At 28.1% G+C, this 44452-nt stretch carries 46 protein-coding genes; 7 read left to right on the top strand and 39 right to left on the bottom strand.

Annotated features, from left to right (window positions below; genetic code table 11):
* From EK368_RS11200 to mreB, 12 genes are all read right to left on the bottom strand, one after another.
* A partial coding sequence (locus tag EK368_RS11200) for a hypothetical protein (RefSeq protein WP_202976474.1) occupies positions 1 to 441 on the bottom strand: 441 nt, incomplete at its 3' end.
* A 2-nt stretch (positions 442 to 443) separates the two neighbouring features.
* Positions 444 to 1748, bottom strand: coding sequence for an ABC transporter ATP-binding protein (locus EK368_RS11195; protein WP_129599756.1), 1305 nt, complete (start codon positions 1746 to 1748; stop codon positions 444 to 446).
* 1 nt (position 1749) lies between these two features.
* The gene (locus EK368_RS11190; RefSeq protein WP_341472793.1) at positions 1750 to 2526 is read right to left on the bottom strand and encodes an ABC transporter permease; all 777 of its coding nucleotides are present in this window, start codon (positions 2524 to 2526) and stop codon (positions 1750 to 1752) included.
* Positions 2527 to 2538: 12 nt separating this feature from the next.
* The gene (locus EK368_RS11185; RefSeq protein WP_129599754.1) at positions 2539 to 3477 is read right to left on the bottom strand and encodes a GDP-mannose 4,6-dehydratase; all 939 of its coding nucleotides are present in this window, start codon (positions 3475 to 3477) and stop codon (positions 2539 to 2541) included.
* 16 nt (positions 3478 to 3493) lie between these two features.
* The gene (gene gmd / locus EK368_RS11180; protein WP_129599753.1) at positions 3494 to 4510 is read right to left on the bottom strand and encodes a GDP-mannose 4,6-dehydratase; all 1017 of its coding nucleotides are present in this window, start codon (positions 4508 to 4510) and stop codon (positions 3494 to 3496) included.
* 23 nt (positions 4511 to 4533) lie between these two features.
* Positions 4534 to 5607, bottom strand: a complete 1074-nt coding sequence (locus EK368_RS11175; RefSeq protein WP_129599752.1) for a mannose-1-phosphate guanylyltransferase — start codon at positions 5605 to 5607, stop codon at positions 4534 to 4536.
* Positions 5608 to 5672: 65 nt separating this feature from the next.
* Positions 5673 to 7748 (bottom strand): O-antigen ligase family protein, encoded by a 2076-nt coding sequence (locus EK368_RS11170; RefSeq protein WP_129599750.1) that lies wholly within the window; start codon positions 7746 to 7748, stop codon positions 5673 to 5675.
* Between the two features lie 18 nt (positions 7749 to 7766).
* Positions 7767 to 8195: a 3-hydroxyacyl-ACP dehydratase FabZ gene (gene fabZ, locus EK368_RS11165; protein ID WP_129599749.1), complete on the bottom strand. Its 429-nt coding sequence runs from the start codon at positions 8193 to 8195 to the stop codon at positions 7767 to 7769.
* A gap of 212 nt (positions 8196 to 8407) precedes the next feature.
* Positions 8408 to 8764: a rod-binding protein gene (locus EK368_RS11160; RefSeq protein ID WP_129599747.1), complete on the bottom strand. Its 357-nt coding sequence runs from the start codon at positions 8762 to 8764 to the stop codon at positions 8408 to 8410.
* 11 nt (positions 8765 to 8775) lie between these two features.
* Positions 8776 to 9567 (bottom strand): flagellar basal-body rod protein FlgG, encoded by a 792-nt coding sequence (gene flgG, locus EK368_RS11155; RefSeq protein ID WP_129599746.1) that lies wholly within the window; start codon positions 9565 to 9567, stop codon positions 8776 to 8778.
* Positions 9568 to 9889: 322 nt separating this feature from the next.
* Positions 9890 to 10963 (bottom strand): flagellar hook-basal body protein, encoded by a 1074-nt coding sequence (locus tag EK368_RS11150; RefSeq protein WP_129599744.1) that lies wholly within the window; start codon positions 10961 to 10963, stop codon positions 9890 to 9892.
* 319 nt (positions 10964 to 11282) lie between these two features.
* Positions 11283 to 12314, bottom strand: coding sequence for a rod shape-determining protein (gene mreB / locus EK368_RS11145; protein ID WP_129599742.1), 1032 nt, complete (start codon positions 12312 to 12314; stop codon positions 11283 to 11285).
* Positions 12315 to 12570: 256 nt separating this feature from the next.
* Here mreB and spoIIID point away from each other — a divergent pair, with 256 nt between their 5' ends.
* A complete protein-coding gene (gene spoIIID / locus EK368_RS11140) occupies positions 12571 to 12825 on the top strand; it encodes a sporulation transcriptional regulator SpoIIID (RefSeq protein WP_129599740.1) in 255 nt (84 codons plus the stop codon).
* A 66-nt stretch (positions 12826 to 12891) separates the two neighbouring features.
* Here spoIIID and EK368_RS11135 read toward each other — a convergent pair whose 3' ends face one another.
* The 4 genes from EK368_RS11135 to EK368_RS11120 form a co-directional block, all read right to left on the bottom strand.
* Positions 12892 to 13383, bottom strand: a complete 492-nt coding sequence (locus tag EK368_RS11135; protein ID WP_129599738.1) for a hypothetical protein — start codon at positions 13381 to 13383, stop codon at positions 12892 to 12894.
* Between the two features lie 97 nt (positions 13384 to 13480).
* Complete coding sequence (locus EK368_RS11130; RefSeq protein ID WP_129599736.1) at positions 13481 to 15079, bottom strand: NAD(P)/FAD-dependent oxidoreductase; 1599 nt, start codon at positions 15077 to 15079, stop codon at positions 13481 to 13483.
* A gap of 103 nt (positions 15080 to 15182) precedes the next feature.
* Entirely contained in the window at positions 15183 to 15872 is a 690-nt protein-coding gene (locus EK368_RS11125; protein ID WP_129599734.1) for a GntR family transcriptional regulator, read from the bottom strand.
* 331 nt (positions 15873 to 16203) lie between these two features.
* The gene (locus tag EK368_RS11120; protein WP_129599732.1) at positions 16204 to 16377 is read right to left on the bottom strand and encodes a zinc-ribbon domain-containing protein; all 174 of its coding nucleotides are present in this window, start codon (positions 16375 to 16377) and stop codon (positions 16204 to 16206) included.
* 349 nt (positions 16378 to 16726) lie between these two features.
* Here EK368_RS11120 and EK368_RS11115 point away from each other — a divergent pair, with 349 nt between their 5' ends.
* A complete protein-coding gene (locus EK368_RS11115; protein WP_129599729.1) occupies positions 16727 to 17887 on the top strand; it encodes a L,D-transpeptidase family protein in 1161 nt (386 codons plus the stop codon).
* 127 nt (positions 17888 to 18014) lie between these two features.
* Positions 18015 to 18899, top strand: coding sequence for a hypothetical protein (locus EK368_RS11110; RefSeq protein ID WP_129599727.1), 885 nt, complete (start codon positions 18015 to 18017; stop codon positions 18897 to 18899).
* Between the two features lie 99 nt (positions 18900 to 18998).
* Here EK368_RS11110 and EK368_RS11105 read toward each other — a convergent pair whose 3' ends face one another.
* Complete coding sequence (locus EK368_RS11105; RefSeq protein WP_165000426.1) at positions 18999 to 20000, bottom strand: DUF3829 domain-containing protein; 1002 nt, start codon at positions 19998 to 20000, stop codon at positions 18999 to 19001.
* 60 nt (positions 20001 to 20060) lie between these two features.
* Complete coding sequence (locus tag EK368_RS11100) at positions 20061 to 21050, bottom strand: DUF3829 domain-containing protein (protein ID WP_129599723.1); 990 nt, start codon at positions 21048 to 21050, stop codon at positions 20061 to 20063.
* 260 nt (positions 21051 to 21310) lie between these two features.
* Here EK368_RS11100 and EK368_RS11095 point away from each other — a divergent pair, with 260 nt between their 5' ends.
* Positions 21311 to 22390 carry a YibE/F family protein gene (locus tag EK368_RS11095; protein WP_129599721.1) on the top strand — a complete coding sequence of 360 codons (1080 nt, stop codon included), beginning with the start codon at positions 21311 to 21313 and terminating at the stop codon, positions 22388 to 22390.
* Positions 22391 to 22413: 23 nt separating this feature from the next.
* Here the strand turns inward: EK368_RS11095 and EK368_RS11090 are convergent, their stop codons facing one another.
* The 6 genes from EK368_RS11090 to EK368_RS11065 form a co-directional block, all read right to left on the bottom strand.
* Positions 22414 to 22773, bottom strand: a complete 360-nt coding sequence (locus tag EK368_RS11090) for a NifB/NifX family molybdenum-iron cluster-binding protein (protein WP_129599719.1) — start codon at positions 22771 to 22773, stop codon at positions 22414 to 22416.
* Position 22774: 1 nt separating this feature from the next.
* A complete protein-coding gene (locus EK368_RS11085) occupies positions 22775 to 23638 on the bottom strand; it encodes an ATP-binding protein (RefSeq protein WP_129599717.1) in 864 nt (287 codons plus the stop codon).
* Positions 23629 to 24459 carry an ATP-binding protein gene (locus EK368_RS11080; protein WP_129599715.1) on the bottom strand — a complete coding sequence of 277 codons (831 nt, stop codon included), beginning with the start codon at positions 24457 to 24459 and terminating at the stop codon, positions 23629 to 23631. The genes EK368_RS11085 and EK368_RS11080 overlap by 10 nt, the downstream gene beginning before the upstream one ends.
* A gap of 15 nt (positions 24460 to 24474) precedes the next feature.
* Positions 24475 to 24843, bottom strand: a complete 369-nt coding sequence (locus tag EK368_RS11075) for a NifB/NifX family molybdenum-iron cluster-binding protein (protein WP_129599713.1) — start codon at positions 24841 to 24843, stop codon at positions 24475 to 24477.
* Between the two features lie 143 nt (positions 24844 to 24986).
* On the bottom strand, positions 24987 to 26000 hold the full coding sequence (gene hutG / locus EK368_RS11070; RefSeq protein WP_129599711.1) for a formimidoylglutamase: 1014 nt from the start codon (positions 25998 to 26000) through the stop codon (positions 24987 to 24989).
* Between the two features lie 149 nt (positions 26001 to 26149).
* Positions 26150 to 27124 carry a LacI family DNA-binding transcriptional regulator gene (locus EK368_RS11065; RefSeq protein WP_129599709.1) on the bottom strand — a complete coding sequence of 325 codons (975 nt, stop codon included), beginning with the start codon at positions 27122 to 27124 and terminating at the stop codon, positions 26150 to 26152.
* A gap of 472 nt (positions 27125 to 27596) precedes the next feature.
* Between EK368_RS11065 and EK368_RS11060 the strand changes: the two genes are divergently transcribed.
* Complete coding sequence (locus EK368_RS11060; protein WP_129599707.1) at positions 27597 to 27794, top strand: aspartyl-phosphate phosphatase Spo0E family protein; 198 nt, start codon at positions 27597 to 27599, stop codon at positions 27792 to 27794.
* Position 27795: 1 nt separating this feature from the next.
* On the opposite strand, the gene EK368_RS11055 is transcribed toward EK368_RS11060, so the two are convergent.
* The 9 genes from EK368_RS11055 to EK368_RS11020 all read right to left on the bottom strand — a co-directional run bounded on the left by EK368_RS11055 (position 27796) and on the right by EK368_RS11020 (position 32895).
* Positions 27796 to 28050 carry a hypothetical protein gene (locus tag EK368_RS11055; protein WP_129599705.1) on the bottom strand — a complete coding sequence of 85 codons (255 nt, stop codon included), beginning with the start codon at positions 28048 to 28050 and terminating at the stop codon, positions 27796 to 27798.
* Positions 28031 to 28615, bottom strand: a complete 585-nt coding sequence (locus EK368_RS11050) for an accessory gene regulator ArgB-like protein (protein WP_129599703.1) — start codon at positions 28613 to 28615, stop codon at positions 28031 to 28033. The genes EK368_RS11055 and EK368_RS11050 overlap by 20 nt, the downstream gene beginning before the upstream one ends.
* Positions 28572 to 29948 carry a sensor histidine kinase gene (locus tag EK368_RS11045; RefSeq protein ID WP_165000425.1) on the bottom strand — a complete coding sequence of 459 codons (1377 nt, stop codon included), beginning with the start codon at positions 29946 to 29948 and terminating at the stop codon, positions 28572 to 28574. Before EK368_RS11045 ends, EK368_RS11050 begins: the two co-directional genes overlap by 44 nt.
* A gap of 221 nt (positions 29949 to 30169) precedes the next feature.
* A complete protein-coding gene (locus EK368_RS11040; protein ID WP_129599699.1) occupies positions 30170 to 30313 on the bottom strand; it encodes a cyclic lactone autoinducer peptide in 144 nt (47 codons plus the stop codon).
* 289 nt (positions 30314 to 30602) lie between these two features.
* Positions 30603 to 30737: a hypothetical protein gene (locus EK368_RS15280; RefSeq protein ID WP_279222279.1), complete on the bottom strand. Its 135-nt coding sequence runs from the start codon at positions 30735 to 30737 to the stop codon at positions 30603 to 30605.
* A gap of 82 nt (positions 30738 to 30819) precedes the next feature.
* Entirely contained in the window at positions 30820 to 31722 is a 903-nt protein-coding gene (locus EK368_RS11035) for a patatin-like phospholipase family protein (protein WP_243109409.1), read from the bottom strand.
* Positions 31723 to 31952: 230 nt separating this feature from the next.
* The gene (locus EK368_RS11030; RefSeq protein ID WP_129599697.1) at positions 31953 to 32186 is read right to left on the bottom strand and encodes a helix-turn-helix domain-containing protein; all 234 of its coding nucleotides are present in this window, start codon (positions 32184 to 32186) and stop codon (positions 31953 to 31955) included.
* A 26-nt stretch (positions 32187 to 32212) separates the two neighbouring features.
* The gene (locus EK368_RS11025; protein ID WP_129599696.1) at positions 32213 to 32359 is read right to left on the bottom strand and encodes a YvrJ family protein; all 147 of its coding nucleotides are present in this window, start codon (positions 32357 to 32359) and stop codon (positions 32213 to 32215) included.
* On the bottom strand, positions 32347 to 32895 hold the full coding sequence (locus EK368_RS11020) for a sigma-70 family RNA polymerase sigma factor (protein WP_129599694.1): 549 nt from the start codon (positions 32893 to 32895) through the stop codon (positions 32347 to 32349). The genes EK368_RS11025 and EK368_RS11020 overlap by 13 nt, the downstream gene beginning before the upstream one ends.
* Positions 32896 to 33203: 308 nt before the next feature.
* Here EK368_RS11020 and EK368_RS11015 point away from each other — a divergent pair, with 308 nt between their 5' ends.
* On the top strand, positions 33204 to 34421 hold the full coding sequence (locus EK368_RS11015; RefSeq protein ID WP_129599692.1) for a gluzincin family metallopeptidase: 1218 nt from the start codon (positions 33204 to 33206) through the stop codon (positions 34419 to 34421).
* A 121-nt stretch (positions 34422 to 34542) separates the two neighbouring features.
* Here the strand turns inward: EK368_RS11015 and EK368_RS11010 are convergent, their stop codons facing one another.
* The 3 genes from EK368_RS11010 to EK368_RS11000 form a co-directional block, all read right to left on the bottom strand.
* On the bottom strand, positions 34543 to 38064 hold the full coding sequence (locus EK368_RS11010; RefSeq protein WP_129599690.1) for an SbcC/MukB-like Walker B domain-containing protein: 3522 nt from the start codon (positions 38062 to 38064) through the stop codon (positions 34543 to 34545).
* Positions 38061 to 39272, bottom strand: coding sequence for an exonuclease SbcCD subunit D (locus EK368_RS11005; RefSeq protein WP_129599688.1), 1212 nt, complete (start codon positions 39270 to 39272; stop codon positions 38061 to 38063). The genes EK368_RS11010 and EK368_RS11005 overlap by 4 nt, the downstream gene beginning before the upstream one ends.
* Before the next feature lie 315 nt (positions 39273 to 39587).
* Positions 39588 to 40856, bottom strand: a complete 1269-nt coding sequence (locus EK368_RS11000; RefSeq protein WP_129599686.1) for a RelA/SpoT domain-containing protein — start codon at positions 40854 to 40856, stop codon at positions 39588 to 39590.
* Between the two features lie 269 nt (positions 40857 to 41125).
* On the opposite strand from EK368_RS11000, the gene EK368_RS10995 reads away from it, so the two are divergent.
* Positions 41126 to 41491, top strand: coding sequence for a hypothetical protein (locus EK368_RS10995; RefSeq protein WP_129599684.1), 366 nt, complete (start codon positions 41126 to 41128; stop codon positions 41489 to 41491).
* 90 nt (positions 41492 to 41581) lie between these two features.
* Here EK368_RS10995 and EK368_RS10990 read toward each other — a convergent pair whose 3' ends face one another.
* The 3 genes from EK368_RS10990 to EK368_RS10980 form a co-directional block, all read right to left on the bottom strand.
* A complete protein-coding gene (locus tag EK368_RS10990) occupies positions 41582 to 42403 on the bottom strand; it encodes a CsxC family protein (protein WP_243109408.1) in 822 nt (273 codons plus the stop codon).
* Positions 42404 to 42786: 383 nt separating this feature from the next.
* Complete coding sequence (locus EK368_RS10985; RefSeq protein WP_129599757.1) at positions 42787 to 43317, bottom strand: phosphatase PAP2 family protein; 531 nt, start codon at positions 43315 to 43317, stop codon at positions 42787 to 42789.
* Positions 43318 to 43471: 154 nt separating this feature from the next.
* The gene (locus tag EK368_RS10980) at positions 43472 to 44218 is read right to left on the bottom strand and encodes a polysaccharide deacetylase family protein (RefSeq protein ID WP_202976472.1); all 747 of its coding nucleotides are present in this window, start codon (positions 44216 to 44218) and stop codon (positions 43472 to 43474) included.
* Positions 44219 to 44452 lie beyond the last annotated feature (234 nt).

The raw sequence follows: 44452 nt of genomic DNA, 5'->3' as shown, positions 1-44452 counted from the left end.
CTCTAACTTAGTTATCTTACTTATTTCATTCTCTAACTTAGTTATCTTACTTATTTCATTCTCATCATTTAATCTTAAACTTTTTATATCTTCTATTAATGTTTGAACTGTATTGACTGTAGCATTATTAAACCTTGTTTGTTGTTCTGTAATAGGATTTATATACCATTTTAATAATTTTCTAGCCACTTTTTTACCAAATACTATTAATTTACCTATATATTCTCTATGAGAAGTTATAATTCTATGTGCTACTACATCTTTTTCCTTTTTCATTATTTCAAAATATATAGTAGCTTGTTTAGCATAATCATTTTTATTTTTTTGATTGTTATTGTTACTTTTAGTATTTAAATTTAAATTATTAGAAATAGTATGGAGTTTTATTAATTTTTCATAAATGACTTCATGTGCTACACTACTAAATTTTTGACTACTCAATATCACTTACCTCCATCCGTTATGATCCACTTATGCTTTACCGATATCAAACCTACTGAACGATCATTTGATACTACATTAAAATTGCAATAGTTACGAATAAAATCCATAGGTGTCCCATTTTCATCAACTACTGCTATATTCAATCCATATATGCCTGTTAATAGTGGTAATCTATCAATTTTATATCTTACAACCCCTTTGTTATCAGTATGTTTAATTTTTAATCGATCTAATTGAGTATTAGAACCATATATACACAAACCTTCTAATGTATAGAACCCTATTCCAAACACATATTCTTCTAGAGGTTTATTTACTTTATAATGTATCTCTATTTCTACTTCTTCTCCACCTTTTAAGACTCTTGTCTCTTCTTTTTCAGTATTTTTTATAATAGCTTTTGTAATTTCTATATGCTTTAATCCGAACCGGTTATCACTATAGTTTATATTATTTACATCTTCTTTTTCTACTATTTCATTCTGTGCAATACTATGATTTTCTTTTTTATTCGTTTCTAAATTTTCTGGTTCTCTTGATTCTTCTATATGATTTTTTTCTATCGAATCTATTCTCTTTAAATTCATATATCTTAGGTAATCATCTACGACTATGGATACTTTCCCATCAGATTGTAATAAACCTTTATCTAGCCATATAGCTCTTGAGCAAAATCTTTCAATAGTTCCGGTATCATGCGTAACGATTACGATAGTAATACCTTTCTGTTTTAATTCTCTTAGACGTTCAAAACACTTTTGTTGAAAATTAGAATCTCCTACAGCTAAGATTTCGTCTATCAAAAGTATTTCTGCATCTACATTAATAGCCACTGAGAACGCAAGCCTCATATACATACCCGATGAATAAGTTCTCACTGGATTGTCTACAAATTCTCCCAATTCAGAAAAGTCTATTATTTTTTCTATTCTATTGTCTATTTCTTTTTTTGTTAATCCAAATATAGAGGCATTGGTATATATATTCTCTCTACCTGACATATCTGGATGAAAGCCTGCTCCTAATTCTAAAAGACTAGATACTTTACCTTTCACTTCTATAGTTCCTTTATCTGGATAAATAATTTTTGTCATTAATTTCAAAAGAGTACTTTTACCACAACCGTTTTGTCCTATTAGTCCTACTACTTCCCCTTTTTTTATATTAAGATCTATTCCTTTTAGCACTTGATTCTCTTCATATCTATTTCTCTTTTTAAAAAGAACCTTTTCTTTTAAAGTTCCACCTTTATCATGATATACTTTAAAGCTTTTGTAAACATTATTAACTTCTATTACATTCATTTTATAATTCCTCCACAAAGTTTTTTTGCAGATTTTGAAAAACCACATATCCTAGTACTATAAATATCACACTCCATGCAAATATACTCCCAAATGTAGAGAAATCAGGAACCTTCTTATAATATAATATATCTCTATATGCAATAACCATATTCGTCATGGGATTTAGATAAAATAATCCTAAATATTTCTCAGGTATCATATCAACTCCATACACGATAGGAGTAAGATAAAACCAGACCATTGTAATAATTCCTAATATATGTTCTAAATCTCTAAAATAAACATTTAATGCTGAAAACATAAATGATAATCCTAGTACAAATAGATACTCTAATATCATAACTAATGGCAATAATAAAATGTATTTACTTAGTCCTATGCCACTAATTAGTAATACAATAAATACAACTACCATACTAAATAACATATTCATAAATGCTGCATTAACAACAGATAAAGGAATTATCAACCTAGGAAAATATATTTTTTTTATTAAATCTTTATTAGTTATTATACTAGTAGCTCCTCCTTGTATAGAGCTTGTAAAAAATATCCAAGGTATTAATGCTACAAACAAATACATATAAAATTTATCTATATTAGTCCTCATAATTGTTGAAAAAACTATAGTATATACTATAAGCTGAAGTAATGGATTAATAAAAGTCCACAAAAAACCTAAAAAAGACCCTTTATACCTTGTCCTTAAATCTTTTCTAACTAAATTTCTTAGCATTTCTCTATATCCATATAATTCTTTAATACCAGTTATCATACATATCTCCCTCTATACTGTTTGTCGCCAGTAATTTAAAACATCACTTAATGTTTTCTCTATTTTGTATTCAGGCTTCCATTCTGTTATATCTATAACCTTTGAATGATCACATCGAATAATTGGAATATCTGAAGGTCTCATTCTATTTGGATCTTTTTCTACTTTTATATTTATCTTTGCTAAAGATAATAGCGTATCTAAAATTTCTTGAATCTTATAACTGTTTCCAGATCCTACATTGTAAACTTCACCTTTTTTCCCTTTTAAAATTATTTCATAATATGCTCTTACAATGTCTCTTACATCTGTAAAATCTCTTTCTGCTTCTAAGTTTCCTACTTTTAATACAGGCGGAATTTTTCCTTTTTCTATTTCAGCGATTCTTTTAGAGAAATCTGAAACTACAAACGTTGGACTTTGCTTCGGACCTATATGATTAAAAGCTTTTACAATAATCACATCCATATTATATGCTCTAGCATAAACCTGTCCAATCATACTTTGTGCTATTTTACTTACAGCATAAGGATTACCTGGCTTTAAGCTTTGCTCTTCATTTACTGGTATATCTTCTAAGTTTACAAATCCATATTCTTCACTAGAACCTATTAAAAGTATTCTACATTTGTTATCTAATTGTCTGATACTTTCTAAAAGATTCAATGTCCCATTCACATTTACTTCTATTGTTTTTTTAGGTTCTTTCCATGATATAGAGGCTGAGCTTTGTGCCGCCAAATGAAATACATAGTTTGGTTGAATTTTTTTTATAACTTTATCTACTTCATATTGATTAGAGATATCCATTCTTAATAAATTTACTTCACTTAGTTCATCTTCATTCATATCCCCAAAATAAGTTCCATACACTTCTATATTTTTAGCAAGGAGATACTCAGCTAAGTATCTCCCTACAAATCCATTTATACCTGTTATTAATGCTCTCACAATAATCACTCCAATATTAAGCTTCTTCTTTTACTCTTTCTAAATCAGAAAGAATCATTCTCTTTACTAATTCTTCAAAGGATATTTCTCTTTCCCATCCTAATTTTTCTTCTGCTTTTTTAGGACTTCCAAGTAATATATCTACCTCAGCTGGTCTAAAAAATTTAGGGTTTACTGATACAACTGTTTTTCCTGTTGCCTTATCTATAGCAATCTCGTCTACACCTTCTCCTTGCCACTGCACTTCTATCCCTACGTGTTTAAATGCAAGTTCAACAAATTCTCTTACTTTATGAGTTTCTCCAGTAGCTACAACATAATCGTCAGCCTCATCTTGTTGTAACATCAACCACATAGCTTTTACATAATCTTTTGCATGACCCCAATCTCGTTTTGCATCCATATTTCCAAGTTCTAGTGGATCTTGTAGACCTAATTTTATTCTAGCTACTGCATCTGTAATTTTTCTAGTAACAAACTCTTTTCCTCTTCTTTCAGATTCATGATTAAATAGTATCCCTGAGCATGCAAACATACCATAACTTTCTCTATAATTTTTTGTAATCCAATGTCCATAAAGCTTTGCTACTCCATATGGGCTTCTTGGATAAAAAGGTGTTGTTTCCTTTTGAGGTATTTCTTGAACTAACCCAAACATTTCGCTTGTAGATGCTTGATAAAATCTTGCTTCTGGTTTTATAGTCCGTATTGCTTCGAGCATGTTTGTAACACCAATTCCATCAATTTCTGCTGTTGCAATAGGCTGCTCCCATGATGTAGCCACAAAAGATTGTGCAGCTAAGTTATACACTTCATCAGCTTGCGATATTTTCATAGCATTGATTAGTGAAATAGGATCTGTCATATCTCCGTAAATAATTTCTATATCATTTTTTAAATGTTTAACATTTCCAAAGTCTACCTTGCTTTTTCTTCTCATTAGTCCATATACTTTGTATCCTTTTTCTAATAATAACTCTGCTAAGTACGATCCGTCTTGTCCATTAATTCCTGTGATAAGTGCTTTTTTCATTTTAAAATACCTCCCTTTATATCTTATAAGTACTTTTCAGCTTTTCTCTCTTTTAATTCTTTCAGTAAAACTTTTACTTCTTGAGCTTTTTCTTTCGAACATATAAGCATAGCATCTTCTGTATCTACTATAATTAAGTCTTCTATACCAATAGTTGCAATCAATTTTTCATTTCCTTCTATAATACATTGTTTTGTATCTAAATGAACAATATTCCCTTTAATAATATTCCCATAATCATCTTTTTCATTTATTCTTTCTAATGCAGTCCAGCTTCCAACATCATCCCATCCAAAAATACATGGTAGTACATAAATATTATCAGCTTTCTCCATGATTCCATAATCTATAGATATGCTCTCTAATTTTGAATACTCATCATATAATATTTTTTCAAAAAACTGTGTGTCAAAATTATGTGAAATTTCATTTAATACTTGGTCAAGTTTTGGCATATGCTTTTGTATATTATTAAGTATAGTAGATACTTTCCAAATAAACATTCCACTATTCCACAAATATTCTCCACTTTCTAAGTACTTCATAGCTGTGTGTTTATCTGGCTTTTCAACAAATCCTTTTACTTTATAAGCATTACTACAATAAGGTAGTTCTGTATTACTTTCAAAATTTATATATCCATATCCTGTTTCTGGATGTGTTGGTGTAATTCCAAGCGTAACTAAATTATCATCATTTTCTGCTACTCTCGCTGCCCATAATAATGTGTTTTTAAAATGCCCTACATTTTTTATCAAATGATCTGATGGAAGAACAATCATAGTTGCATTAGGATTTTTTCTTTCTATGTATTTTGCTGCTAATCCTATACATGCAGCAGTATTTTTACCCATAGGCTCTACAATAATATTTTCTTTTGGTACTTGGGGTAATTGTTGTTTGATTATTTCTTCGTATTCCTCTCCTGTAGCAATATAAATATTTTCTTCTTCTATAAAACCTTTTAATCTATCCACAGTTTCTTGAATCATTGTTTTTTCTCCAGTTAAACTAATTAACTGTTTAGGAAGACTTTTTCTACTTCTAGGCCAAAATCTTTCTCCCTTTCCTCCAGCCATTATAACTGCTGTAATCATTAATGTCAGCCCCTTTAATATTATATTCAAATCATAAATTCTATTTTTATTCTTTATAAAATCTATTATAACCCTTCAATCATTCCCTTAGCCTTTTCTATATTTTCTGTTATTATTGGTGTAACTTCCACAAATCTTACCATACTAGTCATTTTCACTTTACCCTTAATATCTTCATTTAATTGATTTATTTTATCTTCAATTGTCAACACTTCTTTTAATAATGGTTCTGCTTTTTTAACATCTCCACTGCTTATATAGGCATCTGCTAAAATAACATATGCAGTAGTTTTTGTTTCATAGGTTAGGCTACTTAGAGGGTGATATTTTTCTAAATTTTTGAGTGTATTTAATCCTTTTTCAATTTCTATATTTTTAAAGTAAAATTGTGTTGCGTTTTTTAAGATTCTATCATTATAAGGTGCTAATGATACTACCTCATCCATAACCTGTATAGATTCTTGTTGTAACTCTTTATTCTTTGTTTGCTGTGCAATACTATTTGTAATATTGGCATAGTCTATTTTATTTTTAGGTTCGAATGGATTAAATTTTGTAGATTTTTTAATATCTTGTTGACCTCTATAAATATCATTATTTCTTATAGCAATCATCCCACTACGAACACTTTGTAATGCCATATGATTCATAGTAGCTGTAAAAGTAAATACTATACAAAGTCCTACTACTACATAAGTTAGTTTTGATCCTATTTTAACATCTATTTCTTTTAAATCTTTTATCATTGAAAGCTGTATTCCTACTAAACTCCATAATAAAATAGCCATAGCAGATAATGCTAAATTAAAATCTATCGCACTATGTCCTAGTATTGTAATAACTGCTGCAGATAAAGTTACAAATAATGCTTTTGAAGCTTCATCTTGTATTTGTCTATATCCTTTTATGAAATTGTATAGATAAATACATAAAGTTCCTGTAAAAATAAGCATTCCTATAGTTCCTACTTCAATCCAAAGCTGCATATAATAACTATGGGCTTGTGCTGAATTATAAGCATAAGTTTGATACATCTTGTATAAACTACTCCATCCTCCTCCACCTGTTCCGAATAGAGGATAGTCTCTAATCATTTTAAATGCATCTTGATAAAATACAGTTCTTTCTGTAACGGTTTCCGTTCCTAAGCTAATACTACTCATTCTAGTAGCTAACGTTTCTGGTAAAAATCTTAGCCATATATTTTCAGATAATATTCCTATGATGGGAAGCATCACTCCTACTATAGGAAGAATAATATTATATATACTATCTTTTAAATTTATTTTTTGGAATAATTTTTCTATCAATAAAGTCATTCCCATAGAAATTCCCATACCTACTATAATCCACAACCAACCTAATCCACTTTGTTTGTCAATAGTACTTGTAAATGGTTTGATGACTATACTCATTGCTACTACATTTCCTATCAATAATCCGATAAAAGACTTTTTATAGGAAATAGGAACCAATAAATAGTAAACAAACCCTACTATGGGTAAAAATATCCATGCTCCTCTAGAATAAGAGAATATAAATCCAAAAAATAATAAAAACGATGCTCCACTCATAAAATACTTTATCTTTGATTCTTCATAAAGAGTATATGCCAAAAACAATACAGCCAAACAATATACTCCAAACGTATTGTGATATTGAAAAGTAGAATTCATCATTCCACCTACAAAAGCTCCATTGTATACAAAAGTATTAAGTGCACTTCCAATGCCAATAAATACTACAATAACTCCTGCTGTTACCAAAGATGTAAGAGCTATTATTATTTTTTCTTTTGTATCTATAATTCTTTTACACAGAATAATAATCAATAAGTAGTCTATATATTTTAAAGTTTCTTGTATAGCTAAATTTGTATTTACTGCTATCAAGGTAGATATAATATATACTCCTACTAATTTAATAAATCCTATTTCTAATAAAGAATATTGATGAGTTTTCTCCATTTTTCTAGTAGCTACAAAATACATAAAAAATACAATTCCTGTAAATATATGAGTAGGCATTAATTCATTTTCAAAAAACAATCCTCTAAAAAAAGGTGGATAAAACAATAAAATAAGTAAAAGATAAAATAAATAAGAAGGTATCTTTTCTTTCGTAATCTCATTTGCTTTCATAATCTAAACCTCTTTTCCCTATTTTTCAATTACTGCAAATTTAATGGTAGCTTTTGCAGCTATTTCATCTCCTACATAAGCTACAGCTTCTCCTTTTCCCATACCACGTCTTAGACTTACCATATTTACTTTAATTTTTAGTGTATCTCCAGGAATTACTTGTCTTCTAAATTTTGCATCATCAATTCCAGTAAATACTGCCAATTTTCCTTTATTTTCTTCCATAGAAAGAACAGATACTGCTCCTACCTGTGCCATAGCCTCTACAATAAGTACTCCTGGCATGATAGGGTTTCCTGGAAAATGACCTTGAAAGAATGGTTCATTAATAGTTACATTTTTGATTCCTACTGCTCTTTGACCTGGCTCCATTTCTACAATTTTATCTACTAATAAAAATGGATATCTATGTGGGATAATATTTTGTATTTCTATATTATTTAACATTTTTTTCTCTCCTTTGCGATATGTCTCTTTTTTATTTTACAGTAATATACAAAGAGTTTCAACAAATGATATGATTTTATAAATATTTTTTAAATATATATCATTCTCAACTAATCTATATCTTATTTATTTTTATCGTTTCTTATGAAACAAAAAAGAGTTAGTTTTTTCCTAACTCTCCTTACTTCTACATTTTTTTATCAATTCCTTTATTATTCTTCATGACTATTTTTACTGTATTTAGATAATTGTGCATACATTTGCTTGGCAAGTCCCATACCTTCTCCTTTTGCTACTTCTTCAGATAATTGCTCATCTAACATTCCTTCAAATATTTCTCTTCCATGGCTTTTTTGTATAAAGCTATCTGTTTGAATAGTATTTCTCATATTTTTAAGTAGCATGTTTACAAATACAGCTTCAAACTGTCTACAAACATCCATTAATTTTTCTTCATCTTTATTTTCTTGTGCTTTTTTGAAGGTTTCTTCAAAGGATTTTTCTTCTACTTTTGTTTTTTGAGATTGAACTTGATTCATGTTGTATGAAGAAATAGGATTAATATTCATACTCGATCACCTTATCTTCTTAAATTATTAGCTTGCTCTAACATTTGATCTGCTGTTTGAATAGATTTTGAATTAATTTCATAAGCCCTTTGTGCTGTAATCAGCTTTACCATTTCTTCTACTACTTGTACATTAGAAGTTTCTAAAAAGCCTTGTTTGATGTTTCCGCCTTCTCCCTCTTCAGCCTCTACAGCTTCTCCTGATGCATTAGTCTGTTTGTATAAATTTCCTCCTATAGCTTCTAATCCTGAAGGATTTGCAAACTTGGCAAGGTTGATTTGTCCGATCTCTTCCCACTCATCTTCTCCTTCTCTTTTTACAGTAATAAGTCCATTAGGTGAAATCGATATATCTTTTACATCTTCTCCCAATTCTATATCTCCTGCATCACATTGAACAAAATACCCTTCTGAGGTAACGACTCTTGCTTCATTGTCCTCTACACTTAGTTTAAAGCTTCCATCTCTTGTATAGAACAAGTTGTCATTTTCATCTCTTACTGTAAAAAATCCATTTCCATCAATAGCTAAATCTAAAGGACTATTTGTTTGTTCTAAATTTCCTTTTGTAAAACTACGAAGGGTAGCAATAGGCATAACTCCATGTCCAATTTCAAGATTCACAGGTCTACCTTCTCCATCTTGTATATTTTTGCTACTCAATTGCTCATACAAAAGGTCTTGAAACTCTACTCTTTGTTTTTTAAACCCTACTGTATTCACATTAGCTAAGTTATTGGATATAGTATCTACATTTAATTGTTGTGCCTTCATTCCCGATGCAGCAGTCCATAATGCTCTCATATTTTTACCTCCATTTTATCTTATTCTTCCAATCAAACTTCATAGATTTATTAAAAAATAGACTGTTACTTATAATAGATTTTACAAGAAAACCTATTTTAAAGTATTAGTTTTTCTATTATGAAAATAAAAAATATAGCGAATGACTTAAAAGAATTTTTCTAGAAAATCTGCAAGTTGAATGTAAAAATCCGTTAATAGCCTTCAACTGTTTGAGCGTAAGCGAGTTTTGAAGGTTTAGGATTTTTTTATGAAACGAAGCTTGATTTTCTTAAAATTCTTTTTGGAATGAGTGTATTTTTATTTTCATAATATATAAAATCTATACTTTCCCAACTTCATTAACAGCCTTTCCTAAAGTATCATCATAAGCTTTAATTACCTTTTGACTAGACTCATAATTTCTAAAAATACCAATCATCTCTACCATTTCTTTGATAGGATCTACATTAGATTTTTCTAAAAATCCCTGAAGAATTTTCCCTTCAAATGGAATTTCTTCAGCTTCAGCATCTTCCGCAAGCTTATAAAGATTCATTCCTTCTTTTCTCATTTCTCTAATATTTTTAATATCTGTGATATCAAGCTTATTCACAAACTCTCCATCTGCAATGATATTACCATTTTCATCAATAACAACATTTCCTCCATTGATATGGATAGGTCCATTTTTCCCTACTACAGCATGTCCATCCTGTGTCACTAATTGGTGATCAGAATTTAATACAAAACTTCCTGATCTTGTATATCTAAGTCCATCAGGTGTCTCAATCTTAAAAAAGCCTTTCCCCTTAATGCCTAGATCCAAATTATTTTCAGTTTCATAAAGTTGTCCTTGATCATAATTAATTTGAAGCTGATCTAACTTTACTCCAGCATTTAAAGTACCAATCACTCCAGGTGGCGTCATTTTAATCAAACCATCTACTATATTACCACCTACTACTACTTGTCCACGTTCATTAACTTGTAACGCTCCATTTTCTGCTTTGATAGGTCCTCTATTTCCTAATATAAGATATCCTGCTTTCGTATCTTTATTTCCATTATAATCTAGAGTATAAGTACTTAGGTACCCGTCCTCATTGACCGTACATTTTACACTTTTTTCATGACTTATACCATGTGGAGTTTGAACACGTACAAATCCACCTTTTGTATTAATTTCATATGCTCCATTTTCTTCTTTTACTTCAACCCCTCCAAATACATCTAGATTTTGAAAAGGATTGCTTCCGTTTACTTTTTTAATAAGTACTTCTGGAAAAGATTCAGTTACTACCACATCCTTTTTATAGCCTGTGGTGTTAATATTTGCAATATTATTTGTAATTACATCTAGCTTTTTATCATTAGTCTGCATAGCAGAAGTTGCTGTATAAAGTCCTCTGAGCATTCTTTCACTCCTTTATGTACTACATATATACATAGATTTTCTGTTTATAGTATCGACACTTCATTATTAAAACTTTAATCATAATTATTATTTGATTAGCAATAATTTTATCTCTTTGTAAAAATAAAAATTACTAAAAACGCTAATAGTTTTAGGTATATATATATTGAAAAAGTCATAAACTGCAAATCGATTATTAAAAATTTTCGAGAATAAAATCCACTAAAATAAATTTAGCCTATATCAGTAAGTTTTGTAAGATTATAAAAATCTCAAAACGTAACGTATAGGCTTATTATTTTATAGGATTTTATTTTACTTATCTTGATCTTCTAAATTGTTTACTACTCATCATACTTTTTTCAAGGACTTGTAAAGATTCTAATGATGCTCCTGTTCCTTTTGCTACACACTCGATAGGATCTTCTGCAATATAAGTAGGTATACCAGTTCTTTCCTCTATCAGCTTATTGAGTCCATCAAGAAGTGAACCTCCTCCAGTCATTACAATTCCTCTATCACTAATATCTGCTGCAAGCTCTGGTGGAGTTCTCTCAAGAACTGAATGGACTGCATCTGCAATAGACATAACAGGCTCTTCAAGTGCATAATACATCTCCTCAGAAGTTACTTTAAGGGTTCTAGGAAGTCCTGATACTAAATCTCTTCCTCTACACTCCATACTTTGAACCTTTGCCTTTGGATAAGCAGTTCCAATAGTCATTTTTAAATTTTCTGCTGTTCTTTCTCCTATTAATAAATTATGTTTTTTTCTCATATAACGTACGATAGCTTGATCAAATTTATCTCCTGCACTTTTGATGGATTTATTCGCTACTACTCCTCCTAAAGAAATCACAGCTATATCTGCAGTACCTCCACCAATATCCACTACCATATTTCCATCTGGCTTTGATATATCTAATCCCGCACCAATAGCTGCTGCAATAGGCTCCTCAATAAGATAGGTAATCCCCCCGCCAGCTTCTGTTGTAGCCTCAATAGCTGCTCTTTTTTCTACTTCTGTTACTCCACTTGGTACACAAACAATTATTTTAGGTTTGAACAGTTTTTTATTTCCACAAGTTTTGTGAATAAAATATCGAAGCATCCTTTCTGTTACTTCATAATCAGAAATAACACCATCCTTTAGTGGTCTTATAGCCACAATATTTCCTGGTGTTCTTCCAAGCATTTTTCTTGCTTCTTCTCCTACTGCCAAAAGTTTGTTTGTATTTTTATCAATAGCTACTACTGAAGGTTCTTTGAGTACAATCCCTTTCCCTTTTATAAAAACTAAAACACTCGCTGTACCTAAGTCAATCCCCACTTCCATTCCTAATCCAAACATAGTAATCTCCTTCCATTCATACTATATCAATTCTCATTTTCTTATCGTTGTCATTGTATATCATCCTTAAGTTGTAAAAACTTTGTTTCATTAAAGATAATTTTGTCGCACCAACTTAATTATATTCTATATCTATTGAATAAATCCTTTTATTTTTTTAAAAGATTTTTCATTCATATTTTGGAAATCATTTTCTGTTCTATCAAAGATAGCCTCTGCATATTATGTATCAAAGGTCTTAAAGGGGGGTCCACAATTGAAAGATTATATAGAAGAGAGAGCAATGGAAATAGCTGAATACATCATAAATGAAAAAGCTACTGTTCGCCAAACTGCTAAAGTTTTTGGTGTAAGTAAGAGTACTGTACATAAGGACGTTACTGAACGCCTTCCTAAGATAAACCCTCTAGTAGCACATCAGGTAAAAACCATATTAGATAAAAATAAATCAGAAAGACATATACGAGGTGGTAAAGCAACTAGAATGAAATACAAAATAACCAATGAATAATTTTATTGACTACTTAATCACGATCCTTAAAACAGTAAAAACTTCTGATGTTTTCATCAGAAGTTTTTACTGTTTTAAAATATTCATAATGTGTTTTGTTTTATTAAGCATTTTCTTTATTTCATGTCCTTTTTCTATCTCCAAAATTTCTAAAATATTAGTAACTTGTTCAAATTTTTCAATTGTATTTTGAGAAGAATTTTTTTGTAATCTATTTATTTGATCATGTACTGCTAATGCTTGATCAATTTTATGTCTCCCTTTCCCATGAATATGGGGTCTAATCACTTGTAAAACTTCAAATGGTCTACTCTTTATCATTTCTAATGCCAAATAAGTATCATCTTCTCCTACATAATCATGTAAATCATATAAAAGATTTACTATGTTTTCAGCCTTTTCTAATCCTGTCTTTAGTTCTTTACTTAAATTAGTATTTCCAGTTTCTTTTTCTTGTTTTGTCAGGAAGCCAAAGAGTACAATAGGAATAATATCCTCCCATCCTATTGACCCTGTCCGATCCTTTTTTACCTCTATGTCTGTATTCATCTCTTCCAAAATACCCCTCCTCTCAAGACAAATATTTTTATCATTCCATTATTATCATATTCACTTCTCTTTTCAATTGTTACAAAAAATAGCCAGCAAATGCTGACTATTCATTGATTGGTTTATATTTTTTTACAATCATTTCCGCTGCTTTTATTCCATCTACTGCAGCAGAAATAATTCCTCCTGCATATCCTGCTCCTTCTCCTACTGGATACAAACCCTCTACGTTCACACACTCCATTTCATCCGTCTTTCTTTGTATTCTCACGGGGGCCGAACTTCTTGTTTCTACACCTGTTAAGATAGCATCTTCTTTTGCAAATCCATTTAATTTTTTATCCATTTGAGGAATGGCTTCTTTCATAGCTTCTATTACAAATTTAGGAAGACATTGATCTAAACTAGTCAATGTAATTCCTGGAAGATAAGAGGGCTTTATTTCTCCTAGTTTTGTTGAGGGTCTATTCTTTAAAAAATCTCCTACAAGTTGAATAGGGGCATGAAAATTTTTCCCTCCTAATTCGAATGCTTTTTTCTCCCACTTTCTTTGAAAAGCAATCCCTGCTAATGGATGTTCATCTTCAAAATCTTGCGTATTGACTTGTACCAAAAGAGCACTATTGGCATTTTCTTGATTTCTTTCGTACTCACTCATGCCATTTGTAACTACCATTTTCTCTTCCGAAGCTGCTCCTACTACAAATCCTCCTGGGCACATGCAAAATGTATATACTGCTCTTTTTTCTTTGGTTTGATATGTCAGTCTATAATCAGCGGCTCCTAATCTTTTATGTTCTGCAAACTGCTTATATTGAGAATAATTAATTAGTCCTTGAGAATGTTCTATTCGTACTCCTATCGAAAAAGGTTTTTGTATCATCAAAACTTCTCTTTCATATAATTTTTCATAAGTATCTCTTGCACTATGTCCAATAGCTAATATAACTTCCTCTGCGTTAATAATTTCTTCTTTATTAATTTGCAAACTAGTTATTTTCCCATTTCTTATATTAAAATCTGTAACACAACTATTAAATCTTACTTCTCCACCTAAATCTTGTATTCTTTTTCTAATATTTTTTACTACTATTTTTAATAAATCTGTACCAATATGAGGTTTATAAGAATATAATATTTCTTTTGGTGCTCCATTTTCTACAAATTCATCTAGCACTTTTCTACATCTTATTATATCCTTTATTCTAGTAGTTAACTTACCATCTGAAAAAGTTCCTGCTCCTCCTTCTCCAAATTGTACATTTGAAGATGTATTAAGACCCCCCTCTTTCCAAAACTTTTCTATATCTTTTGTTCTTGTATCTACATCTTGTCCTCTTTCAAGTAAAATAGGCTTATATCCTCTTTGCGCTAAAATAAGACCTGCAAATAGTCCAGCAGGCCCTGTTCCTATAATAATAGGTCTATGAATTAGATTTTTACTTCCTGATTTTACAAAGTGATAGGACAGATCGGGACTTTTTTGAATATTTTTATTCTTTTTTAAAATATTTTTTTCATTTTTTAATTCAACATCTATGATATATACAAGTGTAATGGTTCCTTTTCTAGCATCTATAGATTCTCTAAAAATTTTATAAGCTATTATATCTTCTTTTTTAATTTTTAATTTTTTACAAATTTTATCATCTAATATACTTAAATCTTCATCTAGTGCTAATTTTATCTCATTGACACGAATCATTATATTCTCCCTTTCTTTTAAGCTAAGTAAAAGATATTATACCACATTTAGCTTCAAAAAAAACAAGAGTCCTCCATTCTATAAGTATAGAGGATTCTTGTTTTCACTTAAAATATTCTGGATATTTTTGTTGTAGTTCTATTTTATAATATATTACTGTAGTCAAATGTTGTTTCATAGTTTCTTTTGCTAAATCTATATTTTTTTCTTGAATCGCTTTAAAAATCATGCAATGCTCTTTGTAAGTCATCTCCCATATATCTATAGGAGTAGCCGCTAATCTTAAAGTTCTTAATCTATTTAATTGAGCACTAATCATTTGTATACTTTCCCATACTCTTTCTTTTTTTGTTCCTTTAAATAATATCTTATGAAATTCATCATCATATTTCATCATTTGTGGATAATTGTTTTCTTGAATACAGAAATTTTGCATATTTAGATTTGATTGTAAGTCAAATAATAGTTCTTTTGGAAATTCTTTTGCCGCCAATTGAGCTATAGCACTTTCTAATACTTCTCTCATAAATCTTGATTGCTCTACTAATTCAAGATCAATTAAAGATACATAAGTTCCCTTTTGTGGATAGGTTTCTATTAAATCTTCTTGAGAAAGCTGTATAAAAGCTTCTCTTACAGGAGTTCTACTTACATTTAATAAATCTGCTATCTCTTTCTCAGAAATACTATATCCTGGTTTTAAATAAAGATTGATAATATTATCATGTAAAATATTATACACATATACTCTTGTAGATTCTACAGGATTTCTAGGTTTAATTTTTATATTCATCTATTTCACCTTCATTTTCTTATTTTTAAATATACTCTATATAAATATGTGCATTTTATAAAATTTATCTACTCTTTTTATGGTCATCCTATAGAAATTTTTGTTAGATTTTTTTATTATTTAAAAATAAGCATTTAAATCTAACGACACCTATTATTGAAAAATCCATATAATATTTAATAGTATTTTATCACAAATAGTATGAAATTTGGTATTTAAAATTCTGATTCTATGACTATATATCAATCATTTTAATGGTCCATTTATATAAATTCTTATAAAATAAAAAAACCCTACTGGAATATATCCTATAGGGAGTTTACATACAAAATTATCTTCTAAATCCTCTGTTGTTGTTATTTCTTTGTTGTTTTTTTGCTTGTCTACATTCAGTACATCTTTGTGGTTCATTATCAAAACCTTTTTCTTTATAGAAATCTTGCTCACCTTGTGTGAATACAAAATCTTTTCCACAATCTTTACAAACTAAAGTCTTATCTGCCATTTCAACACTCCTCCTTTTCAATGGATTAAGATTTAAAATTGATTTACATTATCTTCTTAAAAGAGGAGATGTTGTTAACCATATTAAATCTAATTCTAAAGTTTTATATGACTTCATAGAATTAAATTTATTCTATCACTTTTGAATATATATTACAATAGTTAAAACAAATAATATTATTATGCAAATTCAAAATATTGTTTCAATTCTTTATTTTTTTCTTTAGAAGTTCCTTATTCTAGTATAAATCAAAGCATATCCTATTATATTATAAAATTTCTATCATATAGTTTATATGCAATACATATATTTACTTTGTACATAAATTATAGAAATATGGGGTGTGACTATGTTGCGTAATCTTAAATGTCTTATTTATGTTTTACTAATTTTTATTTTAATTTTACTTCAAGCACACATTTTATCATCTAATGAAATCTATGCACAAAATAAGGATTTAGGTATTATTGAAGAATCTCAAACTAATAATTTAATTGAAAATTTACAAGTTACAGATGAGTTTTTACCCAAAATATCTGCAATTACAATGGATAAAAGTAATATTGAGGTAATTGGAACTACTTTTAGATTTGCAACTATTTCTGAAGGTCAAAATTTGAATTATGAATGGACTGTATTTAAAAACTTTGATCAAATATATAAAAAGCAATATAGTAAAGAAAATTTTTTGTATTTTGATATGAATGAATTAGGCAGCTACCAGGTAGTTGTAACAATTCAAGATGATAATGGAATGACTATAAGTAAATTATCAGAAGAAATTAATATTATTCGTCCTCTGAAAATCAATTCTGTAGATGTAGATAAATCTGGTAACCAGCTTATACATACTCCCCTTAATTTTTCTGTTTCAGCACAAGGAGAAGATTTGGTTTATCATTGGTACATATTTAAAGATTCAAATGTAGTATGGGATGGATTGCTAAGTAAAAATAATAGCATTCAATATACTCCAAATGATTCTGGAGTATATAAGGCAATTGTATATGTTAAGGATGTGTATGAAAATTGTATAAGTGAGTATTCACAAGACATTATCATATATAAAAATGTTGTTTCTGAAAAAGAAAAATTAGAAGCAATAATCAATGAAAAAGACTTTAGTAGTAAAACAAATCATTATATATGGGTTGATACAAATAAAAATATAACGTATATTTTCGAAAGACAAAATGAAAATTGGAATCTTATTAAAACAATGCCCTGTACAACTGGAAAATCATCTAATCCAACTGTAAAAGGAATTTTTGAAATTTGTGGTAGAGGCCCATGGCTTACTTCTTATAATGGAAAAGTAAAGGCAAAATACAAGGTTAGATTCTTTAAAGATTATTATTTTCATTCTATCTTGTTTGATGCTAATGGAAAAAATATTGTAGATTCAAGACTAGGTAAATCTCTTTCACATGGATGTGTTCGTCTTAGTCTAGATGATGCTAAGTGGATGTATGATCATATCAAAGATGATACGACCGTATATGTAAATTAAAAAATCAGGGACAATAACGGTCCTAGGTACATTTTCCCATATTCTCTCCTTTAACTTTACAATATATATATTTATCAGTATAATTTTCAAGAAATTTAATTTTATGTATATCACAAGGAGGGAATCTATGAGTATTTTTTTAGGACTATTATCACTTATTGTAAGTATTTTACTACCTGTATTGATTCTATTTTTTACTGGATTTGAAGCGCTACATTTTTCTATCTTTTTTATCATTCCTATCGGTGCATTACTTATAGGCTATATTTGTGGATATGGTTACTATAAAGGACTATTTAAATCAAATGTCTTTATTACTGGTAGACATTATTTCATTGGATTTATTCTTTCACTTATTTGTATTTTTGGAATAGAGTATACAAGTTATATGTTTACTTGTATCAATCCTCAAACAATGGAAATTGTCTATACTCTAGATGGTGATCATGTAAGTAATTATTATTCAGAAGACTATGGACAACTTGATTTTTTTACTTATAAAAAATACATGATTGAAAACACACCTATTTCATTTAGTTATAAAGCTCGTTCTATAGGAGATATCTCTAATCCAACTGTAGGTTGGGTATTTGCTATCATAGATACTCTTGGAATTATTATAGGATGTCTTCTAGCAGGTAAATCTCAAAAGAATCATCCCTATTGTCACACATGTAAACTATATAAAAAAGAAAAAGAAATTTTAAATTTTTCTAAAGGTGATGGATTGGCATTTTTTGAAGAATTGGAAAGTTATTCATCTCAAGATACTAATGATTTATCTATAAACACTTTACTCAGCCCATTTACATTAGATGAGTCTTTAGAAAAAGAAGAGCATTTTTTGTGTACATTAATATATTGTAATAGCTGTAAAAAAGCTTCTCTTAAATTCGAACTTTATGAATTCAATTCCAAAAATAAATTAGAAATAAACACAGATTTTAACTATCTAATAGATGTAAATTATGATGAGATAAAGAGTTTTATTTCCTCTACTGCTATAGCTTAATTCTTAAAAATCATCTACTCTTTTATAAAATATATAATTGTTTATATAAGAAATCCCCTATAAGAATATATCTTATAGGGGATTTTCTTACTTCATACATTATCTAGTAATCGTTCTATTATAATAATCAATTAAACTTCCTAATTGTGAATCTAGTTTTTCTGGAGTACCTGATCCAGTTTTTAGATAACCATGCTGAATATCAAATGCATCTACTGGTTCCTTTTTTTCAACCCTTTGAATAATTTCTGTTATTGAAGCTTTTACAGCTCCTGAGCTCTGTAAATATTGTTCTATTTGTGCTGCAACAAGCCTTTCCTTTTCTAATCTTGTATTATCTTTTCCATATTCTTTTAATTTCCCAATAGATTCAATTAATAGTTTGTATTTTTCTTTAACTGGAACAATGTTTAGTTTCAAAATATTTGAAGAATCAATACCTTGATTATATATTTCATTTTGAACATCTTGAGCCTTACATAATATATCTAGCATATAATATCGAATCATTAAATCCTGATCTTTCATATTTTTCATATCTTCTTTTCTTTTTTTCTCACCCATTTGTTCAATACCCTCTAAGAATACTTGAAGAGATGGAACAAATTCATTAAAATATATATCTACAATCTGATTATGATATTGAGCTCCTTTTTCATAATTATCATCTACATAATCCTTTTGATTATAATATGTATGAGCTTCATTCATTACATTGATTAATTTTTTCATTTTAGGAGCCAAATCTTGTACAGCTGAGTCAAGTTCTTCTATTCTAGGCTCCTTTTTTGAACATTTTAATGCTTTGTCGACCAAATCTAATTCATGTTGTACAACTGGATTGACAAAAGGTGCCCCTTTAGATTTTACAAATTCTTCTGTACCAAACATAATAAAATACCTATCAATAATATCTGTAAAATAACGTCCTGTAATAAAATTATTCAAATCTACATAGACATTTTCTTTATCAATACGCATCTGTTCCTGACTCTTTATTACCTTACTTGATGTCTCTTTTGAATTTTCCTTAGCTTTAACATTATTACATGCACTAAGCATTGTACAACATAAAACCAATAATACTATTTTCTTTAGCATATTTTCCTCCTTCATATGTATAAATAATTTATTGCTATGTGTTTTAAAAACACTTACAAGCTATCTAGTAGGGAAGTAATTTAAATTTTTTACATCATCTGAAAAATATACTACTCTATTATAATAATAAATCATGGTTCTTACATTGCTATAAAATTTCTCCGGTGAACCCAAAGATGAATCTTTTTTATTAAGGCTATTTAAAATATCTGCTGCAGACGCCTTGGTCTTTTGTGCATAATCTATAAAATCCCTAAAATTGTTTTTTTCAAATTGAGTTTTTTCATGATTGGATGGATCATTTACTCTATCTATAAGTTTATTAATGTCTTGTAATAAATGATTATATTGATCTGTAAATTTCTCTTGATCTATACTAAGAATATTTTCCTGATTTATATTTTGCTTTTGTAATTCATCAAACATTTCAACTGCTGTTAACATATAACGAATAGAGCAGGCTTTTATATGCTCATTGTTTTTAATATAATTTTGCATATCTTTTTGAGTTTGTTCATAACATAATTTTTTCATGGCATTTGTAAATTTTTCTTTCTTCATCTCATAATCTTCATAACCAGCACAAATTTGAGTGTGCAATTTTCTTCCCTCTTCAAAATTATCATCTACATAATTTTTAGAATCATAATAAAACTCAGCATCACTTAATATATGAATAAGTTCTACTATAGTTGGTTCTAACTCCTTTGCTGCCACATCTAATTCTTTCATAGTAGGCTCTTTCGTATAAACCTGTAGATTTTTAAGAAACATATCAAGCTCTGTTCCTGAAACAGAACTAATAACAACACTACCTACATTTGTAGAATAAATATCTTTATCTAGTCCAAATCCTTTGTAATAATAAGCTAAAACTTCATAAAAACGCTGCTCCATGAAATTATTAACCTCTACATAAGCATTGTACTTTTCAACAGATAAATTTTCTTCTTCTGATAATTTTTCTAAAGATTTATCTGTTGGTTGATCTTTACATGCACTCAATAAAACTAAACTCCCCACCAAAAACATAAAAATTATTTTTTTCATTCTCAAATTCTCCCATACTTATAGTTTTGTATTTGAATTGTATCATATTCGAAATAAAAATATTGGTAATATTATTTAAAATAAACCCTACGACCTACATCTTTTAAGGCTTTTTTAGTAATAAGATTATATACCTATTGTCAATACCTTTGTTCTCATAAAATTCATATCTTTTTTCATAAATAAATTTTTAAAGCATATAGTTTATAAAAAGTCTACTTTATGAAAAATTTATAAAGACAAGCTTTAAGGAGGTACTTATGAAAAAAATATGTAAAGTATTTATTTTTACTTATGTATTCCTATTTTTAATTTTCTTTAATTTTAGCTATGGAAATAATATAAATTCTCAAACACAAATTCGAACTACAGGCATCATCACTCAAATCCAACAATCTACTCAAAATGGAGGTAATATATATACAATTGAAGCCAAATTAAAAAAAGATCCTTATAAGGATCAACTCATTACATTGACACACATCCCCATAGAAGGAACTGCTTCTAGTGTAGAATTAAAAAAGGGAATGTCTGTTATTATAAATTTGCAATTATCAGATGGACAAATCACTCAAGCTCACTTTTTTGATGTAGATCGAAGAGATTCTCTTAAAATATTAGGACTAACTTTTTTAATTTTATTAGTCATTTTTGGAGGATTTAAGGGAATTCGTGCAGCTTTTTCTCTTATTTTTACTTTATTATCTATTATATTTTGCTTGATTCCTTTAATACTAAATGAAGTTAATCCTATATTAGCTGCCATCATCACATCTTCTATCGCCATATTTATAAACTTTATAATTATAATTGGTTTTAACAAAAAAAGCTTTTGTGCCATTATCTCTACCATAGGTGGAACCATTATGTCAGGTATATTTGCCTTTTATTTTGGAAATCTTATGGCTCTAACGGGTATCTCTGATGAATACATACAAACCTTTATTGGCTATACAGATTTATCTATAGATTGTCGTGGTTTGTTATTTAGTGGAGTCATTATAGGTACTATTGGAGCCGTTATGGATATTAGTATGTCTATTACTTCTTTTATTTTTGAAATGAAGGAGAGATATCCCAAAACTTCATCTTCTTCTTTGTTAAAATCTGGAATTAACGTTGGAAAAGATATTATGTCCACTATGGCAAACACATTAATCTTAGCCTATGCAGGTACCTCTTTGCCTTTGTTTCTTTTTTTTACTACTATGAATGTACCTTTTTTAGACGCTATCAATATGGAGTTTATATCTGAAGAAATATTTCGTTCCTTATGTGGTAGCATTGGACTTATTTTAACCATTCCTTTAAGTTCTTTTATAGCTTCTATTAAAGCATAGAAAAGGCAGGAAATTTTTCCTGCCTAGTGTTCTTCACATTCACCTGCATGCTCATGCTCTGTACATACACTACCTGTGGATTGAAGCTTTCCATTTATATATGCATTTATTGCATCTTCAAGAGTTCCCTCAACCCCTACAATTACTTCAATCTTATTTTCTTTAAATAAATCTTGTGCTGTAGCACCCATTCCCCCAGCAATAATTACATTTACTCCCTTTTCAGCTAAAAATACTGGTAAAAAACCTGGTCTATGTCCTGGATTTTCGATGAATTTGCTTTCTTTTATTTCTTTATTCTCAACATCAAATACTTCAAATCCTTCACAATGTCCAAAATGACCTGATACAAAATTTCCTTCCTTCGCAATAGCAATTTTCATTTTACAACGCCTCCTTATATTTTTTATTGAATATATTCCATATTTTTTTAATCTCTTCTCCTGCTATACTTCCACTTATACTTATACTTACGATTGGTTTTAGCTGATTTACAGCTTCTTTTACCATAGGATCAAATGGTATTTTCCCTATCAAATCAATTTTTTCTTCATTACAAAATTTCTCTATTTCATCAGATATCTCTTCATTGATATCATACTTATTGATACAGACATATGCTTTTACTCCAAAAAATCTAGTTAATTCATATACTCTTAAAAAATCTTCAAATCCTGATTGAGATGGTTCTACTACGATTAAAGCTGCATCACATCCAGTAATAGATGCCATTACAGCACATCCTACTCCCGGTGTTCCATCTAGTATAATCCATTCATCATTTTTTTTATATTCCATGGCTTTTTTTCTTACTTCTGTTACTAATTTTCCAGATCCCTCTGCTCCTACAATCATCTCTGCCCTAGATAAAATACCATGATCTGTATCTGTAATCATAGTTTTTCCTGTCACTTCATCTTCTAAACAAATAGCATCATATTTACATACTACCTTACAAGCAGCACAGCCTTCACATTTTAGTGGATCTATAGAAAAATTAGAAATAGCATCAAATCTACAGACACTTTCACATTCTCCACATTGTACACATTTATTTTCATCAATATGAGCTAGTTTTGCTCCAATAAAATTGTTTTCTTTAATATCTTTTCCTTTTAATAAAATATGAAGGTTAGATGCATCTACATCACAATCTACTTTTACACTTTCTTTGCTAAGATAAGAGAAGGCTGCTGCAACAGTAGTTTTACCTGTTCCACCTTTACCACTTATAACAACTAGTTGCATGAGCCCACCTCCCAGATTTTTTGACCAATTTCTTTAAACTTTCTTTCATAAACCAAATCATCAATCAATAGTTTTCCCTTTGAATATAATACTGCTACTTTTTTATCAAAAGGAATTTTCCCTAAAATATTGATATTTTCACCTTCACAGTATCTATCAATTAAATCTTTTTTATGATCTCCTCTATTAATAATTACTCCAAAAGGAATATTCATCTGTCTCATAAGCTGTATGGCAATTTTTAAATCATGAAGTCCAAATTCTGTAGGCTCTGTTACTAATACGGCATAGTCTATCTTTTCAATAGCAGATACTACTGTACAAGAACTTCCAGGCGAACAATCTATAATAGTATCTTCTTCTTTATTCAACTTTTTTAACTGTTTGATAATAGGTGTAGCCATAGGTTCTCCTATATTTAAAATACCTCTCATACAAGATATATTTTCATCTTCTCCTACTTCTATTTTTCCTATTACTCGATCTACTTCTTCTATCGCACCCACAGGACATATAAGTGTACATGCACCACATCCATGACACAATTTTTCAAAAAACAAAACTCCATTATTCGTTCCTGCCAATGCATTAAACTGACATATATCCACACATTTATTACAGTGAATACATTTTTGTTCATCTATTTTAGGAACTAAAATACTTACATCCATCTTTTTAGATATATTAGGTTTTAAAAATATAAAACCATTAGGCTCTTCTACATCACAATCTATATAACTCCATCCCATAGCTTTGGCAAGATTTACAGAAACTGTAGTTTTTCCTGTTCCACCTTTTCCACTAAGCACTGCAATTTTCATATGTCAACCCTCTCCTTACTGGTTCTTCATTCCAAAGTGAGCAGGTCCTGCATTTTTGATTTCATCCAAGTTTTCTTTTTCAAACTCCTCTATTTCTTTTTGAACCTCTAGCCCTTTTCCTTTATAAATTTTTACATCAGATCCTTGTAATACTTTCATAGCATTTGGTCCTACATATCCAGTAATAAGTACATCTACTTTTTCATCTACTACTTGTTGTCCTGCAGCAATTCCTGCTCCTTGTGTTGCTGTTAATCCTTTGTTTACTAAAACTTTTTGTTCATTTGTTTTAGTATCTACAATAAAAAAATACTGACATCTTCCAAATCGCTCATCCATCATAGAAGTCTTTTCTTTTCCTAAACTTGAAATACAAATTTTCATAAAGCACCCCTCCATTTTATAAAATTCAATTAACTGCTCATATACATTATTGGCATTTGCTAATTATATTATACTGCTTTTTTCATTATTGTCAAATGCCAATTTAAAAAACATCGAAAAAAAACCTGCTTCATAGCAGGTTTTTAAATGGAAAGATGCTTCATTTGAGATAAAGTTTGAATCACTGAAAAAATCAATACAGCAGCTAAATTGGAAGTTGTATTATCTTGATCAAACCTAGGAGAAACTTCAGCAATATCAAAGCTAACTACCTTATTAGACCTTAACATATATTTTAAAAATTTTAAAACTTTTTCTGGATCTAATCCTAAAGATTGTGTAGCACTTACACCTGGTGCAAAAGCCGAAGAAAATACATCAGAACAAATAGTAATATAGATATGATCTCTAAATTTCATAAAATCATCTATCTTCTCTAATAAATTCCAATGATCTGTATCTAAAATATCTTTAGCTAAAATATAACTTGCTCCCAATCTATCTGCTGTTTTAAACAAATCTACTGTATTACTATGTTTTTGAGCTCCAATACAAAGATAAGAATATTCTAATTCTTTTTCTTTACAAATATCTGCAATTTGTCTAAACATAGTACCTGAGCTACCCCCATTTGGATAAGGTCTTATATCCAAATGAGCATCAAAATTAATGATTCCAATATTAGGCTTATCTTCATTTTGTTTTAAATGACTTAATATTCCATTATAGTGACCAAAAGCAATTTCATGTCCTCCTCCTAAAACAATAGGAAAAAGATTTAAACTTAATATTTTCTCTACAGCCTGTGAAAGCAAATCTTGACTTTCCTCTAAAGTAGCATTTTCACAAAATATATTTCCTGCATCAAAGAGCTTTACTTCCTGAGTAAAACAACAAGGTAAATTTGCTAATTCTTTTCTAATACTTCTAGGACCATTTTGAGCCCCTACTCTTCCTCTATTTCTTTGTACTCCTACATCACAACAAAATCCAATAAATGCAAATCCTAATTTCCCTGTGAAAGGTTTTAAATCTTCTTTTCTTAAATTAATATTTTCTACCCATTGATGCCATCTAAAAGCATCAAAATTTGTTTCATCATCTGTTCTTCCTTGCCAAACTACCTCATCTGTGGTTTTATAGTTTATCTCAAACATTTTTCCACTCCTTATAACCTTTTTATTTTCTATTTTAGATTCATACAATATTTATTTCTTATATGATTATATACTGAAAAAGATCATAAAAAAACCCCTCATAAAATTAAAATATTCCATTTGAAAATAAATGTATCTTCATAAAGAAATTATATGAAGGTTGTCTCTCTTTTTATTAACTTTGTTTCCATAAGATAATCCTTTATAGGAATATTTTCTCCATTAATTAAATCTATTAAAATGTCAATAGTAGTCTTTCCTAATTCTTGTATAGGCTGATTGATAGTAGTTAAAGAAGGATGTAATAACTCACAGATAAAGCTATTGTCAAAACCTATTATTTGAATTTCTTGTGGAATTTTCACTCCTATTTTTTTAAGGAATTTCATAATTATAGCTGCAGCAATATCATTAAAAACAAATATTCCATCATACTTTCTAATATTTTTGATATCATCAATATTTTCTCTAAGCATTTTTACCTGAAAATCACTTTCAAATTCAATATAATCAATTTCTATTTTTTTTTCTTTCGCCTCATCTACAAATCCTTTAAATCTTAGTTCTGTAGCTTCAAAGGATTGAGGTCCTCTTATATGTAAAATTTTTCTGCAACCTTTTTCATATAAATGATCTAGAGCAATTTTTCCTCCTTGATAATTATCAGAAGAAATCGTAATAATTTGATCAGAAATATGGTTTTCAAAGGACACAATAGGAATTTCAATATTTTTATATACTTCTTTGCATTGACTTCTTGATACAATTATTCCTGCTACTCTATGACTTTGTAACACATCTAGATATTTTCTTTCTTTTTCCTCATTGTCATCTGTATTGCATAGTAATATATGATATCCCTTATTACTTGCATACTCTTCTATAATGGATGCCATTTGATTAAAAAATGGATTTGATATATTTGGAACCATAAGTCCTATAGTCTTTGAATTCTTAGTAAATATAGCTCTCGCCAATGCATTTGGTTTATAATTTGACTCATCTATTGCCTTTTTTATTTTTACTTTTACTTCATCACTTACATATCCAGTATCATTTAAATACCTAGATACAGTTGCAATTCCTACTCCTGCTTTCTTCGCAACTTCTCTTATATTTGACATAAAGCCCTCCTACCACTAGCATTTTTTCTTTGATCCCTAAAAACTTTTTGTTTTCGTCTAATACTATTTCTTTATAAGGTTCATAAAGCTTTGGCAATTGGTCCTAATGAATACTCGAAAATTAATCATATTTTTGAACTATTTTCTATTTTTTATATGATTTTGTTGAAACATGTTCCATAAAATGGTACTCTAAAAGTATATATTTGTCAATTATTAAATGTTTTATCCAACATACAACTTTTTTACTATTTTTAGTATTTTTTATTACATTTAGTTACATATATGCTAAAATATAGATTGTCGTTCAAAATAAATATTTTATAAAAAATTTCTCATATTCTTACAGGAATTGCTTATATCTTAAGAGAAATTCTTTCATTTCATTTAGAATTTCCGTTGTTTAAAATTTGATGAAAATTTAACTTTTATATAATTTTGTATGGAATTAAAAAAAAGGAGATCACTAAACATGAATAAAGTAAAAGAGCTAAAAAAACAAATAGCAGAATTAAGAACTACAATGCATATCCTGATCAATAATAAAAATGATCTTCTTGATTATGAAGTATTATCCGTTAGTCAGCAATTAGATCTTTTATTAAATCAGTATTACGATGCTTTATCAGATATAAAAAATATCTCTCACTATAAAAATAGAAGTTTCTAAACTACCTAGAAACTCCTTTATTATATAATGATTCACTATATATTCTTAACAACAGATTTTCTTTTAAGCAAAAGATTACTTCTTTATTTTTTTGTAGAAAATAATCTTCTCTTGATGTCCATATAGGAACATCCATCTCTAAAGATTCACTAATGGCCACTAGAGCAATAAAAAACTCTTTTGTATCATCATAGGGCACAGCAGATGTATTTATTACTATACCATTATTAATTATTTCACCTTTTAATACTTTCACTTTCCATACTCCTTTTCGAAAAATTTCCTATTGGTAAAGATAAAGCTTCCAGTAATATAGCCATCATAGCAGTAGCATGATAATTTTGTGGAAGAAAAAAGCTTATTGCCCCCATCAATATAGTCAATAATAAAGAAATGTATTTTAATTTTTTTCTTCTTATTTCACTAATAATAGGTTTATTAGGATGATCTACTGGAGCATATATCCATACTAGTGCAATAGATACAATCAACATAAGAATCCTTATATTTATAGATATATTCCATTGAGTACCTACTATTACAATAGTACTAAATATGAAAAGGCTAGTAAAAAAGCATCTCCAATAAGTTTCCTCATGATGCCCTCCTGCTACTGATCTTATCAAACAGAAAAATAATAATCCTATTAAAAAATTTTTCGTCAATGAAAATACTGAAAATATACCTATATACATAATAGTTTTAGTCAGTTCTCCTAATAAACATTCTAGTCCAAATTTTATTTTTAAAATTTGGAGCCCAGTTAAATTTGAATTGTTACGCTGTATTAAATTTGTGATGTTTTGAGATATTTTCTCCATAACTACACTCCTTTAAATAAAACTTTGCTAAAAATTGTGTTTCATTCTCATTGCTCAAAACAATGATCTCCCCTTTGTTTTTTTGTACGGTTTCCTTTGTAATATACAATCCTAGCCCATGATCTCCTTTATTTCTTTGTTTTGTAGAAAATCCCTTATCAAAAATTTTGTTGATGATTTCTTGTGAAATAGGAGGCCCAGTATTTGCAATAGACAAATAATATATTTCATCTTCAATATATGTACAGACAGATACAACCTCATCTTCTAATCGTTTGTTTTTAATAATGGCTTCAAAAGCATTATCAATCAAATTACTAATAATACTCACCAGATCATACTCATCCAAGTCAATATGATTTAATGAATCTTCAAAATCTACTTCAAAAGAAATATCATGTTGAAAAGCAAAATTGCTCTTTACTGCAAGCAATCCATCTACATAGTCATTTCCCGTATGATAATAATGATAAGATTTTTGTACATTGTTTGTTAATTTGTTTACATATTTGTCTATCTGTTCAATGGCATTTGGTTTTTTTAAAGAACATATAGCATGAATAGTATTTATATGATTCATAAAATCATGTTTTTCTTGTCGAATAATACCCATGACAGTTTCAATATTTTTTATATACTCTTCCTGCAAATGAAGTTTATGCTTCGTTTTTAATAATTGTTCTTTTTCTTTGTATACAAAAATACCACAAAAAATAAAAAGAACAAAAATAAAAAATATTAATATCTCATATAAAATCATATTTGCTTTACTAACAACAATATAATTTATGCTAAAAATAAAAACACCCATAAGAAATATTCCCAATAATAAATATGCAATAGCACTATTCCCTGAATTTATAGACAATTCTTTAAAATACACTCTTTTGCTTTTATAAATTATAAAGCTTAAAAGTAATTCTATAGTCTTAATAAGTATAGATATTTCAAACTTAATCATAGGATTATTAATAATATCTAAACCATTGACTTCTTTAAATATAGCAAAGATCATAATAACAGTACTTTCTATCATCATAAAAGAAATAGAAATAATCATTATTCCAATAAAAGAATGTATTAAATGAGATGAGGTAATCAAAGAAATACTAATCACCATAAAAGCTGCGATAATGATGGTATGATACCCTATAGGAGTATACGTTGATGCCCAATAAGAAAACACTGTATATGAACATACAAATACAGATGTTTTTAATATATTTTCTCTTATAAAATTTTTTTTATAAAATAAATTTACAAATATAGCTAAAATCAAAAAACCTTCAAAGCCAGCAAATAAAATTTCATTTACAAAACTATATAAATTCATAACCATACTCCTCTACTCAAAATCAAAGTCTTTGTTATGAATATTTATGCATGTGTTTTAGTAAAATACATAGCATAAATGATAATATATGCATTATTTTATCAAATACACAATGAAAAAAGGCTTCTATAAAAACTATTAATTATAAGAAACCTTTTTTCATTGATACATAAAAATTTTTATTTTTTATGCATTTAAAGAATCATACAAGCTATATCACTTTATTTTAATAATTCCTCTGGGCACTTCACTTGATGACTATACCATAATGTAGCCGCTGAAGCTGCTGTTGCTCCTACAAATAATGCGCAAAGTGACAATACATGTAGACAATTTTTTTGTACAAATTCCATTACTTTTTTCATAATAAATCCCTCTCCCCTTTTGTTTTTTTGTTTATTTGATACTCTAGAGTACTTCTCTTTTATTATATAACAAAATTGGTTAAAAAAGTAAACATTTGTAAAATTTTTTCGCGACAAATTCTATAATTTTCTGACTATTTTTATGAAAAATTCGTATATTTCTATCAAACTTGCTCATATTTCCAATGAAATTCTTTTATTTTAAATTAATTTTACATTCCTTAAAGTTTGTTGAAACCCTAACTTTCTAAAAAGTAAAGAGTTGGGTTTCCCCAACTCTTTAAAAACTTTAGCATCCTCTACCCCATCCTCCAAATATTCCTGGAGAACAGAATAATATTACTAGTAATAAAAAGAAAAATAATAAGCTATCATCACATCCACCAAATATTCCACCTATTCCTCTACATTGTTTATCAGCCATCTATTGCACCTCCTTTTATTTGTAAAATTTTTTCCCTGATACAGATTATGTAGGAAGGCTTAGATGTGTTCCATCTTTGTTATCATGTTTGTTGTAAAGTACCTCTTTTTTGTACACTGTCTAACCAATTTTTAAAATCATCCATTTGATGTATTGCTTCATGATATCCTTGCTCATATAAATCATTTAATTTTTTAATATCTTTTTCTAAACGATTCACAGATAATTCTTTTTGTGGCCTAAATACATACACAGATCCCTCTTTTTCAAGTTTATTGATTTCATCCATACAATCATTATATTTTTTATATCTATTTTTAAGAACTTTAACTATCTCAGGATATTTATGTAGAAAAATTTTTGTTATAAAATTAAATTTAGAAGGCTTTTTCTTATAGCCTTTATTTCTTGTAAGAATTACAATATTATACGAATTGCCATCTTGTATAGATTTTTTAATCGGTATAGGATCTACTAACCCTCCGTCTAGATATGTATGTTCTCCTATTTCTACAGGAGATGAAATCATAGGTAAACTACAAGAAGCTCGTAATATTTTTTGTGCAAAATACTTAGGTTCAAAATCCCTATGACTAAAATATACAGCCTCTCCTGTTTTACAATTTGTTGTACATACTTTAAATGTAGTAGGAGAATTATAAAAAGTATCATAATCAAAAGGAATCAATTCATTAGCTACTGTATTAAAAATAAAATCCATACCAAAATAGCTTCCTTCTCTAAGTAAATTCCATATTCCTGAATGTCTTGGATCTTTTACTACATCTACAAAAACCTTTTTATTTCTATCTCTTTGTTCAGACATAAAATCTGCACCATTATTTGCTCCAGCAGAAACACCTATTACATAAGAAGTTTTAATTTTTTCATCCATAAAAGCATCCAATACTCCTGCTGTATAAGCTCCTCTCATTCCTCCACCTTCTAAAACTAAACCGACATTTTGAAGTATCAATTTTCCCACCTCTAATTCCTACTTTCAATCATATATAATAGTTAATTTTAACATTTATATTATATCATTAAAAATTTATATGTTCTTATCAAAACTACTCATGATATAGAAGTATTCTCAAAATATTTACTATCAAAAAAGAAGTATCTAAGTTATTTAAAAATAATCTTGATACTTCTTTTTAAACTTCTATATAATATATACTTTCTAATAACATACATATAAGGACAGATTCATCTTTATGCAATTTTATTGCATTTAAAAATATCATAATCTTCATCAATCTTAAATTTTTTAATACAATTTAGTAATCTCATATTCAGTTCTTGAAAACAATCTTCATCAAATTTGCCATTTATATAACTATTTTTATATACTTGAGATTGAAATATTTCTATAAGCATTAGTGTTGCTTTTTCATCCCCCTGTTTGGATAAATCACATAATTCCCTTAACTCCCTTTTGTTGTTCATATCATATCATCTCCCTAAGCATGTATTTAATCATTATTCTTTGCTAGTAATTCAATCATGCTTATCAGTATCTTGTTCAATTCATCCAATTTATTCTCAATTCTAATTAATAAAAAAGCAGATACAGCAATTGGAAATCCTACATTTCCAATTATTTCAACTAATAATTCCATTTGCATCCCTCCTTTAATAAATATTTTAATTTTTTTAATGCAGCCTTTTTCGTCTTGCTTACAAAGGGCTGTGATACACCTAATTCTCGTGCTATCTGTGTATTTGTTTTCTCTTCTACAAAACTTTTGTATAAAATTAATTTTTGCTTTTTCCCTAAATATTCTATAGCTTGAACAATTTTATAATCTGCAATGATATCACAAAATGTTGCAAATGGATTTAATTGTATAATCTCTTCTTCAAAATTTATAGATTGATCAGGTATATTATTAATGGATGGAGTATCAAAATTTTCATTTTCTTCATTGAGCAAGAGCTTTTCCTTGTTTTTTAACTTACAATACTTTCTATAAAAATCTTTAGAAGAAAGAGATAATGTTTTGCTTATATAACTTAAAAATTTCACTTCAAACAAATAATTATTAAACTCCTTATTTAATGTTTCATAGGCTTCTTGATTGTTATAAGTTTTAGCTTGAATATATAGATCTTTCATCTTTGGATCCTCTAGAAATTTTTCTACCAATTCTTTCACTTAGAACTCCTCCTTTTTTCTAGTATGAAAAGAATTGAACTCTTGTAGATTAAAGATTGTGAGTTTTAGAATGAAATAAATAATTTAATTTTTTGTTTTTGACAACTTAATACTATATAAGATGTTTTACAACACAATAAAAGTAACCTTTTATTTGAAAAAAAAATAATTTTTTCAAAATAAAAGGTTACTTTTGTTATTTGTAAGTCCATCTTTATAGAGTGTAAGGCAAAATAAGTTGGCCAACGCAAATGTCTTATTTAAAATACACTATTTAAAATTATATAATAAAAGAAAGGATGATTTGTATGTCACAAAAATTGGATAATCAAGTAAAAGAAACAGGAACTAGATTCCTTATCTACCCTCAGCACAAAAGTTTGAAAGGCTTTGAAAAACCAGAAATAGTATATATTAATGAAAAACCAGGAACCATTCAAGCTGGGCCTTCTGATCAAAAGATGTATGTTATTGATGCTAAGAACAAACGTCCTTATGGAAGATTTTCTTATCCTCCATATAATGGTGAAAAATTTCCACCTGTTCAACCTAGCTCAGATGGTCATTTTGATCATCTTTCTCCTACAGACCGTGCTTTTTCTTCCGCTACTATGTTTGCTACCGTTAGACGTACTTTAGACATTTGGGAAGATTACTTTGGAAGAAAAATTCCATGGTTTTTCAGAGAAACCTACGATAGATTAGAACTTATACCAAGAGTAGAATGGAATAATGCACATTCAGGTTATGGATTTTTAGAATTTGGATTTCCAAGAAAAGACAGCTTATTTGGAGGTCTTGATTATAACAATCCTTATTGTGAAAACTTTGATGTATTGGCACATGAATTAGGTCATACTATTAAAAATGAAGTAATCGGTTGGCCTACAAGTAGTAAAATGACTTCTGAATATCGTGGCCATCACGAAGCATTTGCAGATATTGTTGCAATCATTGCATCTTTACATTTTGATAGAGTAGTGGATCATCTACTACAAAATACCAAAGGAAACTTATTCTCTGTAAATGAATTGTCACGAGTAGGTGAACTAAGTCAGAGCACTCAAATAAGAATTTTATTTAACTATGAAAAAATGTCTACTGTAAATTCAGAAGAACACGATCTTTCTCTTCCATTCTCAGGTGGAGCCTTTGATACTTTGATTGAAATCTACGAACAAAATCTTGTAGATCAAGGTACTATACCTAAAGAATTAGGCGACCTTTCAAAGCATGTAGAAGGATACGAAGTTCCTAATATACAAAAAGAATTTGAAAAATATTATAACCGTAAGCCTCAAGAATTCCGTCAAGCTTTACTTGATGCTAGAGATTATTTTGCTACATTAATGGCAAGGGCTTGGGATAAAACCTCTAAAGATGATCTATACTATTGGAAAGTCGTAGCAAATATGATCTATGCAGATAGAGAATTAAGTAACGGAAAATATGAAGATATCATAAAAGGCTCTTTTGAATGGCGTGAAATTCCTATTAAGGTAGATGCAAAACTTAATATTGCATAATCAATTAGACACAAATACTTTTCTCCTAAAGTCTATGATATATAATTTTATGTACATATTCATAGAAAAAATCCCCTTAGTATCCTCTAAGGGGGTTTTTAAATCTTTTATCCTTTTTTATTTAACTGTATTCAAGCTTCACTTGACTTCCTCTTACTCCATATTCACTTGGAGTAACTATAATCTTTACAGGAACTCTATTTTTTAATTCCTCTACATGGCTTATAATTCCTACAGATAATTTGTCTGTATGAAGCTTTTCTAAAGATGTCATAACTACCTCTAAAAGATCTGCATCTAAAGTTCCAAAACCTTCATCTAAAAAGAAAAATTCCAAAGGGGCACTTCCCTTTAATTGAATTTGAGAAGATAATGCGAGTGCCAATGCTAATGAAGTCAAGAAAGTCTCTCCTCCTGATAAAGATGCAGTCTCTCTTACTACTCCTCCATTTTTATCATCTCTTATGGTAAAATTACCTTCATCATCTATTTCTAATCCATATCTTCCTGTGATATTCATAAGATACTTTGAAGCTTCTTTGGCTATATATTTTAATTGATTCATTGCCACAAACTCTACGAATTTATTTCCTTGTATCAATTTATCTATATCACTTAAAATACTCAATTGATGCTCAACTTCCCAATACATTTTTTGTATATCCTTTACTTTTTCTAAATCCTCTTTCATTTTTTTGAGTGTATGTTCTAAAGAAGCAATTTGAATAATCTTTTCTTTAAAGAAGAGTTCATAATTTTTTTGATCCTCTTTGATTTTATTCCAGGATTCTTCATCTATTCTATCATTTTTCAATAAATTTTTAAGCCTATCTATATTTCTTAAAATATTTTTAAATTCATCCTCAAAATTTTTAATTCTTTGATTGATATTTTCTATTTCTTCTTTAGAAATAAAATATTTTAATACTTCCTCTTTGCTTTCAAAAGAATACTCCTTCAATAGCTTGTCTATTCTTTGTTTATATTGCTTTATTTGCTCTATAAGATTTTCATTTTTCCCATTTTTACTACTTATTAAATTTTTTAGAATCTCTTTTTTATTTTTTATATTTTCTAATTCATCACCTGAATTTTTCACCCAAGCATGGATCTCACTTATTTTATTTTTAATATCATTTATATAGGTCTTTGTATCTTTTCCATCTGTAATATTTTTTAATTCCTTTTCATTTTTATCTATAATATTCTTCTTTTCTTTTCCTACTTCTAAAATACTATTTAAATCTACATCTAATACACTAATTTCTTTATTTATTTTTTCTTTTATATTTATTTTTTCATCTATTTCTTTTCTTAAACTTTTTTGCTCATTTTGTAATTTTTCTATTTCTTCTTCTATTTTTTTTATTCTTTTCATTTCTTCTTTAAAATTTTCTATTTTAAGTTCATATTGATATTTTTTATATTCTTCATATAAATCATCAAATTGTATTTGAAGAATATATAATTCCTTTTGAAGATCTACAATTACCTCTTCATCATAATGAATATAGCCTTTTAGTTCTATTTCTTTTTTGTCTATATGGTTTTTATCATTTTTAAGCTTTTCTATTTTTTCATCCATTTTTTCTTTTTCTTCATTCCAATGATTGATTTTTTCTTTTACAATCTTAAATTCTTCTTTCATTTTTTCATAAGAATTTAAAATTTCTTCTAAACAAGTTCCTCCTATTTTTTCGTCTAGTGTATCTACTTCACTTTTTAATCTTTTTTCTTCCTTTTCATAAAAAATAAGATAACTTTCATCTTCTCTTATTTGATGGTTTATTTTTTCTATTTCTGTTTGTAACTCTTCATAACTTTGTTTTTTGTCTTCTAAAATAGTATCATCTATTTCTTGTGCTAATTTTTCATGATGGATAGATCCACAAACAGGACAAGGTTCTCCTTCATCTAAATTTTTTGCTATGATAAATGCTTGATAATTTTTTATAATTTGATTGATTTCTTCTTCTAATATTTTTTTTATGTTTTCTTTCTCTTCTATTTCTTTTTTCCTTTTATTTATTTTTTCTTCTAGATGTATTTTCTTTTTATGATTTTCATCATATAAAATTTTAAGTTCATCTCTTTTTATAAAATCTTGTTGATAAATTTTAACTCTTTGCTCCCACTCATTTTCTTCTCTTTGCTTTTTAAGAAGTAGCTCACTATCTCCTGGACAATTATTTTGTAGTTTTTCTTGCTCTTTTAAAAGCAAATGCAAACTTTTTTCTTTTTCTTTCTTTACTTTTAAAATCTCATCATAATCTTTTTTGTTTTTAGAAAAACTATCCATCTTTTCTTTTAATTTTTTTTGTAGATTCTCTTGTCTTTTCTTTTGATCTTCATATTTTCTTTCTACTTCCAAAGCTGTTTCTATTTTTTCTTTATCATCTCTATTTATTTTTATATCTTGTATTTTTATTTCTTTTTCATTCAATAGACTTATAATATTTTTTTGTATTTCTTCATTTTCTTTTTTCTTTTTATCTAAACTATTTCTTTGATCTAAAATTTCATAATATCTTCCTAATAATTCTTCTCTTTCTTTCTTGAACCTATCCATCTCTTTTTCTAAATCAATAGCATGTTGAAGCTGTATTTCTTTTTTACTTAAAATAGGAATTTGTTCATCTTTTGTTTTTTGTGCTATTTTATATTCTTCTTCTATCTTAATAATTTTTTCATCAATCTCGTTTAATTCCTTTTGCTTTTCTATAAGCTCTTTTTTATTCATACTATATTCATTTTCTATTTTTACTACTTCATCTATATAGGGTTGAATAATTGAGGCATTTTCGCCTCTTTGACTTTTTTGTTTGAGCTTTTCTATCTCATCTTTATAAATATCATATTCTTTAAGTTTTATTTCATATTCTTTCAATTCATTTTGAAAATTCCATATATCCTTATACTTTTCATACTCCTCTTGAGACTTTTCTTTTTTTTGTATTAACTCTTTTTCTTCTATCTTTAAAATATTTAATTCTTTTTTGTTTTTTTTATAAATTTCTTCTGATATTCCTTCAAAGCCTCTAAGTTCTCCACTTAGTTCATTTTGTTTTTTAAAATTTTTATTTCTAGCTTTTTTAATTTTTTCTCCTAATTTTTTTCCGTACTTTTCAAGATTAAAAATTCTTTCTAGCATATCTCTTTTATCTTTTCCTTTAAGCTTTAAAAATTCGCTAAACTTCCCTTGAGGTAATACTACAGAACGAGTAAAATCGTCTAGTGTAAGGCCTAATATTTTTTCTACATTATTTTTTACCTCTGTAGGCTTTTCTGCAATAATTCCATTTGCTTCCTTATCTATGAGCCTTGCATACTTTGTTTTAATAGATCCATTTTTATCTCTTTTTAAATTTCTTTGAGCAACATAGGATTTTCTTTTATCACCTTTTCCAATTTCAAATTCATAACTTACCAACAAATCCTCACAATCCATATTGATAAAATCCTTATTTTTTCTTACAATTTCTCCAAATAAGGCAATAGTAATTCCATCTAATATAGTAGATTTTCCACTTCCTGTAGGTCCAAAAATCCCAAATAGCCCTTTTTCTGTAAGAGTCTTAAAATCTATAATTTGCTCATCTATAAAACTATTTAATCCTTTTATTTTTAACGCAATAGGTTTCAAGCTTCTTCCTCCTCTTCATTGGCAACTTTCAAAAACAAGTCCATTAATTCATCCGTTGGCTGTACTTTTCTTTGGTAAAAATAAAAATCCTTAAATAATTCCTCTATATTTTTCTCCTCTGCATGATAAATCTCATCCAACTGATCATCATTTTCCTTTATAATAGGTTTGATTTCTAATATATCTTCCTTTAATTCCTTCATCATTTTAATATGTTCTTGAGTAATATACTCATCTGTTTTGATCTCAAGATAAACCCAAACATCTCTATCCTTATTTTCTGTACAAATTTTTATGGCTTCTTCTATATTTTCACATCTCCATACTTCTATAGGTTTGTAATTTTTCAATAATATTTTATCTATCTTTGGTTCTTTTTGTGGGACTATATCTATTATATATAAACATTTACTATATCCTATCTCACTTTTACTATATTGAAGAGGAGACCCTGCATAAACTACTTTTGTTTTGCTATTTTTTATCTCTTGAGGTCTATGTAAATGTCCTAATGCAATATATTGAGCAGTTAAGGGTAAATCATATACATTTACTGCTAAGCTTCCTCCTAGCTGAATATTTCTCTCTGATGATGTCTCTTCTCCACCCATTACAAACAAATGTGATACTGCGATATTTATAGTATCTTTTCTATATTTTGAAGAAAGCTTTTTAAATAATTCTCCTACTTTATCACTATACGTCTTTTGTCTTTCTTCCTCCTCAATATTTTCATAGATCACTTCCTGAAGTCTTTTTTCACTAGGATACGGAAGAGTAATAATCACAGCTCTCTCTTTATGAATCTCTATTTCTAAATACCCCTCTCCTGCATCTACAATTTTATGATTTCCACAGCTGCCTATCTTTGCACAGCTTTTGGGATAAGGGAGTAGGATAATTCCTTGTTCATAAGCTAGGGGACTTGCTGCTACTAATCTTTCAGGGTTATCATGATTTCCTGCAATGACTAATACAACCCTCTCTCCACCCTTTGATATTTCTTTTAATGCTTTATAAAATAATTTTTCTGCTTGAGCCTTTGGATTACTATGATCATAAATATCTCCAGAAATAATCACTAAATCTATATGATTGTTTTCAACAATCTGTACAAAATCTTCTATAAATTTTTCTTGTTCTTCTATTCTACTTGCATTTTCAAGATTCTTTCCTAAATGCCAATCTGCTGTATGTAAAATTCTCATATTTTGCCCTCCTATAGCATCCACTTCTATATTAAAATAATCTATTTACCTTATATTATATAAGATTCAGACTGTTAATAAAGCATATTGTAACAAAGTCATAAAAATAAGGAACAATTATTAAGAATTTGTGAAAATATAGAATAAGTGGGAAAATGTTTAGCATTACACTGTTTGAGCATAGCGAGTTTGTAATGCTATTTTCGAGCGTTTCTTTATATTTTCCAAATTTGAAAATTTAGTGACGAATTTTATGACTTTGGATACAAACTCTAATATAATAAAAAAGAGGATGATTCATCATCCTCTTTTTTATTATATAACCTTCTTTTTCTCTTCTAGTCTACCTTCAATAATATCTTCTAAATATTCAATGGCATCTTTTAAATCTTCTTGTGAAGGAATATTAAGTCCATTTATAATATCATTTCTCATTTGCGATATTTCTTGAATTTTTTTGTATATAGATTCTTTTTGCTCAAAATATTCTTCAACCATAGTTTGAATCTTTACCATATCTATTTCTTGAATTTTTAAATCATTCCTTATTTTGCTTTGAAGCTGAACCCATTTTAATAAAAATTCATCAATTAAAAACTTACTTTTTTTATAATCCACCTCAAATTCATTATTAAATATATTACTCACTTCTTCATTTAATTTCTTACTAAAATCTTCATATACTGAAAAATATTTTTCTTTATTTTCTCCTAAAATTTTTTCAATCAATTGAAAACAAATAGGTCGATCTTGTGTCTCTCTTTCTAACAAATTTAAGTATTTTCTAAGTTCTGAAGGCTTATTCATATTTAATTGTTTTAAAATCCCAAATAATAAATCTACTCTTCCTAATGTTGGCTCTGTAATTTTATTTTTAATTGTTTCAGATAAATTTGTTGAAATATAAGAAGACAATTCATAATGATTTAAGAAATGTCTTTCTTCACTTTCTAATCTTTTATTCAATGCAATTTGAAGTTGTTCTAGGGTGACCTCTCCACTATGAACTAATCCATTTAATTGAGCCAAAAGAGCATATTCCATATCTGAAATACCTCCATCTGGAACTTTATATGCCAAATCATGCTCTACCTCTGCCCAAGCATGCATCAATACAGAAGCCACTTGAATTTCTATAATTTCTGATTGATAAGGTGTATTTTCAATCAATATATTTTCTTTTAATTTTACTTTATAATGATTCGCACGATATCCTGCAAATCTTTTATCATACTTTAAATAACTTCCATCAAATCTTGAGGGTTCTTCGACTAATATAAATTCTGAACGAATAACTTTTTCTACTTCTTGTGCATCTCCAGGAAAATATAGAGCAATACGAACTCCTGCCAAATCTCTTATATCTTTAGAAATTTCTTCCACAGAATGATATTTGTTTTCCTTCATTCTATACTCAATTTTTTTTTCAAGACTTTTAGGATTTTTTCCTCTAAAAGAAACAATACTATGAATCCCATTTTTACCAAGTTGCTCTTCACACTTTTTACAACAATATTCAGCTAATCTTTGATAATACATAAATTTTTTTTTATATTTTTTCATAAACTTTTTTATGATCTCCATAACATTTCCCTCTCCATCTCATTAGTCCTATTAATCTTAATAACATAAAGTCTTTTCATTCTATATAACATATTCATATTATACAAAATATTACACATTTTCCTATTATATATAATTTTTGTGAACTCAAATTCATTTTATAATAATTTGATATAAAAATCAATAGACTCCCACTCCCTAAACTTTAGTAACACATATTAAATACATTTCATATTCTATATTAAAGCATGACATAATTTCTAAAAAGTTAAAAAGGAGGAAATTATTATATGATGTATTATACGCCTTATCAAATGTATCCTTATGATCAATTTATGACTCAATATAGAGATATATCTAAAGAAGATCTTTGGGATGAGATGTATAAAATAAAAGATCAAGTACCTCAAAATATTATTCAACAATATATGTCTCAACTTGATTATTTTATGGAAATGGGAATGATCTATAGCCCAGAACAAATGGAGATTATTGAAAAAATTAAAGATATACTCATGGAAGGTTCTTCTCTTTCTGCTCCCGAAGCACAATATGTATCTGGAACAAGTCTACTTTTATGGTTTTTAATATTATCAGCTATTTGGCCTCAAAATAGACCTACTCCATATCCACCTCCTAGACCTTACCCATTCTAAAAAATTTGTATATTCTATCTTCTATATAAAAATAAATGACCGCAAACTGGTCATTTATTTTTATATAACTTTCTTAAAATCAAAATTTATTTAACAATCACAAGGACAACAAGGACAATCAGGTATCGCCTCTACAGCACCAATTGCAACTTGTCTTTTTTGAAGAATTTTAAGAGTGATAAATAAAACCATTTTTTCTTCAATTTTTCTAAATGCTCTTTCTTCAAAAGGCATTTTTTGTTTGTTACAATCTGTATAGTTAAGGATCTCATCAAATTCTACAATTCTTGCTTTAATCAATTCACAGAAAGGAAGTTCATTAAAGTGTTCTTCACTTATTTGATTAAATTCACGAAAATCACCTGATAACAATTTATCCTTAGATCCAAATCCATCATGATTTAAAGCTTCTTCTCTAAAATATTCAAACTCTGTTGCCCTATTGAATTTTGGTGGAAGTGGTTCAATACCATTAAATGAAATTGGAGTAGTGCAGCTAAATGGTACATCTATCGTACAATGTTTAATATCTCCACAGAAACCTTCTTCATTGGAACATTTTCTTGTAGCATATTCAATATTTTTTCTCACAAACCCTTTAATAAAAAGTATATTGGTGTCTTGTAAAAGTAGACATTGAGTTATTTTTACATGTTTCTTGATTCTTTTAATTTCCCATGCAATCTCTGGTAAAGTAATGATAGAATCTACATTCACCTTTACAGTTAATTCAGCAAGTACTATAGGTATTTTAGCTATAGAACCTGTTCTAAGGGATTCAATGTCAACAGGTCTATTTACACATTCTTCTGAAGTTCCACTAGATACCTCTACACAACTAGATGTGCACTCTTTTACTTGTACTTGATTTTTTTGTAAATTTTGTATTGAATTATATTTATTCCATGCCATTATAATTTTCCTCCTCATTCTCTTTATTTTTTATTGGATACAATCTTCTCTTGTCCTATATCCTAATACATATTATTCATATTGTCCTATTTGGTGAATAAAAAATTCCTATATTTCTATTTAAACTATTCTTTGCTTAATGAAGGTTTATAAAAACTTTTAATTTCATAATTCACCTATATAATTTCTTTAAAAATAAAAGAACCAAAACCTATAGAAACACCTCTTATAGGTTTTAGTTCTTTTATTCTACTACTACATAGTAAATTATATAGAAGTACATATTGTAACAAAATATGCACTATCTTAATTCAAAATGACACACAAATAGTTCTATGAAAATTTAATAAGCCATATTTCATATCAGTTTACTTAAAGTCTTTTTACTGCAATGATTTTTTATTGTCTAAATTTATAATAAACATAGCAGATCCTACTCCCAATAAAACTCCTGCTAAAACATCTGATGGATAATGGACAAATAAATACAATCTTGAAAAAGCTATAAGAAAAGCTATAAAAATAATAGTTTTTCTAAACCTCTTTAACTTATTAAATAACACTCCAGCTACTGCAAAAGATGAAGAAGTATGTCCAGATGGAAATGAATAACTTGTAGGTTTTGGAATTAATAATTGTAAATCAGGCACTTGTAAAAACGGTCTAGGCCTTCTAAACAAATGTTTAAAAATTCCTTCTCCTAAAATACTACTTATAGCTAATGCACATATTGCTAAGAATCCTACCCTTCTATATTTTTTACTCAGTAACAAAGAGATGCAAAAAATCATCCATACTAAACCTTTATCTCCTAAAAAAGTAATCCATGGCATTATTCTATCAAAAATAGGATTTTGTATATGTGTATGTATATTATTTAGTAAATTCATGTCAAATGTTTGAATCCAATTCATCATCCACTTCTCCCCATCTTTTTCATAACATATTTTTATATACTTTTCATATATTCTCCATTATTCCCCAGGAAATATAAATTTTAAGTATATATTTTATTATATAGTATATTTAAAAAATATTATACAAATTTTTGTCATTTACTTTTCTTCATCATAAGTTTTTTATAAGCTCTGATATGGTTACAAACTTATACCCTCTACTTTTAAGCTCTGGTAAGATTGTTTTTAAAGCTTCAATAGATTGACAATCTTTTTCTACATAATCATGAAGCAATATAATATCTCCATTTTGTACTTTTGAAAGAACTTGATGAACAATATTATCAACTCCTGGATAATTCCAATCCTTTGCATCTTGATGAGGTGACCATAATACAATTTTACAATCATACTTATGAGCAATATCTATAATTTGAGAATTATAAAATCCAAAAGGAGGACGAAACACTTTAGATTTTATACCTGTTGTATTAAAAATTATCTCTTGTGTTTTTTTTAGTTCTTCTTCTACTTTGATAGAAGATGTTTGTTTTGTATCTATATGAGAAAAAGTATGGTTTCCAATTTCATGCCCTTCCTTTGCTACTATTTTGAGTACTTCTGGATAAGCTTCTACATGCTTTCCAATGACAAAAAAAGTAGCTTTTGCATCATATTCTTTTAATAAATCTAAAATCTTTGGTGTAAATCTAGGATGAGGCCCATCATCAAAAGTCAAAGCAATCATTTTTTTATCTTCTGATCCTTTATTTATAATTTCATTATGAGTATTGCCAAAATTTAAAAATGTACAGACACTATCCTTAAAGATTTCTCTTGTTTGTTGATGAAACATATTAATTCCTATAAAAAATAATATGCTTATAATAATTAATCCTTTAAATATCTTTGTTTTCATTTTTATTTCTTCCTTTCTAATTTATATACAATATAAGATAGATAATATTTATTATATTCTTCATATATTTATTTAGTATAAATTAAAAAAACGCCCAACTTTATGAGCGTTACAAACTATCGACAGTAATATATTATAGAAAAGTTATAAAAACAAGGAACATTTATTGAGAATTAGTGACGTTTTTTAAGCAACGGAAATCTTGAATGAAATGAAAAGATTTCGTTGGCGCCA

Origin of the sequence: Anaerophilus nitritigenes (genome assembly GCF_004138215.1) — a bacterium.
GTDB classification, from domain to species: Bacteria; Bacillota; Clostridia; order Peptostreptococcales; family Thermotaleaceae; genus Anaerophilus; species Anaerophilus nitritogenes.
This window is presented reverse-complemented; position numbering and strand designations above follow the sequence as displayed.

What these genes read in the sequence shown, in the direction of transcription:
- EK368_RS10985 (WP_129599757.1), bottom strand. Translation starts at nt 43,317, where the DNA reads ATGAATTGGATTCAAACATTTGACATGAATTTACTAAATAATATACAT.
- EK368_RS11095 (WP_129599721.1), top strand. Translation starts at nt 21,311, where the DNA reads ATGAAAAAAATATGTAAAGTATTTATTTTTACTTATGTATTCCTATTT.
- EK368_RS11175 (WP_129599752.1), bottom strand. Translation starts at nt 5,607, where the DNA reads ATGATTACAGCAGTTATAATGGCTGGAGGAAAGGGAGAAAGATTTTGG.
- EK368_RS11105 (WP_165000426.1), bottom strand. Translation starts at nt 20,000, where the DNA reads ATGCTAAAGAAAATAGTATTATTGGTTTTATGTTGTACAATGCTTAGT.
- EK368_RS11050 (WP_129599703.1), bottom strand. Translation starts at nt 28,615, where the DNA reads ATGGAGAAAATATCTCAAAACATCACAAATTTAATACAGCGTAACAAT.
- EK368_RS10990 (WP_243109408.1), bottom strand. Translation starts at nt 42,403, where the DNA reads ATGGCATGGAATAAATATAATTCAATACAAAATTTACAAAAAAATCAA.
- EK368_RS11060 (WP_129599707.1), top strand. Translation starts at nt 27,597, where the DNA reads ATGAATAAAGTAAAAGAGCTAAAAAAACAAATAGCAGAATTAAGAACT.
- EK368_RS11040 (WP_129599699.1), bottom strand. Translation starts at nt 30,313, where the DNA reads ATGAAAAAAGTAATGGAATTTGTACAAAAAAATTGTCTACATGTATTG.
- EK368_RS11045 (WP_165000425.1), bottom strand. Translation starts at nt 29,948, where the DNA reads ATGAATTTATATAGTTTTGTAAATGAAATTTTATTTGCTGGCTTTGAA.
- EK368_RS11170 (WP_129599750.1), bottom strand. Translation starts at nt 7,748, where the DNA reads ATGAAAGCAAATGAGATTACGAAAGAAAAGATACCTTCTTATTTATTT.
- EK368_RS11030 (WP_129599697.1), bottom strand. Translation starts at nt 32,186, where the DNA reads ATGAACAACAAAAGGGAGTTAAGGGAATTATGTGATTTATCCAAACAG.
- mreB (WP_129599742.1), bottom strand. Translation starts at nt 12,314, where the DNA reads ATGTTTGGATTAGGAATGGAAGTGGGGATTGACTTAGGTACAGCGAGT.
- EK368_RS11195 (WP_129599756.1), bottom strand. Translation starts at nt 1,748, where the DNA reads ATGAATGTAATAGAAGTTAATAATGTTTACAAAAGCTTTAAAGTATAT.
- EK368_RS11110 (WP_129599727.1), top strand. Translation starts at nt 18,015, where the DNA reads ATGAGTATTTTTTTAGGACTATTATCACTTATTGTAAGTATTTTACTA.
- hutG (WP_129599711.1), bottom strand. Translation starts at nt 26,000, where the DNA reads ATGTTTGAGATAAACTATAAAACCACAGATGAGGTAGTTTGGCAAGGA.
- EK368_RS11120 (WP_129599732.1), bottom strand. Translation starts at nt 16,377, where the DNA reads ATGGCAGATAAGACTTTAGTTTGTAAAGATTGTGGAAAAGATTTTGTA.
- EK368_RS11065 (WP_129599709.1), bottom strand. Translation starts at nt 27,124, where the DNA reads ATGTCAAATATAAGAGAAGTTGCGAAGAAAGCAGGAGTAGGAATTGCA.
- EK368_RS11130 (WP_129599736.1), bottom strand. Translation starts at nt 15,079, where the DNA reads ATGATTCGTGTCAATGAGATAAAATTAGCACTAGATGAAGATTTAAGT.
- fabZ (WP_129599749.1), bottom strand. Translation starts at nt 8,195, where the DNA reads ATGTTAAATAATATAGAAATACAAAATATTATCCCACATAGATATCCA.
- EK368_RS11190 (WP_341472793.1), bottom strand. Translation starts at nt 2,526, where the DNA reads ATGATAACTGGTATTAAAGAATTATATGGATATAGAGAAATGCTAAGA.
- EK368_RS11150 (WP_129599744.1), bottom strand. Translation starts at nt 10,963, where the DNA reads ATGCTCAGAGGACTTTATACAGCAACTTCTGCTATGCAGACTAATGAT.
- EK368_RS11005 (WP_129599688.1), bottom strand. Translation starts at nt 39,272, where the DNA reads ATGAGAATTTTACATACAGCAGATTGGCATTTAGGAAAGAATCTTGAA.
- EK368_RS11085 (WP_129599717.1), bottom strand. Translation starts at nt 23,638, where the DNA reads ATGCAACTAGTTGTTATAAGTGGTAAAGGTGGAACAGGTAAAACTACT.
- EK368_RS11100 (WP_129599723.1), bottom strand. Translation starts at nt 21,050, where the DNA reads ATGAAAAAAATAATTTTTATGTTTTTGGTGGGGAGTTTAGTTTTATTG.
- EK368_RS11080 (WP_129599715.1), bottom strand. Translation starts at nt 24,459, where the DNA reads ATGAAAATTGCAGTGCTTAGTGGAAAAGGTGGAACAGGAAAAACTACA.
- EK368_RS11000 (WP_129599686.1), bottom strand. Translation starts at nt 40,856, where the DNA reads ATGGAGATCATAAAAAAGTTTATGAAAAAATATAAAAAAAAATTTATG.
- EK368_RS11115 (WP_129599729.1), top strand. Translation starts at nt 16,727, where the DNA reads ATGTTGCGTAATCTTAAATGTCTTATTTATGTTTTACTAATTTTTATT.
- EK368_RS11125 (WP_129599734.1), bottom strand. Translation starts at nt 15,872, where the DNA reads ATGAATATAAAAATTAAACCTAGAAATCCTGTAGAATCTACAAGAGTA.
- gmd (WP_129599753.1), bottom strand. Translation starts at nt 4,510, where the DNA reads ATGAAAAAAGCACTTATCACAGGAATTAATGGACAAGACGGATCGTAC.
- EK368_RS10980 (WP_202976472.1), bottom strand. Translation starts at nt 44,218, where the DNA reads ATGAAAACAAAGATATTTAAAGGATTAATTATTATAAGCATATTATTT.
- EK368_RS11075 (WP_129599713.1), bottom strand. Translation starts at nt 24,843, where the DNA reads ATGAAAATTTGTATTTCAAGTTTAGGAAAAGAAAAGACTTCTATGATG.
- EK368_RS11025 (WP_129599696.1), bottom strand. Translation starts at nt 32,359, where the DNA reads ATGGAATTATTAGTTGAAATAATTGGAAATGTAGGATTTCCAATTGCT.
- flgG (WP_129599746.1), bottom strand. Translation starts at nt 9,567, where the DNA reads ATGAGAGCATTATGGACTGCTGCATCGGGAATGAAGGCACAACAATTA.
- EK368_RS11015 (WP_129599692.1), top strand. Translation starts at nt 33,204, where the DNA reads ATGTCACAAAAATTGGATAATCAAGTAAAAGAAACAGGAACTAGATTC.
- EK368_RS15280 (WP_279222279.1), bottom strand. Translation starts at nt 30,737, where the DNA reads ATGGCTGATAAACAATGTAGAGGAATAGGTGGAATATTTGGTGGATGT.
- EK368_RS11160 (WP_129599747.1), bottom strand. Translation starts at nt 8,764, where the DNA reads ATGAATATTAATCCTATTTCTTCATACAACATGAATCAAGTTCAATCT.
- EK368_RS11090 (WP_129599719.1), bottom strand. Translation starts at nt 22,773, where the DNA reads ATGAAAATTGCTATTGCGAAGGAAGGAAATTTTGTATCAGGTCATTTT.
- EK368_RS10995 (WP_129599684.1), top strand. Translation starts at nt 41,126, where the DNA reads ATGATGTATTATACGCCTTATCAAATGTATCCTTATGATCAATTTATG.